The sequence below is a fragment of the Actinoplanes sp. G11-F43 genome, from assembly GCF_050589265.1.
Classification (GTDB): Bacteria; Actinomycetota; Actinomycetes; order Mycobacteriales; family Micromonosporaceae; genus Actinoplanes.
Window position 1 is genome coordinate 156,280 of the sequence record NZ_JBNZCE010000002.1, and the last position, 57,671, is coordinate 213,950.

Annotated in this window: 46 protein-coding genes, 1 tRNA gene and 1 pseudogene (2 of these 48 only partly in view); 33 read left to right on the forward strand and 15 right to left on the reverse strand. The window is 70.9% G+C overall.

What is annotated here, in order from left to right:
• A protein-coding gene (gene hisF, locus ACQ0O7_RS01580) for an imidazole glycerol phosphate synthase subunit HisF (protein ID WP_430779893.1) crosses the window boundary here: on the forward strand, positions 1–61 show its 3' portion. Its footprint begins 701 nt before the window's first position; the window shows 61 of its 762 coding nt (coding positions 702–762); its start codon lies off the left edge, out of view; it ends in the stop codon at positions 59–61.
• 6 nt (positions 62–67) lie between these two features.
• Here hisF and ACQ0O7_RS01585 read toward each other — a convergent pair whose 3' ends face one another.
• Entirely contained in the window at positions 68–496 is a 429-nt protein-coding gene (locus ACQ0O7_RS01585) for a hypothetical protein (protein ID WP_430779894.1), read from the reverse strand.
• 25 nt (positions 497–521) lie between these two features.
• Entirely contained in the window at positions 522–1,145 is a 624-nt protein-coding gene (locus ACQ0O7_RS01590; protein WP_430779895.1) for a YczE/YyaS/YitT family protein, read from the reverse strand.
• A 58-nt stretch (positions 1,146–1,203) separates the two neighbouring features.
• On the opposite strand from ACQ0O7_RS01590, the gene ACQ0O7_RS01595 reads away from it, so the two are divergent.
• Positions 1,204–2,658, forward strand: a complete 1,455-nt coding sequence (locus ACQ0O7_RS01595; protein ID WP_430779896.1) for a PLP-dependent aminotransferase family protein — start codon at positions 1,204–1,206, stop codon at positions 2,656–2,658.
• Positions 2,659–3,056: 398 nt separating this feature from the next.
• On the opposite strand, the gene ACQ0O7_RS01600 is transcribed toward ACQ0O7_RS01595, so the two are convergent.
• Positions 3,057–4,880: an AMP-dependent synthetase/ligase gene (locus ACQ0O7_RS01600; protein ID WP_430779897.1), complete on the reverse strand. Its 1,824-nt coding sequence runs from the start codon at positions 4,878–4,880 to the stop codon at positions 3,057–3,059.
• A gap of 154 nt (positions 4,881–5,034) precedes the next feature.
• On the opposite strand from ACQ0O7_RS01600, the gene ACQ0O7_RS01605 reads away from it, so the two are divergent.
• Complete coding sequence (locus ACQ0O7_RS01605) at positions 5,035–6,435, forward strand: PLP-dependent aminotransferase family protein (protein WP_430779898.1); 1,401 nt, start codon at positions 5,035–5,037, stop codon at positions 6,433–6,435.
• Here the strand turns inward: ACQ0O7_RS01605 and ACQ0O7_RS01610 are convergent.
• Both ACQ0O7_RS01610 and ACQ0O7_RS01615 read right to left on the reverse strand, forming a co-directional pair.
• Entirely contained in the window at positions 6,321–7,616 is a 1,296-nt protein-coding gene (locus ACQ0O7_RS01610) for an APC family permease (RefSeq protein ID WP_430779899.1), read from the reverse strand. The genes ACQ0O7_RS01605 and ACQ0O7_RS01610 overlap by 115 nt on opposite strands.
• A 65-nt stretch (positions 7,617–7,681) precedes the next feature.
• Positions 7,682–8,308, reverse strand: coding sequence for a TIGR03085 family metal-binding protein (locus tag ACQ0O7_RS01615; protein ID WP_430779900.1), 627 nt, complete (start codon positions 8,306–8,308; stop codon positions 7,682–7,684).
• A 118-nt stretch (positions 8,309–8,426) separates the two neighbouring features.
• On the opposite strand from ACQ0O7_RS01615, the gene ACQ0O7_RS01620 reads away from it, so the two are divergent.
• Positions 8,427–10,190: an ABC transporter ATP-binding protein gene (locus tag ACQ0O7_RS01620; protein WP_430779901.1), complete on the forward strand. Its 1,764-nt coding sequence runs from the start codon at positions 8,427–8,429 to the stop codon at positions 10,188–10,190.
• Positions 10,187–11,947, forward strand: a complete 1,761-nt coding sequence (locus tag ACQ0O7_RS01625) for an ABC transporter ATP-binding protein (RefSeq protein WP_430779902.1) — start codon at positions 10,187–10,189, stop codon at positions 11,945–11,947. Before ACQ0O7_RS01620 ends, ACQ0O7_RS01625 begins: the two co-directional genes overlap by 4 nt.
• A 106-nt stretch (positions 11,948–12,053) precedes the next feature.
• Here the strand turns inward: ACQ0O7_RS01625 and rpsD are convergent, their stop codons facing one another.
• The gene (gene rpsD / locus ACQ0O7_RS01630; protein ID WP_430779903.1) at positions 12,054–12,662 is read right to left on the reverse strand and encodes a 30S ribosomal protein S4; all 609 of its coding nucleotides are present in this window, start codon (positions 12,660–12,662) and stop codon (positions 12,054–12,056) included.
• A 71-nt stretch (positions 12,663–12,733) separates the two neighbouring features.
• On the opposite strand from rpsD, the gene ACQ0O7_RS01635 reads away from it, so the two are divergent.
• Positions 12,734–13,471, forward strand: coding sequence for a DUF2470 domain-containing protein (locus ACQ0O7_RS01635; RefSeq protein ID WP_430779904.1), 738 nt, complete (start codon positions 12,734–12,736; stop codon positions 13,469–13,471).
• Positions 13,472–13,639: 168 nt separating this feature from the next.
• Here ACQ0O7_RS01635 and ACQ0O7_RS01640 read toward each other — a convergent pair whose 3' ends face one another.
• The gene (locus tag ACQ0O7_RS01640) at positions 13,640–15,490 is read right to left on the reverse strand and encodes a hypothetical protein (protein ID WP_430779905.1); all 1,851 of its coding nucleotides are present in this window, start codon (positions 15,488–15,490) and stop codon (positions 13,640–13,642) included.
• Positions 15,491–15,688: 198 nt separating this feature from the next.
• Here ACQ0O7_RS01640 and hisI point away from each other — a divergent pair, with 198 nt between their 5' ends.
• From hisI to ACQ0O7_RS01655, 3 genes are read left to right on the forward strand one after another with little or no spacing between them, the layout of a single operon-like run.
• Positions 15,689–16,054 carry a phosphoribosyl-AMP cyclohydrolase gene (gene hisI, locus ACQ0O7_RS01645; protein ID WP_430779906.1) on the forward strand — a complete coding sequence of 122 codons (366 nt, stop codon included), beginning with the start codon at positions 15,689–15,691 and terminating at the stop codon, positions 16,052–16,054.
• Positions 16,051–17,559: an anthranilate synthase component I gene (locus ACQ0O7_RS01650; RefSeq protein WP_430779907.1), complete on the forward strand. Its 1,509-nt coding sequence runs from the start codon at positions 16,051–16,053 to the stop codon at positions 17,557–17,559. Before hisI ends, ACQ0O7_RS01650 begins: the two co-directional genes overlap by 4 nt.
• Positions 17,556–18,065 (forward strand): Trp biosynthesis-associated membrane protein, encoded by a 510-nt coding sequence (locus ACQ0O7_RS01655; protein WP_430779908.1) that lies wholly within the window; start codon positions 17,556–17,558, stop codon positions 18,063–18,065. Before ACQ0O7_RS01650 ends, ACQ0O7_RS01655 begins: the two co-directional genes overlap by 4 nt.
• Before the next feature lie 31 nt (positions 18,066–18,096).
• Here the strand turns inward: ACQ0O7_RS01655 and ACQ0O7_RS01660 are convergent, their stop codons facing one another.
• Positions 18,097–18,381, reverse strand: a complete 285-nt coding sequence (locus tag ACQ0O7_RS01660; protein ID WP_430779909.1) for a hypothetical protein — start codon at positions 18,379–18,381, stop codon at positions 18,097–18,099.
• A 314-nt stretch (positions 18,382–18,695) separates the two neighbouring features.
• On the opposite strand from ACQ0O7_RS01660, the gene trpC reads away from it, so the two are divergent.
• The 5 genes from trpC (at position 18,696) to ACQ0O7_RS01685 (ending at position 24,028) form a co-directional block, all read left to right on the forward strand.
• The gene (gene trpC / locus ACQ0O7_RS01665; RefSeq protein ID WP_430779910.1) at positions 18,696–19,562 is read left to right on the forward strand and encodes an indole-3-glycerol phosphate synthase TrpC; all 867 of its coding nucleotides are present in this window, start codon (positions 18,696–18,698) and stop codon (positions 19,560–19,562) included.
• Positions 19,563–19,638: 76 nt separating this feature from the next.
• Positions 19,639–20,880: a tryptophan synthase subunit beta gene (trpB, locus tag ACQ0O7_RS01670; RefSeq protein WP_430779911.1), complete on the forward strand. Its 1,242-nt coding sequence runs from the start codon at positions 19,639–19,641 to the stop codon at positions 20,878–20,880.
• Entirely contained in the window at positions 20,877–21,680 is an 804-nt protein-coding gene (gene trpA / locus ACQ0O7_RS01675) for a tryptophan synthase subunit alpha (RefSeq protein ID WP_430779912.1), read from the forward strand. The genes trpB and trpA overlap by 4 nt, the downstream gene beginning before the upstream one ends.
• A gap of 78 nt (positions 21,681–21,758) precedes the next feature.
• Positions 21,759–22,832: a prolipoprotein diacylglyceryl transferase gene (gene lgt, locus ACQ0O7_RS01680; RefSeq protein ID WP_430779913.1), complete on the forward strand. Its 1,074-nt coding sequence runs from the start codon at positions 21,759–21,761 to the stop codon at positions 22,830–22,832.
• An 8-nt stretch (positions 22,833–22,840) separates the two neighbouring features.
• Positions 22,841–24,028 carry an FAD-dependent monooxygenase gene (locus ACQ0O7_RS01685; protein WP_430779914.1) on the forward strand — a complete coding sequence of 396 codons (1,188 nt, stop codon included), beginning with the start codon at positions 22,841–22,843 and terminating at the stop codon, positions 24,026–24,028.
• Positions 24,029–24,315: 287 nt separating this feature from the next.
• Here ACQ0O7_RS01685 and ACQ0O7_RS01690 read toward each other — a convergent pair whose 3' ends face one another.
• On the reverse strand, positions 24,316–25,191 hold the full coding sequence (locus ACQ0O7_RS01690) for a GNAT family N-acetyltransferase (RefSeq protein ID WP_430779915.1): 876 nt from the start codon (positions 25,189–25,191) through the stop codon (positions 24,316–24,318).
• Positions 25,192–25,353: 162 nt separating this feature from the next.
• Between ACQ0O7_RS01690 and gltB the strand changes: the two genes are divergently transcribed.
• The 4 genes from gltB (at position 25,354) to ACQ0O7_RS01710 (ending at position 34,397) form a co-directional block, all read left to right on the forward strand.
• Positions 25,354–29,925: a glutamate synthase large subunit gene (gene gltB / locus ACQ0O7_RS01695; RefSeq protein WP_430779916.1), complete on the forward strand. Its 4,572-nt coding sequence runs from the start codon at positions 25,354–25,356 to the stop codon at positions 29,923–29,925.
• Positions 29,918–31,387, forward strand: coding sequence for a glutamate synthase subunit beta (locus ACQ0O7_RS01700; RefSeq protein ID WP_430779917.1), 1,470 nt, complete (start codon positions 29,918–29,920; stop codon positions 31,385–31,387). Before gltB ends, ACQ0O7_RS01700 begins: the two co-directional genes overlap by 8 nt.
• A gap of 701 nt (positions 31,388–32,088) precedes the next feature.
• Positions 32,089–33,525 carry a pyruvate kinase gene (gene pyk, locus ACQ0O7_RS01705; RefSeq protein ID WP_430779918.1) on the forward strand — a complete coding sequence of 479 codons (1,437 nt, stop codon included), beginning with the start codon at positions 32,089–32,091 and terminating at the stop codon, positions 33,523–33,525.
• A gap of 2 nt (positions 33,526–33,527) precedes the next feature.
• On the forward strand, positions 33,528–34,397 hold the full coding sequence (locus tag ACQ0O7_RS01710; RefSeq protein ID WP_430779919.1) for an acyl-CoA thioesterase: 870 nt from the start codon (positions 33,528–33,530) through the stop codon (positions 34,395–34,397).
• A 466-nt stretch (positions 34,398–34,863) separates the two neighbouring features.
• Here the strand turns inward: ACQ0O7_RS01710 and ACQ0O7_RS01715 are convergent, their stop codons facing one another.
• On the reverse strand, positions 34,864–36,048 hold the full coding sequence (locus tag ACQ0O7_RS01715; protein ID WP_430779920.1) for a hypothetical protein: 1,185 nt from the start codon (positions 36,046–36,048) through the stop codon (positions 34,864–34,866).
• A gap of 425 nt (positions 36,049–36,473) precedes the next feature.
• Positions 36,474–36,547, reverse strand: a tRNA-Leu gene (locus ACQ0O7_RS01720).
• 131 nt (positions 36,548–36,678) lie between these two features.
• Here ACQ0O7_RS01720 and ACQ0O7_RS01725 point away from each other — a divergent pair.
• The 9 genes from ACQ0O7_RS01725 to ACQ0O7_RS01765 all read left to right on the forward strand — a co-directional run bounded on the left by ACQ0O7_RS01725 (position 36,679) and on the right by ACQ0O7_RS01765 (position 46,912).
• Positions 36,679–37,293 (forward strand): ANTAR domain-containing response regulator, encoded by a 615-nt coding sequence (locus ACQ0O7_RS01725; protein ID WP_430779921.1) that lies wholly within the window; start codon positions 36,679–36,681, stop codon positions 37,291–37,293.
• Between the two features lie 5 nt (positions 37,294–37,298).
• Positions 37,299–38,384, forward strand: coding sequence for a hypothetical protein (locus tag ACQ0O7_RS01730; protein ID WP_430779922.1), 1,086 nt, complete (start codon positions 37,299–37,301; stop codon positions 38,382–38,384).
• Between the two features lie 262 nt (positions 38,385–38,646).
• The gene (locus tag ACQ0O7_RS01735) at positions 38,647–39,771 is read left to right on the forward strand and encodes a branched-chain amino acid ABC transporter substrate-binding protein (protein ID WP_430779923.1); all 1,125 of its coding nucleotides are present in this window, start codon (positions 38,647–38,649) and stop codon (positions 39,769–39,771) included.
• 118 nt (positions 39,772–39,889) lie between these two features.
• Positions 39,890–40,840 carry a branched-chain amino acid ABC transporter permease gene (locus ACQ0O7_RS01740; RefSeq protein WP_430779924.1) on the forward strand — a complete coding sequence of 317 codons (951 nt, stop codon included), beginning with the start codon at positions 39,890–39,892 and terminating at the stop codon, positions 40,838–40,840.
• The gene (locus ACQ0O7_RS01745; RefSeq protein WP_430779925.1) at positions 40,837–41,994 is read left to right on the forward strand and encodes a branched-chain amino acid ABC transporter permease; all 1,158 of its coding nucleotides are present in this window, start codon (positions 40,837–40,839) and stop codon (positions 41,992–41,994) included. The genes ACQ0O7_RS01740 and ACQ0O7_RS01745 overlap by 4 nt, the downstream gene beginning before the upstream one ends.
• A complete protein-coding gene (locus ACQ0O7_RS01750) occupies positions 41,978–42,763 on the forward strand; it encodes an ABC transporter ATP-binding protein (protein ID WP_430779967.1) in 786 nt (261 codons plus the stop codon). The genes ACQ0O7_RS01745 and ACQ0O7_RS01750 overlap by 17 nt, the downstream gene beginning before the upstream one ends.
• A complete protein-coding gene (locus tag ACQ0O7_RS01755) occupies positions 42,753–43,463 on the forward strand; it encodes an ABC transporter ATP-binding protein (RefSeq protein ID WP_430779926.1) in 711 nt (236 codons plus the stop codon). The genes ACQ0O7_RS01750 and ACQ0O7_RS01755 overlap by 11 nt, the downstream gene beginning before the upstream one ends.
• A 92-nt stretch (positions 43,464–43,555) precedes the next feature.
• Positions 43,556–46,252 (forward strand): DNA polymerase I, encoded by a 2,697-nt coding sequence (gene polA / locus ACQ0O7_RS01760; RefSeq protein ID WP_430779927.1) that lies wholly within the window; start codon positions 43,556–43,558, stop codon positions 46,250–46,252.
• Positions 46,253–46,483: 231 nt separating this feature from the next.
• Positions 46,484–46,912 carry an ArsR/SmtB family transcription factor gene (locus ACQ0O7_RS01765; RefSeq protein ID WP_430779928.1) on the forward strand — a complete coding sequence of 143 codons (429 nt, stop codon included), beginning with the start codon at positions 46,484–46,486 and terminating at the stop codon, positions 46,910–46,912.
• A gap of 12 nt (positions 46,913–46,924) precedes the next feature.
• Here the strand turns inward: ACQ0O7_RS01765 and ACQ0O7_RS01770 are convergent, their stop codons facing one another.
• Genes ACQ0O7_RS01770 through ACQ0O7_RS01780 form a run of 3 tightly spaced genes read right to left on the reverse strand, consistent with a single transcriptional unit; the run spans position 46,925 to position 48,322 of the window.
• Positions 46,925–47,254: a DUF3140 domain-containing protein gene (locus ACQ0O7_RS01770; RefSeq protein ID WP_430779929.1), complete on the reverse strand. Its 330-nt coding sequence runs from the start codon at positions 47,252–47,254 to the stop codon at positions 46,925–46,927.
• Positions 47,247–47,453, reverse strand: coding sequence for a DUF2945 domain-containing protein (locus ACQ0O7_RS01775; RefSeq protein ID WP_430779930.1), 207 nt, complete (start codon positions 47,451–47,453; stop codon positions 47,247–47,249). The genes ACQ0O7_RS01770 and ACQ0O7_RS01775 overlap by 8 nt, the downstream gene beginning before the upstream one ends.
• A gap of 56 nt (positions 47,454–47,509) precedes the next feature.
• The gene (locus tag ACQ0O7_RS01780) at positions 47,510–48,322 is read right to left on the reverse strand and encodes a class I SAM-dependent methyltransferase (protein ID WP_430779931.1); all 813 of its coding nucleotides are present in this window, start codon (positions 48,320–48,322) and stop codon (positions 47,510–47,512) included.
• Between the two features lie 212 nt (positions 48,323–48,534).
• Between ACQ0O7_RS01780 and rpsA the strand changes: the two genes are divergently transcribed.
• The 5 genes and pseudogenes from rpsA (at position 48,535) to ACQ0O7_RS01805 (ending at position 55,771) form a co-directional block, all read left to right on the forward strand.
• Complete coding sequence (rpsA, locus tag ACQ0O7_RS01785; RefSeq protein ID WP_430779932.1) at positions 48,535–50,145, forward strand: 30S ribosomal protein S1; 1,611 nt, start codon at positions 48,535–48,537, stop codon at positions 50,143–50,145.
• A 355-nt stretch (positions 50,146–50,500) separates the two neighbouring features.
• Positions 50,501–51,685, forward strand: coding sequence for a dephospho-CoA kinase (gene coaE, locus ACQ0O7_RS01790; protein ID WP_430779933.1), 1,185 nt, complete (start codon positions 50,501–50,503; stop codon positions 51,683–51,685).
• A 474-nt stretch (positions 51,686–52,159) separates the two neighbouring features.
• Entirely contained in the window at positions 52,160–54,262 is a 2,103-nt protein-coding gene (uvrB, locus tag ACQ0O7_RS01795) for an excinuclease ABC subunit UvrB (RefSeq protein WP_430779934.1), read from the forward strand.
• Between the two features lie 39 nt (positions 54,263–54,301).
• Positions 54,302–54,937, forward strand: a pseudogene (locus tag ACQ0O7_RS01800) (GNAT family N-acetyltransferase); the annotation flags it as partial.
• A 171-nt stretch (positions 54,938–55,108) separates the two neighbouring features.
• Positions 55,109–55,771, forward strand: a complete 663-nt coding sequence (locus tag ACQ0O7_RS01805; protein ID WP_430779968.1) for a GNAT family N-acetyltransferase — start codon at positions 55,109–55,111, stop codon at positions 55,769–55,771.
• Positions 55,772–56,211: 440 nt separating this feature from the next.
• On the opposite strand, the gene ACQ0O7_RS01810 is transcribed toward ACQ0O7_RS01805, so the two are convergent.
• The gene (locus tag ACQ0O7_RS01810; protein ID WP_430779935.1) at positions 56,212–56,508 is read right to left on the reverse strand and encodes an antibiotic biosynthesis monooxygenase family protein; all 297 of its coding nucleotides are present in this window, start codon (positions 56,506–56,508) and stop codon (positions 56,212–56,214) included.
• A 403-nt stretch (positions 56,509–56,911) separates the two neighbouring features.
• On the opposite strand from ACQ0O7_RS01810, the gene ACQ0O7_RS01815 reads away from it, so the two are divergent.
• Positions 56,912–57,671: the 5' portion of a TerC family protein gene (locus ACQ0O7_RS01815; protein ID WP_430779936.1), read on the forward strand. Its footprint extends 242 nt past the window's final position; the window shows 760 of its 1,002 coding nt (coding positions 1–760); the start codon lies at positions 56,912–56,914; the stop codon falls past the right edge of the window.

The following is a 57,671-nucleotide window of genomic DNA, read 5'->3' on the forward strand; positions in this document are numbered from 1 at the left end:
TGACCTGGCCATCGGCGAGGTCAAGGAGGGTCTGCGCACCGCCGGACACCCGGTGCGGTAAGAGAGGTCAGCGACCGTCGGCCAGCCGCAAGCTGTACTCCCGGACCGCCGCGTTGTAGGCCTGCTCGTCCAGATCCCACTCGCTGTAACCCGGCTCGGCCACCCGGTTGAGCTGGGTCTGCAGGGTCATCACCGCCGACGACAGGCCACTGAACGGGCGGGTCCGCCACAACTGCTCACCGGGCGGGGCCACCTGGATCAGATCCTCGTCCACCCGGATCAGCCCGGCCCCGGCCAGCCGGCGCACCGACTCCTCCAGGTCCTCCCGGGACGGCACACTGTGGTGCAGGAAATCGGCCGCGGCGATCACGTCGGCCAGCGTCGCCCCGGTCACCGGCAGCGCTGCGTGCAGTGCCCGGTCGCGCTCCAGGCGCTCGGCGATGACCGCGGAGACGAAGATCCAAGCGTCGTTCCAATTCCAGCCACCGGCCCCCATGCCGCAATGATGCCGTGCGTTCCGGTCACCGGGAAGCGAATGTGTCCGGAAGATCAATGCGGGACCGGTCCGGCACCGTCAGCCGCGGCAGGAACAGGTGCACCAGCGGGCCGATCGCCACCGCGTACGCGATCGTCCCCACCCCGACCGTGCCACCCAGCAGGAAGCCCGCACCCAGCACCAGAAGCTCGATCCCGGTCCGGATCACCCGCAGCGACACCGTCGGGAACCGGCCGGCCAGCCCGGTCATCAGCCCGTCCCGCGGCCCCGGCCCCATCCGGCTGCCGATGTAGAGGCCTGTCGCGAACCCGTTCAGCAGGATCCCGCCGACCAGCAGACCCACCTTCGCCGGCAGCGACTCACCGGCCGGCAGCAGGCGCAGGGCGGCGTCCGCGGCGAAACCCACCACCACCAGATTGGCCACCGTGCCGAACCCGGGCCGCTGCCGCAACGGAATCCACAGCAGCAGCACCGGCACACCCACCAGCAGCACCACCACGCCGAAACTGATCCCGGTCACCTCGGACAGTCCCTGGTGGAAGACGTCCCACGGGTTCAGGCCGAGACCCGACTCGACCATGAGAGCCGTGCTCACGCCGTATAGGACAAGGCCCACAAACAGCTGGACCACACGCCGAAACAGGTTCATGCTGCCACTCTTGATGCCAATCTGAGGATGTTAAAGTGCCAATCGCCGGGAGGTGGCTATGACGACATCGGTTCGTGGAGACCAATTGGCCCGTCTGCTGGGGCGGTGGCATGCCCTGCCCGGCCGACGGCGCAGCCCCGACTACGCCGCCCTCGCCGCCGCCGTCCGCGGCCTCCTCGCCGACGGCCGCCTCGCCCTCGGCGTCCGCCTGCCCGCCGAACGCGAACTCGCCGAAGCCCTCGCCGTCAGCCGCACCACCGTCTCCGCCGCCTACCGGGCACTCCGCGAAACCGGCCACCTCACCAGCCGCCGCGGCGCCGGCAGCTGGACCACCCTGCCCAACGGCCACCGCGTCGCCTCCTCCGGCCTGTGGACCCCCGAAGACGACCTCGACATGATCGACCTCGGGGTGGCCGCCTCCGCCGCCCCCGTCGAACTGGTGCCCGCCGCCCGCGCCGCCGCCGACGACCTGCCCCGCCACCTCGGCACCGCCGGCTACCTCCCCACCGGCCTGCCCGAACTGCGCGCCGCCGTCGCCGACGGATACACCGCCCGCGGCGTACCCACCTCCGCCGAACAGATCCTCATCACCAGCGGCACCCAGCAGGCCCTCGACCTGGTGCTACGGCTGTCCGTCCCGGTCGGCGCACCCGTCCTGGTGGAAACCCCCACCTACCCCAACGCGCTCGCCGCCCTCGCCGCCCGCCGCGCCCGGATCACCACCAACGGCCTCGACATCGAAACCGGCTGGGACGCCGAGATGCTGCTCGGGGCACTGCGCCAGACCCGGCCCCGGATGGCGTACATCATCCCCGAATTCCACAACCCCACCGGCCATCTGATGACCGCCGACCTGCGCGAACGCCTCGTCGCCACGGCACACTCCACCGGCACCGAGCTGATCGTCGACGAATCCTTCGTGGACCTGCCCCTCGACGACCCGGCCATGCCACCACCGGTCGCCGTCTTCGACAGACACTCCCGGGTCACCTCGATCGGCGGCATGAGCAAGCCCTACTGGGGCGGCCTGCGAATCGGCTGGGTGCGGGCCTCCGCCCCACTCGTCCAGCGGCTCGCCGCCATCCGGGTCGGCGTCGACATGTCCAGCCCCGTCCTCGACCAGCTGGTCGCCGTCCACCTGCTCCGCCAGTCCACCGAGATCGTCGCCGCCCGCCGCACCCAGCTGCGCTACCGCCGCGACGCGCTGATCGAAGCCCTGCGCACCGAACTCCCCGAATGGCGGTTCGTGATCCCCGGCGGCGGCGTCACCCTCTGGGCCGAACTCGACGGCCCGATCTCCAGCGCCCTTTGCCGCGCCGCCGAGGACGTCGGTGTCCGCCTGGCCCCCGGCCCGCGCTTCGGCCTGGACGGCACCCTGGAACGCTTCCTGCGCCTGCCGTTCACCCTGCCCGCCGACGACCTCACCGAAGCGGTCCGCCGCATCGCCTCGGTCCGCCACGACCTCGACCACACCCCACGCCCCGCCTGGCGAACCCCCGCCGTGATCGCCTGACCGACGATCAAGACCCGGCTCCGGTACGCCCGGCACCTCCCGCCGAACCACACCTCCCGTGGCTACAGCGCGAGGTTCGATCGCCCCCAGACCGCCCGGCGACTGCGCCACTCACCAAACACCCCCCGATTGGCGGCTAGCCGTACCTCAGCGGTCAAATACGGCTCCCATTACCTGCCTGAGGTACGGCTGAGGTTGCCCGGCTGTACCTCAGACAGGTAATGGGCACTCCGAAACCTGTCTGAGGTACGGCTAGCCGCCAATCGGGGTGTCTGCGCTACGGCTCGCCGGCCTGTGGGTGCGGGGGTGATCAGGTGCCGTACCGGAGGGTGTTCTGCCGGGAACAGTACGGCCGGCGAACCCGTGAGGGGTTCGCCGGCCGTGACCGGAAGGACGGGTCAGATCTGGGCGAGTGAGCCCTCGTACATCTTGTCGATGTGGTCGGCGAAGTTGGATTCCACGCTGCGGCGTTTGATCTTCATCGACGGGGTGATCTCGCCGGATTCGATGGTGAGGTCGCGGGGGAGGATGGTGAATTTCTTGACCGTCTCCCATCGGTTCAGCTTCGCGTTCAGTTCGGCGATGTAGCCCTCGACCAGCGCGTGCGTCTCCTTGGCCGCGATGATCTCGGCGTAGGATCTGCCGGCGAGCGGGCCGGTGGCGGCCCAGCCGACGATGGCCTCCTCGTCGAGGGCGATCAGCATGGTGACGAAGTTGCGGTTCTGGCCGATCACCACCGCCTGTGAGGTGTACGGGCAGACCGCCTTGAACGCGCCTTCGATCGCCGACGGGGCGACGAACTTGCCGCCGGACGTCTTGACCAGGTCCTTCTTCCGGTCGGTGATCTTGAGGTAGCCGTCGGCGTCGACTTCGCCGATGTCGCCGGTGCGCAGGAAGCCGTCTTCGGTGAGTGCCTCGGCGGTGGCTTCGGGCAGGTTGTGGTAGCCGCGCATCACCGGCGCGCCGCGCAGCAGCACCTCGCCGTCGCTGTCGATGCGGACCTCCAGGTCGCCGAGCGGCTGGCCGACCGAGCCGATCTTGAGCTTGCCGCGCCGGTTGACGAAGTTGGCGGCGCACGACTCGGTCAGGCCGTAGCCCTCCAGGATCGGCAGGTTGGCCGCGGCGAAGAACTCGGAGATGTCCTTGCTGAGCGCGGCCGAACCGCTGACCAGCACCTTGATGTTGCCGCCGAGCCGCTGCTGGAGCTTGCTGAAGACCAGTTTCTCGGCGATCGAGTACTGGAGGGCGAGGAGTCCGGGGACCGGCTTGCCGGCCTGCTGCAGGGCGACCCGCTTCTTGCCGGTGGCGACCGCCCAGCTGAAGATCTTCGGCTTCAGGCCGGTGCCGCCGAGGCCGCTGGTGACGGTCTTGTTGTAGACCTTCTCGTAGATGCGCGGCGGGGCGCACATGAGCGTCGGCCGGATCACCGAGAGCAGGTCGATCAGGCGGTCGACCCGGCCGTCGACGTAGGTCGGGACGCCCACGTGCACGATGCCGCAGAGCAGCGTCTTGCCGAACGCGTGCGACATCGGCAGCCACAGGTAGTGCAGGTCCTGCGGGGAGAACAGGCCGAGGTCCTCCTGTGCCACACCCTCCCAGGTCCAGCCGCGGTGCAGCAGCTCGACGCCCTTGGGGCGGCCGGTGGTGCCGGAGGTGTAGATCAGCGTGGCCACGTTCTCCGGGCCGAGCTGGGCGGTGATGTCGTCGATCAGGGTGGGTTCGCGGGTCAGCGCCTCGGCGCCGAGCTTCTCCAGCTCGGTGAGGGTGATCTGCGGCGGGGTGGCGCCGGCGTCGGCGGGCCCGTCGATCAGCACCACCTTGGTCACCGCGGTCTGCGCGCCGGCCAGTTTGAGGGCCTGTTTGGCGTTCTCCGCGATCAGCACCTTGGAGCCGGAGTCGGACACGATGAACGCGGTGTCCTCCGGCTCGGTGGTCGGGTAGACGGTGGTCGCGGCCGCGCCGGCCACGTTGATGCCCAGGTCGGCGAGGATCCACTCGAGCCGGGTGTTGGAGAGGATCGCGACCCGGTCCTCCACGCCGACGCCCAGTTCGCGCAGGCCGGCGCCGATGGCCTTGACCCGGTCGCCGACCTGGCGCCAGGTCAGCCAGTCGGCGCCGGTGTCGGTGGAGTTGGGACCGGCGAAGGCGCGGGCGTCCGGGGTTTTCGCCACGCGCTGGAAGAGCATGTCAGGGATCGACCGGTAAGGAACCTGGAGAGCCATATCGGGCGCCGCCTTAAACCATCAACGGGGGGTACGTAACTGAAGTGTTACCGCACAGTAATGGAGGTGCGGCACCACGGCTAGGGTTCTGATCTTCCCCATCGTAGTTCGTCGCCTGCCCGGGGCCTACGGTGAGCTGCGGGAGGGTGGTGCCGTGGAGCTGATCGTCGAGGAGTCCGGGGAGCGCACCGCGGCCGTCTACCGGGCTCTGCGGGCGGCCATCGTGGACGGCCGGGTGCCGCCCGGGTTCCGGTTGCCGGCCACCCGGGTGCTCGCCGCCGACCTGGGCATCTCTCGGGGGAGTGTGGCCGGGGCGTACGAGCGGCTGGCCGCCGAGGGTTTCCTGACGGCGCGGGTGGGTGCGGGGACGTTCGTGTCCGGTGAGGTGACCGTGCCGCGGGCGCGGCGGGCGGCCGCCGACCCGTTGCGCCCGCGGGACGGCTGGGCGCTCACCCCGTTGCCGGCCAGTGGGGAGGTGCCGGCGCCGCGGTTCGATTTCCGGACCGGGATTCCGGACGCCGGGTTGTTCCCGTTCGACACGTGGCGCCGGCTGGTCGGCGCCGAGCTGCGGCTGGGGGCGAACCGGCCGGGCACGTACGCCGATCCGGCCGGCCATCCGGGGTTGCGGGCCGCGATCGCCCGCTATCTGGGGTTCGCCCGGTCGGTGCGGGCCGGTGCGGACGAGGTGGTGGTCACCAACGGCACCCAGCATGCCCTGGATCTGATCGGCCGGGTGCTGTTGCGTGCCGGTGACGTGGTGGCGGTGGAGGAGCCCGGCTATCCACCGGCCCGCCGGCTGTTCACCGCGATGGGTGTCCGGGTGGCCGGGGTCCGGGTGGACGCGGAGGGCCTGGTGGTGGCGGAGCTGCCGGACCGGGCCCGGCTGGTGTACGTGACTCCGTCGCACCAGTTCCCGCTGGGCCGGACGATGAGCCTGGCCCGCCGTCAGGAGTTGCTGGAGTGGGCGCGGACCCGGTCGGTGGCGATCGTCGAGGACGACTACGACAGCGAGTTCCGGTTCTCGGCCCGCCCGCTGGAGCCGCTGCGCACCCTGGATCACAGTGGCCGGGTGCTCTATGTGGGGACGTTCTCGAAGAGCATGATGCCGGCGATGCGGACCGGGTTCGTGCTGGTGCCGCCGGGTCTGCGGCCGGCGGTGACGGCGGCCCGGCAGCTGGGTGACGGGCACGGGCAGACGGCGGTGCAGGCGGCGCTGGCCCGGTTCATCGAGGAGGGGCTGTTCGCCCGGCACGTGCGCAAGGCGGGCCGGGTGTACGCCGCCCGGCACGCCCGGGTGGCCGCCGCGCTGGCCGCGATCCCCGGTCTGGACGTCCTGGAGTCGGCAGCCGGGCTGCACGTGACGGCGTTGCTGCCGGAGCCGGCCGGCCGGATGGTGCGGGCCGCCCGGCGGCAGGGGGTGGTGGTGGAGGATCTGGCGGCTTACGCGGGGGAGGAGCAGTCGGCGTTCTCCGGGCTGGTGGTCGGGTTCGGCGCGGTCGCCGACGACCGGATCGAGGAGGGGATCGGTGTCCTGGCCCGGCTGATCGCCTGGTAGGCCACCGCCCCGCCGGCCACCACCAGGCTGAACAGGGCGGGCCAGCCGTTCAGCCAGAGCAGTGCGACGACCGGGACGAACGCGGTCGCGGCGATCATCCGGGCGCCGGTGCCGGGCAGCAGGCGCAGCGCGGCGGCCGTGCCGATCACGTAGACCAGGGTGAAGCAGCCGGTGGTGAGCAGGGCGGCGGTGTGCAGGTCGATCGGCAGCAGCACGCAGCCGATCGACGCGACCAGGACGAACGTCAGCGAGCGGCGCGGGGTGCGGAGTGCGCCGGGCAGCGCGCCTTCCCGGGCCAGGGCCGCACCGAGCCGGCTCGACCCGGCGAAGTAGGCGTTCACCGCGCCGAGCGTGAGCACCACCGCGATCACCGCGGTGACCAGCCGGACCGGGCCGCCCAGCCCGATCGCCAGCAGGTCGGCGAGCGGGGCCCGGCTGCCGGCCAGCGCCGGGCCGAGGGCGAGCACGCTGACGACGGCGACGGCCAGGTAGAGGACACCGACCACGCCGACCGCGATCAGGGTGGCCCGGGGCACGTCGCGGCGCGGGTTGCGGTATTCGCCGGAGAGTGAGGAGAGCGCCTCCCAGCCGGCGAAGCCCCAGACCAGCAGGGCCGCCGCCGCGCCGACTCCGGTCCAGCCGTGCGGTGCGAACGGGGTCAGGTTGTCCCACCGGGCGTGCGGCAGGGCGGCGAGCACCGTCACCACCAGCATCGTGGCGAGCGCGATCGACATCGCCACCTGCACCCGGCCGGAGACCCGCAGACCGAACCAGTTCATGGCGTACGCGGTACCGACGATCGCCAGGAACGTGGCCAGTTCGGTGGCCCGGCCGCCACCGAGGACGTCGGAGACGTACCCGCCGGTGAATCCGACCGCGACCGGGGCGCCGAGCGGCACCGCGAAGTAGAAGGTCCAGCCGACCGCGGCGGAGATCCGGGGGCCGAAGGCCATCGCGGCGTACGTGGAGACGCCCCCGCCGTCCGGATAGCGCGCGCCGAGGGCGGCGAACGTCCAGGCCAGCGGGGCGGACAGGACGATCAGGGCGAGCCAGGCGAGCAGGGCGGCGGGCCCGGCGGCGCCGGCGGCGAGCGCGGGCAGGGAGATCAGCCCGGTGCCGAGGACGGCGCCTACGGAGAGTGCGGCGCCCTGGGCGACGGACAGGTCGGTGCGTGCGGTCATGAGCTGAATCTAGGTGCGGATCGGACCACCCTCCGAGCCAATTCCGGCCCGATCGGGTGGGCCAATCAGATGCCCAGGCGGGCGGTGCGCAGCCGCTCGGCGACCGCCGGATCGCCGTCCACGGTGACCCGGGTGGCGCGCTGCCGGCCGAAGAAGAACATCGCCAGCTCACCCGCGTCGCCGGTGACCCGGACCCGCGGGCCGGCGCCGTTGCGGACCGCGGTCAGCCCGGTGGCCTCGATCTCGGCGGTGACCCCGAGCCGGCGCAGCGAGGCCCGTGCCACCAGTTTGACGTTGCTCCACAGCGCCGCCTCGAACTCGGCGCCCAGCACCCGCGGCTCCCACGGGCCGGCGCCGCGGCGCACGTCCTCGTGGTGGACGTAGAACTCCATGGTGTTGGTGAACGGCTCCACCAGCGGGTTGCTGACCGGGCTCCAGGCCGGCGGGTGGCGCAGCTGGGCGATCAGCTCCGGGTAGGGCAGTGCGGCCCGGGCCAGCCGGACCCGCTCACCGTGCCCGGCCAGTGGTTTGACCAGCATCCCGATCGCCGAGTCCGGCCGCCGCTCGCGGACCACGATGTGCGCCGCCAGGTCACGGGTGGTCCACCCCTCGCAGAGGGTCGGCGCGTCCGGGCCCTCCCGCAGCAGCAGGTCGGCGAGCAGGTCCCGCTCGACGCGGGCGAAGTTGGTCATGCATCGATGGTATGCCGCGATGTAATCGTGGCCACGATGTAAACACGCATCGGAGTGGGGAAGGATGGGGATGTAAGGTCGGCCAAGCCGACGAATGCTTACCAGTCAGGTAGGTAATGTGAGCAGCAGTACCGGCAATGACGTGCTGGGACGGGGACTGCGAGTGCTCGGCCAGGCGATCCGGACGGAGCCTCGGCTCTTCACCGTCAGCGTGCTGGGAAGCAGCCTCTTCGGTCTCTTGATCGTGGCGAACTCGTACGTGGTGGGCGCGGTGATCGGCCGGGTGGTGGTGCCGGCGCTCGCCGAGGACCGGATCAGCACCGGCGGCCTCGCCCTGGTGGTGGCGGTCTTCCTGGGGATCAGCGGCCTGCGGGTGGCGAGCATCTTCGCCCGCCGGCTGGCCGCCGGGTTCATGCAGTTCCGGATGCAGGCCCGCTACCGGCGGGCGGTGACCCGCCGCTATCTCTCGCTGCCGCCGGAGTGGCATCAGCGCAACGCGACCGGGGAGCTGCTGTCCAACGCCAGCTCCGACGTGGAGGCCTCGTGGTCGCCGATCGCGCCGCTGCCGTTCGCGGTCGGCACCATCGTGATGATCCTGGGCGCGCTGGGCGCCCTCTTCGCCACCGACTGGGTTCTCGCCCTGGTCGGGGTGGCGCTGTTCCCGGCGCTCTTCGCGCTGAACTACTTCTACTCGCGGCGGATGTCGCCCCGGCAGATCCACGCCCAGCGGATGCGGGCCACGGTGGCCGCGGTCGCGCACGAGAGCTTCGACGGCGCGCTGGTGGTCAAGACCATGGGCCGGGAGGCCGACGAGTCCCGCCGGTTCGGTGTCTACGTCGCCGACCTGCGGGACGCGCTGGTCGCGGTGGGCCGGCTGCGCGGCGTCTTCGACCCGCTGATGGAGAGCCTGCCCAGCGTCGGCACCCTGGCGGTGCTGTTGCTCGGCACCTGGCGGCTGCAGACCGGCGCGGTCACCGTGACCGAGGTGGTCAGTGTGGCGTTCCTGTTCACCGTGCTGGCGTTCCCGGTCCGGGCGATCGGCTGGGTGATCGGTGAACTGCCGCGCAGCGTGGCCGGCTGGGAGCGGGTGCAGGCGGTGCTGACCGCCGAGGGCGACCTGGCGTACGGCGCCGGCGCCCTGCCCGGTGACGGCCCGGCCGAGCTGCGGTTCGATCGGGTCGGCTACCGCTACGGCGACGGCCCGCCGGTGCTGACCGACGTGTCGTTCACCGTCCCGGCCGGGCGCACGGTGGCCCTGGTCGGGGCGACCGGCTCCGGCAAGTCGACGATCGCCGCCCTGGCCGTCCGGCTGTTCGACCCGGAGTCCGGCGTGGTCTCCGCCGACGGGGTGAAACTGCCCGACCTGTCCGGCCCGGCCCTGGCCGGCGCCACCGCGCTGGTGCCGCAGGTGCCGTTCGTGTTCGACGACACGGTCCGCGGCAACATCGCCCTGGACCGGCCCGGCATCGACGACACCCGGGTGTGGTCGGCGATCGAGCTGGCCCAGGCCGGCCGGTTCGTCGACGGGCTGCCGGAGAAGATCGACACCCCGGTCGGCGAGCGCGGCACCTCGCTCTCCGGCGGGCAGCGGCAGCGCCTCACCCTGGCCCGCGCACTGGCCGGGCGGCCCCGGCTGCTGGTGCTCGACGACGCCACCAGCGCGGTCGACCCCCGGGTGGAGGCGGCGATCCTCGGGGCGCTGCGCGAATCCGGCACGTCGCTGCTGGTGGTGGCCTACCGGCGGGCCAGCATCGCGCTCGCCGACCAGGTGGTCTACCTGCATCGCGGCCGGGTGGTGGCGACCGGCACACACGCCGAGCTGATGGAGTCCCAGCCGGGTTACCGGGAGCTGGTCACCGCGTACGAGAAAGAAGGCAAATGAGCGACGCAGGAGCCCTGGTCACGCTGCGGCGTGGCCTGTCGCTCTCCCCGGAGCTGCGCACCGGCCTGGCCGGCACCCTCGGGCTGGCGATCCTCCAGATGGCCGGGCGGGTGGCCGTGCCGGTCGCCGTGCAGCAGGGCATCGACCACGGCATCAACGGCCCCGGCGGCCCCGACCCCCAGGTGGTCCTGGTGGTGGTCGCCCTCACCCTGGCCGCGCTGGTGATCTCGACGATCTGCGGCTATCTGATGACCCGGCGGCTGTTCACGGTCAGCGAGAACGCGCTCGGCGGCCTGCGGTCCCGGACCTTCCGGCACATCCACGACCTGTCGATGCTGCACCAGCAGTCCGAACGGCGCGGCTCGATGGTGTCCCGGGTGACCGGCGACGTGGACCAGATCTCCCAGTTCCTGCAGACCGGCGGGGTGCAGCTGCTGCTCTCCCTCGGCCAGCTGATCGTCTCCGTGGTGGTGATGTTCGCCTACTCGTGGCAGCTCACCGTGGTGGTGCTGCTCGCCTTCGCGCCGGCGATCGCGGTGATCCGGCTGTTCCAGAAGCGGCTGGCGGCGGTCTACCGGACGGTCCGGGAACGCAGCGGGCTGATGCTCGGGGCCATCGCGGAGAGTGTGGTGGGGGCCACGGTGATCCGGGCGTACGGGGTGTCCGAGCGGACCGGCCGGCGCCTCGACACCGCCGTCGACGATCTGCGGACCGCCCAGCAGCGGGCCATCCGGGCCAGCGTGACCAGCTTCTCCAGCGGCGAGATCGCGGCCGGCCTGGCCCTGTCCGGGGTGGTCGTGGTGGGTGTCCTGCTCGGCGCGGACAACGGGATGACGGTGGGCCGGCTCACCGCGTTCCTGTTCCTGGTGACGCTCTTCATCCAGCCGGTGCAGATCGCCACCGAGCAGCTCAACGAGGCGCAGAACGCGGTGGCCGGCTGGCGGCGCATCCTCGACGTGCTGGATGTCGAACCGGACGTGGCCGACCCCGACGACCGGGGTGTGGACCTGCCGGCCGGGCCACTGTCGGTGCGCTTCGACCACGTGTCGTTCCGCTATCCGGGCGGCCCGATCGTGCTCGACGACGTGGACCAGACGCTGGCGGCCCGGAAGAAGTACGCGGTGGTCGGCGAGACCGGCAGCGGCAAGACCACGTTCGCGAAACTGCTCACCCGGCTGATGGACCCGGTCGACGGCACGGTGCTGCTGTCCGGGGTGCCGCTGACCGAGGTGCGGTTCTCGTCGCTGCGGTCGCGGGTGGTGATGGTGCCGCAGGACGGGTTCCTGTTCGACGCCACCATCGCCGGGAACATCCGGTTCGCCGAGCCGTCCCTCACCGACGAGCAGCTGCGGGACGCGTTCACCGAGCTGGGGCTGGGGGACTGGCTGGCCGGGCTGCCGGCCGGGCTGGAGACCGCGGTGGGCGAACGCGGGGAGGCGCTCAGCGTCGGCGAGCGGCAGTTGGTGGCGTTGGTCCGGGCGTACGTCGCCGATCCGGACCTGCTGGTGCTGGACGAGGCGACCAGTGCGGTGGACCCGGCCACCGAGGTGCGGCTGCAGCACGCGCTCGATCTGGTGACCCGGGGCCGGACCACCGTCGCCATCGCGCACCGCCTGTCCACGGCCGAGGCCGCGGACGAGGTCCTGGTAGTAGAAGCGGGCCGCGTCGTTCAACGCGGCCCGCACGCCCTCCTCGTCGCCGAGGAGGGTTCGATCTACAACAAGCTCTACGCCAGCTGGTTGGAGCAAACACGCTGACCGGCAACGTTCGCCGGTGAGATAAGCAAGTCGCTCGCAGCGGCCGCGGTCAGCCGTGACCGCTGCGAGAGGCCCGCCATTTCAGCGATTCAAGAGCCTGAACTACTTATCGCGCGTAGTACTCGACGACGAGCTGCTCGTCACAGAGGACCGGGACCTCGGAGCGCTGCGGGGCACGGATCACCGTGGTGCGCAGGTCCTCGAGGACGGTCGACAGGTACGGAGCGGTCGGGCCGTCGATGTGGGTGCCGGTCGCCGCGATCTGGAACGGCGGCTTCTGCCGGCTCGTCTCCTTGACCTCGATGACCTGGCCCGGCTTGAGCTTGTAGCCGGGGCGGTCCACCTTCTTGCCGTCCACGGTGAAGTGACCGTGCACGACGAGCTGGCGGGCCTGGTAGATGGTCCGGGTGAAACCGGCCCGGAACACGGTGGCGTCCAGCCGGCGCTCGAGCAGCGTGACCATGGTCTCGCCGGTCTTGCCCTCGGCCTTGTGAGCGGCGTCGTAAGCCGCCCGCATCTGGACCTCGCTGATGTTGTACTGGTGGCGAAGGCGCTGCTTCTCCAGCAGTCGGACCTGGTAGTCCGAGCTCTTGCGGCGTCCACGGCCGTGCACGCCCGGCGGGAACGGGCGACGCTCGAAGTACTTGACGCACTTACGCGTCAGAGGGATTCCGAGGGCGCGCGAGAGCTTCGCCTTGGGTCGGGAGTTGTTCAACTGCGATCTCCTGTTACGGTAAGCCTTGCCTTACTTAGGTAAGCCTAACTGGTGCCCGGAGGTGCTCGATCATGCAACCCAGTCCCGCCGAGATCGCACGAACGCTTGCCGCCGGCCACCTGCCCGCAGTCGCGCACATCGCTTGCCGTCCCGGACCGCTTCCGGTCCGGCACGTCACCGATGCGCAGGGACGCGTGCTTTTGCTAGTGCCGTCCGAGGGTACCCTTGCGGTCGCACTGCGCCCACAGGACGGTGCCGAAGACGCCGCCCTGGTGCTGGACATCAGGGATGTGCCGCCCATGGCGGTCTCCCCGTCCCTCGGTCGCGTGTGGGTCTCCGGCTGGGCCCGGAGGCTCGACGGAGACGACGCACGCGCTGCCGCCCTAGACTACGCCGACACCGACGCGTGCGGCGACCTGCTCGACATCGGCGAGAGCCAGGCCATCTTCCGGATGGAGATCGCCGAGGTCCGCTGGGAGCGCAACGACAAGCTGGTCGAGGTCGACCCGGACGACTACGCCGAGGCCACCCCGGACCCGCTGCGCGCCGTCGAGTTCGACCTGATCGCCGACCTGGCCGACCACCACATGGCCGAGATGAGCGACTACGTGCGCCGTCAGCTGGGCGAGAACGCCCGCCCGGACGACGACCCGAAGGTCGTCCGGATGGACCGGTACGGCTTCCTGGTGCGGATGGGCACCCGTTCGGCCCGGCTGGCCTTCCCCCGGCCGGTCACCGACCGGCACGACCTGGCACATCTGCTCCACCCGATCCTCTGCCGCCGCTGCTGCAACAGCACCGCCGCCTGAGGATCACCTGATCGAGGCGGGATCCCGCGGCGACCTTCTGCCGCCGTCATGCCGCGGGATCCCGTCCTCTGCCCTGCCACCCGGTGCCGCGGGTGGCAGGGCTCACTAATTTTCTCCTGCAATACGGATCACAGGGCCGTCCGCGTCGCGCGGGCGGCCCTGTGATGGTCACAGCGAGAGGATGCGCTCCAGGTACTCCCGGTAGCCACGCATCGCCATCCGCATGCTCTCGGTGTCCGGCGTGCCGTTACCGCGCAGCGGGTCCAGCTCGTCCCGCTCGGCCAGCAGCACCTCGGTCAGCTCGTTCACGGCGTCGGTGAGCAGATCGTGCGCCCGGGTCAGCGCGGTGACCGGGTCGTCGACGAACTCCGCCTTCACCTCGTGCCAGGCCGCCCGGAAGTGCCGGGCCGCGTCCTCGTCCCACACCGAGCGGCCGATCACCGGGTCATCGGCGTGCGGCTCGGCCACCGGCACCACGGCGGGCGCCGCCGCGGAGACCGGAGCGACGGCCGCGGCGGAGACCGGGGCGGCCACCGCGGCGGAGACCGGCGCGACCACCGGGGTGATCAACGGGGTGATCGCCGGAGCCGGTTCCTCCGGCGCCGCCCGGCGGCCGGTGCGGTGTCCCGTCCCGCCGTCCTCCGGGGCCACCGGCCGGCGGCCCGGCTCGGGGCGGGCCGGCACGTCGATGGTGAGAGACGTCTCGGCGCCCAGGAACGTCGGCGGCGTCGGGCCGGCCGGCGCCGGGGTGACCGACGCCATGCCGAAGGCCTCCGACGGGCGGGTGAGCGCCTCCGAGGGCCGCCCGAGCGGCTCCACCGGACGGCTGCTCGGCTCCGCCGGGGGCCGGCCCAGGCTGAAACCGGCCGGGGCGAAGCCGTAGCCGCCCTCGGCGGCCGGCGGCAGACCCGGGTAACCACCGGTGGCCGGCTCCGCGGCCGGCTCGGCGACCGGGTCCGACGGGGGCCGGGTGGCCGGGATCTGCACCGCGGCCCGCTCCGGCGCGGGCGCCGCCGACACCGGGGCGCTGCCGGCCGGGTCGGCGGGCTCCTCCACCGGGGCCGTGGTGGCCGCCACCGGCTGCCCGGAGACCGGGGCCGGCGACAGCGTGCCGGCCGGGTGGTCCGGGGTGAAGTCGGCGACCGAGTACGGGTTCGGCGTGTAGGCCGGCGACACCGGCATGCCGGAGACCGGACCACCGGAGATCGGCCCGCCCGAGATCGGCGTGACCGGCCCGGCCGGGACCGGCACCGAGGCCCAGCCCGCGGCCGGGCGCACCGGCTCGGACGGCGTCTGCGGCTCGTCGGCCGCGTCGCCCGTCCCGTCCGGGCCGGCCTCCCCGGTCTGCGCGTAACCGGGCGCCCCTGCCCGTCCGTTCATATCGTCACGTCCGTTCTCGTCGCTGTGTCCCGCCACCTCGGCGGCGTCCTGGCCGCTCGCCGGCGAGATCTGTTCCGCCGTGCCGGCGGAGTCCTCGTCGGTCGGCTCGTCACCGACCTGAGAATCGCCCGCCGCGGCCCCGGGAGTATCGCCGGTCCCGCCCTCGGGCGCCGCCCGCTCGTCCCGGTCACCGGGATCGTCCCCGGTGGCGAAGAACCGGCCGGCGCGCCCGCCGAGGCCGAAACCGGCGGCGGGGGAGTCCCCGGGTTCCTCGGACTGTACGTCCTGACCGGCGCCGGGCTGATCCTCCGAAGGCACCGAGTGATCAGGATCGCCGTCCCGCTCCGGGGCTGGTGGACCGGAGTCCGGTGGGGCGGTGACGGGTGGGCGCGGGCCCCGCGCGGCCGCCCGGTTCAGCCCGAACGGGTCGGCGCCGGCCGGATGCCGGGCCGCCGAGGCGATCGGGGCCAGCGGCGGGATGGGCAGGCTGCGGAAGGTGCCCAGCGGCGAGCCGTGCAGCAGATCCGCGGGTGTCTCCGGCTCGGCCGGCTCCGGCACGTCCGGGTCCGGGAGGACCTGCCAGAACCGGGACAGGCCGGGGGACGGGCGGGTGTTGTCGGGGCTGGACGTCGGCTCCATCTGGGTTCACCGCTCCCGTTGCGAGGTCGCACTCGCCGCCGATGCCGTCCGCGGGCACACCGGGCGGCGGGCGCCGGGCAGACTGGCACGTACCGCGCTTCCCGGCGACGGTACCGCTCCGCCCCGGCGAGCACACCCCCGGTTACCGGATCGTGGGCCTCGGTTCCGGGTGGCGGGCGATGGGGGAGAATCGTCGGCGTGTCCGTACCCGATGTAGAGACCACCCTGGACCCGGCGATCGCGGCCCGGCTCAAGCGCACCCCCGACGGCCTGGTCGCGGCGATCGTGCAGGAGCGGGGCACCGGCGACGTCCTGATGCTCGGCTGGATGGACGACGAGGCGCTGCGCCGCACCCTGACCACCGGCCGGGCCACCTACTGGTCGCGCAGCCGCCGGGAGTACTGGGTGAAGGGCGCCACCTCCGGCCACTTCCAGCACGTCCACGGTGTCGCGCTGGACTGCGACGGCGACGCGCTGCTGGTCACCGTGGAGCAGGTCGGCGCGGCCTGTCACACCGGGACGCACACGTGCTTCAGCACCGAGCTGCCGGTGGTGACCCCATGACCAGCGGCGTCACCGTCCCCGGCGAGGCCGAGTTCGTCGCCGTCCGGCGCCGGGTGGTGCCGGTCACCCGCAAGCTGCTGGCCGACGGGGAGACCCCGGTCGGCGTCTACACCAAACTGGCCGGTGGGCCGGGCACCTTCCTGCTGGAGTCGGCGGAGCAGGGCCTGGCCTGGTCGCGGTATTCGTTCATCGGCGTGCGCAGCCTGGCCACCCTGGTCGAGCGGGACGGCGAGGCCACCTGGCTGGGCACTCCGCCGGAGGGCGTGCCGTCGGCCGGCGACCCGGTGGTGGCGCTGCGCGAGACGGTGGCGGCGCTGACCGGTGGCGGCGCGCCGGACGCCGGCCTGCCGCCGCTGACCGGGGGCATGGTCGGCTATCTGAGCTACGACCTGGTGCGCCGGTTCGAGAGACTGCCGTCCACCACTGTCGACGATCTGCGCCTGCCCGAGCTGGGCATGATGCTCGCCACCGACCTGGTGGTGCTGGACCACCACGAGGGTTCGGCGCTGCTGGTGGCCAACGCGGTGCTGGCCGAGGACGCCGACGACGCGGCGCGCCGGGCCGCGTACCACCAGGCGGTGGGCCGTCTCGACGCGATGACCACGGCACTGTCCCGGCCCACCCCGCCGATGGTCTCCACGGTGGACCGGCGGCCGCCCGGTGAGCCGGTCAGCCGCACTCTTCCGGGGGAGTACCAGAAGGCGGTGGAGGAGGCCAAGGAGGCGATCCGGGCCGGCGAGTGCTTCCAGATCGTGGTGGCGCAGCGGTTCGAGCGGCCCACCGACGTGGACGCCCTGGACGTCTACCGGGTGCTGCGGGCCACCAACCCCAGCCCGTACATGTATCTGCTGCGCTTCGACGACTTCGACATCGTCGGCTCGTCGCCGGAGGCGCATCTGAAGGTGAGCGCGAACCGGACGGCACTGCTGCACCCGATCGCCGGCACCCGCTGGCGGGGCGCCACCCCGGAGCAGGACGCCGCGCTCGCCGCCGAGCTGCTCGCCGACCCGAAGGAGCGGTCCGAGCACGTGATGCTGGTCGACCTGGGCCGCAACGACCTGGGCCGGGTGTGCGAGCCGGGTTCGGTGGAGGTGCCGGAGTTCGCCCGGATCGAGCGGTACAGCCACGTCATGCACATCGTGTCGACGGTGGTCGGCCGGCTGCGGGCGGACCGGTCCGCGTTCGACGCGCTGGCCGCGACCTTTCCGGCCGGGACGCTGTCCGGCGCCCCGAAGGTCCGGGCCATGGAGATCATCGAGGAGCTGGAGCCGACCCGGCGCGGCCTGTACGGCGGCACCGTCGGCTACTTCGGGTTCGCCGGTGACATGGACATGGCGATCGCCATCCGGACCGCGCTGCTCAAGGACGGGGTGGCCTACGTCGGCGCGGGTGCCGGCATCGTGGCCGACTCGGATCCGGCGGCGGAGGAGCAGGAGACCCGGAACAAGGCCGCCGCGGTGCTCGCCGCGATCGCCGCCGCGGAGACCCTGCGCGCGGCCCGATGAGGCGGGGTCCGGCCACCGCCGTCCTGGCCTGTCTGGCCGGCGCGGGCGTGGCGCTGCTCGCGGTGACCCGGGTGTGGGTGGTCGAGGTGGAGCACCGGCCCGGCCTGTCGGATCTGCGGACCGAGCAGACCGGCGCCCAGGCGCAGCCGTGGCTGATCGGGCTGGCCCTGATGGCGCTCGCCGGGGCCGGGGCGCTGCTGGCCACCCGGGGCACGGTCCGGCGGGTGCTGGGCGGCCTGCTGGCCCTGACCGGGGTGGGCCTGGTGGTGGGCACGGTGCTGGCCTGGGCCGGCGCCGACCCGGTGTGGCCGGCGGTGACGGTGGTGGGCGGCCTGGTGGTGGCGGCGGGCGGTGTGCTGGCCGGGTGGTACGGCCACACCTGGGCGGCCATGTCGTCCCGCTACGAGCGCAAGCCGGAGGCGACGGCGGCGCCGGAGGTGCAGAGTGTCCCGGACAGCCGCGCTTTCTGGGACGCGCTGGACCGGGGTGAGGACCCGACCCGCTGAGGCCGGTTTCAGCCGGCCCGGCGGGGGTAGATCAGTGTGTGCCGGCCAGTCGCTTACGGGTTCCGGAGCGGCGCGGCCGGCTGTCGGCGGTGGGGCCGGCGGCGACCAGGGCGGCCACGGCACGGGCCGTCTCGGCGCGGGCGGCCTCCCGGGCACGATCGGCCTGAATGGCGTCCCACGCGTTCTCCCGGGCGGTGCGGACGTTGTCCGGCCCGACGACGGCGCGCTGCACTCCGGTGGCGACCTCGGCCGCCACCGAGACCAGGACCCGGGAGACGGCGGCGAAATTCATCGGCTGGGGTAGGTCGGTGGCCATGGGTCGACTCCACATCATCGTCCGGCTGGCTGAGGCGTCGGAACAAGTTTGCCCGAGTCACATGATGGTGGAGTCCTATTTCCGCACGGTGACACTCGTGTCACCACGACGTGGTATCGGCCGAACGGGGGAATAAGCCCAGCCCAGCGCGGTGCGGGGCCTCGGCCGGGTGTGAGCGACGAGACACCCGCGGCGGGCCGGTCGGCATTATGCCGCAGTCCATTCCGTGAGGCGCGCCATACCCCCAGGAGGCCGTCACCCGCTGTCACCTCCTAGCATCAGGCCGAAGACACCCGTGAGAGGGGAGTCATTAGGTGACATCCGATCAGCAGGCGGAAGCGGGCGGTGGCGGTCCCGCCCGCGCGGCATCGCAGAACGTTCTCGAGGAGATCCTCGCCGGCGTCCGGGAGGACGTGGCGGCACGGCAGGCGGCGTTGCCCCTGGAGAAGGTCCGGGAGCTCGCGGCGGCGGCTCCCCCGGCGATCGACGCCTACGCGGCTCTACGCAAGCCCGGTGTGGCGGTGATCGCCGAGGTGAAGCGGGCGTCCCCGTCGAAGGGCGCGATCGCCGACATCCCCGACCCGGCCGAGCTCGCCGGGGAGTACGCGGCGGGCGGTGCCCGCTGCATCAGCGTGCTCACCGAGGGCCGCTGGTTCGGCGGTTCGCTGGACGATCTGGCCGCGGTGCGCGCCTCGGTGCGGATCCCGGTGCTGCGCAAGGACTTCGTGGTCTCCAGCTATCAGGTGCACGAGGCCCGCGCGCACGGCGCCGACCTGGTGCTGCTGATCGTGGCGGCGCTGGAGCAGAACGTTCTGGTCGGCCTCCTGGAGCGCATCGAGTCGCTGGGCATGACCGCCCTCGTCGAGGTGCACAACGAGGAGGAGGCGGACCGGGCGCTGGAGGCGAACGCGAAGGTCATCGGGGTCAACGCCCGTGACCTGCGCACCCTCGAGGTGGACCGGTCGGTGTTCGAGCGGATCGCGCCCGGCCTCCCGCAGAACGTGGTGAAGATCGCCGAGTCCGGGGTGCGCGGCCCGCACGACCTGATCCGTTACGCGTCGGCCGGTGCCGACGCGGTGCTGGTCGGCGAGGGCCTGGTGACCCAGAAGTCGCCGCGGGACGCGGTGGCCGAGCTGGTCAACGCCGGCAACCACCCGGCGACGCCGAGGCCGGTGCGGTGACCACTGTGCAGACGGGAAGAACCATGAAACCAGCCCGGGGCGGCCACACCACGCCTCCGCCGCGCTCCGGAGCGGCATGACCGCCCCGAGCTTGCCGGACCTGGCCGGACATTTCGGCAGGTACGGCGGACGTTTCGTGCCCGAGGCCCTGATCAAGGCCCTCGACGAGCTGGACGCGGCGTACCGGTCGGCGAAGCAGGACCCGGAGTTCCAGGCCACCTTCAAGGACCTGCTGCTGAACTACGCGGGCACCCCGTCGCTGCTCTACCGGGCGACCCGGCTGTCCGAGGCGCTCGGCGCGGAGATCCTGCTGAAGCGGGAGGACCTGAACCACACCGGCGCCCACAAGGTGCGCAACGTGCTGGGCCAGGCGCTGCTCGCGAAGCGGATGGGCAAGCCCCGGGTGATCGCCGAGACCGGCGCCGGCCAGCACGGGGTGGCCAGCGCGACCGCCGCCGCCCTGCTGGACCTGGAGTGTGTGGTCTACATGGGCGAGACCGACACCCAGCGGCAGGCGCTGAACGTGGCCCGGATGCGGATGCTGGGCGCCACCGTCATCCCGGTGACCAACGGCTCCCGCACCCTGAAGGACGCGCTGAACGAGGCGTTGCGGGACTGGGTCTCCACCGTCGACACCACCCACTACCTGCTGGGCACCGCGGCCGGGCCGCACCCGTTCCCGGAGCTGGTGCGCGACTTCGTCGGCGGCATCGGCGTCGAGGCCCGGGCCCAGTGCCTGGAGCAGCTCGGCCGGCTGCCGGACGCGGTGGCGGCGTGTGTCGGTGGCGGGTCGAACGCGATCGGCATCTTCCACGCCTTCGTCCCGGACGAGGGGGTCCGGCTGTTCGGTTTCGAGGCCGGCGGCGACGGGGTGGAGACCGGCCGGCACGCGGCGTCGATCACCGGCGGTTCGGTGGGGGTGCTGCACGGCAACCGCACCTATCTGCTGCAGGACGGCGACGGCCAGACGATCGAGTCGCATTCGATCTCGGCGGGCCTGGACTACCCGGGTGTCGGCCCGGAGCACGCGTGGCTGCACGACAGCGGCCGGGCGGTCTACGAGCCGGTCACCGACGCCGAGGCGATGGCCGCGTTCCAGCTGCTCTGCCGGACCGAGGGGATCATCCCGGCGATCGAGAGCTCGCACGCTCTGGCCGGCGCCGCGAAGATCGCGCCCCGGCTGCGCGCGGAGCTGGGCCGGACGCCGACCATCGTGATCAACCTGTCCGGCCGGGGTGACAAGGACGTGCACACCGCCGGGGCGTACTTCGGCATCCTCGACCAGAACGAGACGGTCGTCCCGGGGGAGAACACGTGAGCATCGCCGAGACGTTCGCCACGGCGCGGGCGGAGAACCGCTCGGTGCTGGTGGGCTGCATGCCGGCCGGGTTCCCGACGGTCGACGACAGCATCGAGCAGATGATCGCGATGCACGAGGCCGGCTGCGACGTGATCGAGGTCGAGCTGCCGTACTCGGATCCGGTGATGGACGGCCCGGTGATCCAGAAGGCGAGTGACATCGCCCTGGCCAACGGGGTCCGCACCCGGGACACCCTGAAGATCATCGACGCGGTGTCGTCGGCCGGGGCCACGGTCGTGCTGATGACCTACTGGAACCCGATCGAGAAGTACGGTGTCGACGCGTTCGCCCGTGACCTGGCCGCGGCCGGGGCGACCGGGCTGATCACGCCGGACCTGATCCCGGACGAGGCGGCCGAGTGGATCGCCGCCTCGGACGCGCACCGGATCGACCGGACGTTCCTGGTGGCGCCCAGCTCCACCGACGAGCGGATCGCGATGACTCTGGCGAACTGCCGGGGCTTCGTCTACGCGACCGCGCTGATGGGTGTCACCGGCGCCCGCGAGACGGTCTCCTCGCAGGCTCCCGACCTGGTGAAACGGATCCGGGCGATCGACCCGGGGATGCCGGTCGGGGTGGGCCTGGGGGTGGGGAACGGGACGCAGGCCGCCGAGGTGGCCGCGTTCGCCGACGGGGTGATCGTGGGCAGCGCCCTGATCCGCTGCGTGCTGGAGGCCCCGGACCGGGCCGCCGGCCTGGCCGGTCTGCGGGCCCTGAGCAGCGAACTGGCCGAGGGCGTGCGCACGCGCCCGCTGTGATCACGCTGAGGGCATCGGTGAAAACAGCCGGTGCCCTGGGCATCACAGATCGGCGTGTCGGCGGTAGCGTGTGCACCCGTGAACTTCGCTGCCATCCCCAGCCCCACCCAGTCGGTGTGGGATCTGTTCGGGTTCCCGATCCGCGCCTACGCGCTCTGCATCATCGCCGGCATGGTCGCCGCCACCCTCCTCACGGAGTACCGGTTGCGCAAGCGCGGTGTGGCGCCGTGGGTGTCGCTGGACGTGGTGGTGTGGGCGGTGCCGTTCGGCATCGTCGGCGCCCGCATCTACCACCTGATCACCTCGCCGGAGGCGTATTTCGGCGCCGGCGGTGACCCGGTCCGGGCGTTCTACATCTGGGAGGGCGGCCTCGGCATCTGGGGCGCGGTGGCCGGTGGGGCGGTCGGCGCGTGGATCGGCTGCCGGCAGATCGGCCTGCCGCTGAGTGTCTTCGCCGACGCGCTGGCTCCGGGCCTGCCGCTGGCGCAGGCGATCGGCCGCCTCGGCAACTGGTTCAACAACGAGCTGTACGGCAAGGTCACCACCCTGCCGTGGGGTCTCGAGGTGCACGAGATGGATTCGGCGAACCCGGGCCACGCCACCATGATCGACGGCGAGCCGGTGACCAAGCCGGACCTCTACCACCCGACGTTCGCGTACGAGCTGATCTGGAACCTGGGCGTCGCCGGCCTGGTCTGGCTGCTGGACCGGAAGTTCAAGTTCGGCCGTGGCCGGGCCTTCGCGCTGTACGTGATGGCCTACACCGCCGGCCGGGTGTGGATCGAGATGCTGCGGGTCGACGAGGCGAACACGTTCTTCGGCGTGCGGATCAACGTCTTCGTGTCGATCGTCATCTTCCTGCTGGCGACCGCCTACTTCGTGGTGGTGAAGGGCCCGCGCGGCTACGTGGTGCCGGCCGACGCGCCGGACACCGCCCCGGAGCCCGCCGCCGAGAGCGACGTCTCCCAGGTGGACGTGGAGGACACCGCGAAGAGCGCCGCCGCCAAGCAGCCGGCCGGCTACCAGCTGGTCAGTGAGGAACGCTTCGAGGAGTACCAGAGGACCGGCGTGCTGCCGCCGGCCGAGGTGCCGGCCGAGCCCGCCGAGCCCGTTGCCGTCGTCGCGGCCGGCGACGACGAGAAGAAGAGCTGACCCCTCTCATGCGTACGGCCGTGGTGGTGGGCGCGGGAACGGCCGGCCTGGCCGCGGCCGGGGCGCTGTCCCGGTCCGGCTGGCGGGTGACCCTGCTGGAGCGGGCCGAGCGGATCGCCGCGCCGCCGACCGCGGTGGTGCTGTGGCCCAACGGCATGCGGGCCCTGCAGTCCCTGGATCCGGACGGCGGCTGGACGGCGATCGCGTCGGCGCTGCCGGACGGCGGGGTGCGCCGCCCGGACGGCCAGTGGCTGGTCACCCCGCGGGCGCGGGCCGGCGCGGGCCCGGCCCCGGCGGTGGCGCATCTGGAGGACGTCCACGACGCGCTGATGGCCGGCCTGGGTGACGTGGAGATCCGGACCGGCTTCGACGCCCTCCGGATCCGCACCGGGCTGCGGACCCGCCCGTCGGTCAGTGACGGCCGGACCACCGTGGAGGCGGATCTGCTGGTCGGCGCGGACGGCATCGACAGCCGGGTGCGTGCCGCGGTGGCGCCGGAGTCGGTGGCGGTGGGTTCCGGGTTCGCCGCCTGGCAGGCGGTGATCCCCGGGTTCCGGGTGCCGCGGCCGGCCGAGGACCGCTGTGTGGGCGGGGAGACGCTGGGCGCCGGGTACCGTTTCGTGGCCATGCCGCTGGGTGAGCACGCGGCCGGCCGGGGTGGGGTCTACTGGGTGGCGACCGCCGCCGGGGCGGCCCGCCCGGAGTCGCCGTCCACCCAGCTCACGCTGCTGCGGCGATGGTTCGCGGGCTGGCACGAGCCGGTCGGCGAGCTGCTGGCGGCGACCCGTCCGGAGGATCTGGTGCCGCAGGGGGTCCGGGAGTTGCGGCCGCTGCCGCGCGCCTACGGGTTCCCGGCCGGTCCGGGTGGGGTGGTGCTGATCGGGGACGCCGCGCACGCCATGCCGCACCATCTGGGCCAGGGCGCCTGCCTGGCGTTCGAGGACGCGGCGACGCTGCGGTCGGTGGTGGCCGAGGCGGAGCCGGGCGCCGAGCTGAACGCCGCGGTCGAGGCCTACAGCCGGATGCGGCGCCCGCGGACCGCCACGGTGGTCCGGCAGAACCGGCGGATGTCGGCGGTGGTCCAGGCCCGCGGCCGGCTCGCGCTGCGGGCCCGGGACGCGGCCCTCAACCACATGCGGCCGCGGATGCTGGCCCGCTCCCTGGATCCGGTTCACGACTGGACACCGCCGGAATAACCCCTTTCTGCGGTACGCCCCACGGCCCCACAGAAGCAGCGGACCGCCCCGTGCCGTCCGCGCGAGGTGGGCGGCCGGTTCGGGCCGTGCCGCGGCCGCCGGGCTTGAGCGTGCCCCACCGGCGGGCAAGATCACATTCCGGGACGGCCCGGATGGAGAACCTCACAGTGGAGATTCCCCACCCGGAACCGGTGGTGTGCTGCGCGTGGAACCGATCCTGGTAAGGACTGAAACCGGTTCTGATGCTTACCCCGTACCAAATCCTGGGAATGTGATTAATCGCTGACCTAGAGAGGCGCGGCAGCCGGTTCGGCGATGCAGGCCGTGCCGACCCGCCGGAAACCGACCCGGGTGTAGAGGCGGGCCACGTCGTCGTCGCCGGCCGACAGGAACACCAGGTCGACGCCGTCGGCCAGCAACCGCCCGGCCAGCGTCGCGGTGAGCTGCGAGGCGTACCCGCGCTGCCGCGCCGAGGGCAGCGTGGCCACCCCGACCACCTCGGCCACGTCCCCGGCGCGCTGGCCGGTCGCGGTGGCCACGATGCCCTCGGCCGGCGACTCGGCGAGCACGGCCAGGTAGTCGCCGGAGCCGAACAGCTCCCGCGCGTGCCGCACCGCCTCCGCCGACAGCATCTCGCCGGCGTCCCGCTCGGCCGGCCCGGCGGCCTCGATGACCAGCGTCTTCTCCATCGCGGAGGCCAGCGGCGCACGGTGTGCCGGGGCGGCGAACGCGAGCCGCGCCACCGCCCGGGAGGCGCGCACGTCGGCCGGGAAGGTGGGCGCCCGCGGATCCAGCCAGCGGGCCTCGGCGTCCCGCAGCGGCAGGTCCGGCACCAGGGCCGCCGGGTCCAGCACCAGGAGGGGTGCCAGCAGCACGTCCAGCCCCGCGGACCGGGCCACCGCCAGCATCCCTGGTGAGGTCTCGTGCACCCACTCGAACGTCTCCGGCAGGCCGAGATCGCGCTGGCGGGCCCGCACCTCCAGGATGTCGGCGGCGGAGGGGGTGTGCGAACCGAGGCTCGGGCGGGCATAGTAGGGCCAGCCCTCACCCGCCCGGATGAAGAGAACGAGAGACCCGATCTCCTCGATCCGGGACCATGGGCGGGGCAGAGCGTCGTAGAACCGTTCGAGCCGGTCGAAAAGGCCGGAATCCGCTGGCGCCATCGCGCGAGACTACCGGTCACCGCACCGGCTGTGCTATTCAGTTCGTCCGCGCTGCGGCAAGAGGTGTGATCAATCCGCATCTGGCGGAGAGCAGAGGCTCTTACCGTAGACTCAAGAGACTTTGCAGGGCCGACGTCGTCCCGACCTCAGAATGAAACACCAGTGACGACAGGAGGCCCGGTGGCATATCCGCACCCCCAGGGGCTTTACGACCCTCAGACGGAGCGAGACGCCTGTGGTGTCGCATTTGTCGCTGACATTCACGGCCGTCGTTCCCACGATGTGGTGGCCAAGGGTCTGACCGCGCTGATCCGGCTGGACCACCGGGGCGCGCGTGGCGCCGAGCAGAACACCGGTGACGGCGCCGGCATCATGATCCAGGTTCCGGACGAGTACTACCGCGCCGTGGCCGGCTTCGAGCTGCCGCCCGCCGGGTCGTACGCGACCGGCCTCGTCTTCCTTCCCACGGACCCCGACGACGCGGCCCGTGCGACCAAGATCTTCGAGAAGTACGTGCTGGTCGAGGGCGGCGAGGTGCTCGGCTGGCGGGACGTGCCGGTCGACCCGGCCGACCTGGGCGCCACCGCCGAGGACGCCCGCCCGTCGATCCGCCAGGTGTTCCTGGCCGCCGACCGGCTCAGCGCCTCCGACGCCGGCCCGGCCGGCCAGCGGCTCTCCGGCATCGAGCTCGACCGGGTCGCGTTCTGCATCCGCAAGCAGGCCGAGCGGGAGACCTCCCAGCGCGGCATCGCCGCCTACTTCCCGTCGCTGTCCTCCCGGACGATCACCTACAAGGGCATGCTCACCCCCGAGCAGCTCCCGGCGTTCTTCCCGGACCTGACCGACGAGCGGGTCTCCTCGGCGATCGCCCTGGTGCACTCCCGGTTCTCGACGAACACCTTCCCGTCGTGGCCGCTGGCCCACCCGTACCGCCTGATCGCCCACAACGGTGAGATCAACACCATCCGGGGCAACAAGAACTGGATGGCCGCCCGCGAGGCGCTGCTGTCCTCGCCGAACATCCCCGGCAACATCAAGCGGCTGTTCCCGATCAACTCGCCGGAGGCCTCCGACTCGGCCGGCTTCGACGAGGTCCTCGAACTGCTGCACCTGGCCGGCCGCAGCCTGCCGCACGCGGTGCTGATGATGATCCCGGAGGCGTGGGAGAACGACCCGGACATGGATCCGGCCCGCCGCGCCTTCTACAAGTTCCACGCCAGCATGATGGAGCCGTGGGACGGCCCGGCCGCGGTCGCCTTCACCGACGGCTCGATCATCGGCGCCGTGCTGGACCGCAACGGCCTGCGCCCCGGCCGCTGGTGGCACACCAAGGACGGGCTGGTCGCGCTCGGCTCCGAGGCCGGCATCATCGACGTCGACCCGGCCGACGTGGTCGCCAAGGGCCGGCTGCAGCCCGGCAAGATGTTCCTGGTCGACACCACTGCCGGCCGCATCGTGCACGACGACGAGATCAAGGCCGAGCTGGCCGCCGCCGAGCCGTACGCCGACTGGCTGCACGCCGGGCTGATCGAGCTCGGTGACCTGCCGCCGCGTGAGCACGTCGTCTACACCCACGACTCGGTCACCCGCCGGCAGCAGGTCTTCGGCTACTCCGAGGAGGAACTGAAGATCCTCATCGCGCCGATGGCCCGCCTCGGCGCCGAGCCGCTCGGCTCGATGGGCACCGACACCCCGATCTCACCGCTGTCCACCCGGCCGCGGCTGATGTTCGACTACTTCCACCAGCTGTTCGCGCAGGTCACCAACCCGCCGCTGGACGCCATCCGGGAGGAGCTGGTGACCAGCCTCTCCTCGACGATCGGCCCGGAGGGCAACCTGCTCAAGCCGGGACCGGCCAGCTGCCGGCAGATCACCCTGCCGTACCCGGTGATCGACAACGACGAACTCGCCAAGATCCTCAGCATCGACGAGGACGGCGACCTGCCCGGCTTCAAGGCGGTCCGGGTCTCCGGGCTCTACCCGCTGCGCGACGGCGCGGCCGGCATCAAGGCCCGGCTCACCCAGATCTGCCGGCACGTCTCCGAGGCCATCGAGGACGGCGTGCGCATCCTGGTGCTGTCCGACCGGGACTCCAACGCCGACCTGGCCCCGATCCCGTCGCTGCTGCTCACCGCGGCCGTGCACCAGCACCTGGTGCGCGAGCAGACCCGCACCCAGGTGGCCCTGGTCGTGGAGTCCGGCGACTGCCGCGAGGTGCACCACGCGGCCACCCTGATCGGGTTCGGCGCGGCCGCGGTCAACCCGTACCTCGCCTTCGAGAGCGTCGAGGACCTGATCGCCACCGGAGCGCTGGTCGGGGTGGAGCCGCGCAAGGCGGTCCGCAACTACGTCAAGGCGCTCGGCAAGGGCGTCCTGAAGATCATGTCCAAGATGGGCATCTCGACCGTCTCGTCGTACTGCGGCGCCCAGGTGTTCGAGGCCGTCGGCCTGGACACCAAGCTGCTCCAGCGCTACTTCGCCGGCACCTCCGGGCGGATCGGCGGCGTCGGCCTGGCCGGGGTGCACGCCGAGATCAAGGCGCGGCACGACAAGGCGTACCCGGCCAACAAGGCCGAGCGCGCGCACCGCCGCCTCGAAGTCGGCGGGGAGTACCAGTGGCGCCGCGAGGGTGAGCTGCACCTGTTCAACCCGGAGACGGTCTTCCTGCTCCAGCACGCCACCCGCAGCAAGCAGTACGACGTGTTCCGCCGCTACACCGCCAAGGTCGACGAACTGTCGGCGGCGGCCGGTCACCTGCGTGGCCTGTTCCGGTTCGCCTCCGACCGCACCCCGATCAGCATCGACGAGGTCGAACCGGCCGCCGAGATCGTCAAGCGGTTCTCCACCGGCGCGATGAGCTACGGCTCGATCTCCGCCGAGTCGCACGAGACCCTGGCCGTCGCGATGAACCGGCTCGGCGCCAAGTCGAACACCGGCGAGGGTGGCGAGGACGTCGAGCGGCTGTACGACCCGCAGCGTCGCTCGGCCATCAAGCAGATCGCCTCCGGCCGCTTCGGCGTCACCAGCGAATACCTGGTCAACGCGGACGACCTGCAGATCAAGATGGCGCAGGGCGCGAAGCCCGGCGAGGGCGGCCAGCTGCCCGGCAACAAGGTGTGGCCGTGGATCGCCAAGACCCGGCACGCCACCCCCGGCGTCGGCCTCATCTCGCCGCCGCCGCACCACGACATCTACTCCATCGAGGACCTGGCCCAGCTGGTCCACGACCTCAAGATGGTCAACCCGCAGTCCCGGGTGCACGTCAAACTGGTCTCCGAGATCGGCGTCGGCACCGTCGCCGCTGGGGTGGCCAAGCTCAAGGCCGACGTCATCCTGATCTCCGGCCACGACGGCGGCACCGGCGCGTCCCCGCTCAACTCGCTCAAGCACGCCGGCACCCCGTGGGAGCTGGGCCTGGCCGAGGCACAGCAGACGCTGCTGCTCAACCGGCTCCGCGACCGGGTCACCGTGCAGGTCGACGGCCAGCTCAAGACCGGCCGGGACGTGGTCATCGCGGCCCTGCTCGGGGCCGAGGAGTTCGGGTTCGCCACCGCGCCGCTGATCGTCTCCGGCTGCATCATGATGCGGGTCTGCCACCTGGACACCTGCCCGGTCGGCATCGCCACCCAGAACCCGGTGCTGCGCGAGCGCTACACCGGCAAGCCCGAGTTCGTCGAGAACTTCTTCATGTTCCTCGCCGAGGAGACCCGGGAGATCTTGGCTGAGCTGGGCTTCCGCAGCATCGACGAGGCCATCGGCCACGCCGAGGTGCTCAACGTCACCGAGGCCGTCGACCACTGGAAGGCCAAGGGCCTCGACCTGGCCCCGGTCCTCTACGTGCCGGAACTGCCCGAGGGCGCGTCCCGCCGCGGCATCGTCGCCCAGGACCACGGCCTCGAACTCGCCCTGGACAACCAGCTGATCGCGCTGGCCCAGCCGGCCCTCACCGACGGTGAGCCGGTCCGCGCCGAACTGGTCGCCACCAACGACCAGCGCAGCGTCGGCGCCATGCTCGGCGGCGAGGTGTCCCGGCGGTACGGCGGCAACGGCCTGCCCGACGACACCATCTCGTTCACCCTGCGCGGCACCGGCGGCCAGTCGTTCGGCGCCTTCCTGCCGCGCGGCGTCACCCTGCGGCTGATCGGCGACAGCAACGACTACGTCGCCAAGGGCCTCTCCGGCGGCCGGGTGATCGTGCGGCCCGCCGAGGACGCGCCGTTCACCGCCGAGGACAACACCATCGCCGGCAACACGATCATCTACGGCGCCACCGGCGGCGAGATCTTCCTGCGCGGCAAGGTCGGCGAACGGTTCGCGGTCCGCAACTCCGGCGCCGCCGCCGTCGTCGAGGGTGTCGGCGACCACGGCTGCGAGTACATGACCGGTGGCACCGTCGTCGTGCTCGGCCGGACCGGGCGCAACTTCGCGGCCGGCATGAGCGGTGGCAAGGCGTTCCTGCTCGACCTGGACCAGTCCCTGGTCAACCCGGAGCTGGTCGACCTCGGCCCGCTCACCGACGACGAGCGCGACCTGCTGCGCTCGCTGGTCGAGAAACACCACGCGGAGACCGACTCGGCCATCGCCGGCCGGCTGCTCAAGGACTGGCCCACCGCCGTCGAGCGCTTCACCGCGGTGGTCCCGCGCGACTACAAGCGCGTGATGGAACTGATCAAGACCGCCGAAGCCGCCGGTCGCAACGTCGACGAGGCTGTCATGGGGGTTACCAGTGCCTGACCCTAACGGTTTCCTCCGCTACCAGCGGCAGGTCCCGAAGCGCCGCCCGGTGCCGGTGCGCATCCTGGACTACAAGGAGGTCTACCCGCCCGCGGGTGAGGCCCTCATCCGGGACCAGGCCACCCGCTGCATGGACTGCGGCATCCCGTTCTGTCACGACGGCTGCCCGCTCGGCAACCGCATCCCGGACTGGAACGACCTGGTCCGGACCGGGGGATGGGCCGCCGCGTCCGACTCGCTGCACGCCACCAACAACTTCCCCGAGTTCACCGGGCGGCTCTGCCCGGCGCCCTGCGAGGCGGCCTGCGTCCTCGGCATCGCCGACGACCCGGTCACCATCAAGCAGGTCGAGGTCGAGATCGCCGGGTACGCCTTCGGCGCCGGGCTGATCCCGCAGCCGGCCCCGTCCGCCTCCGGCAAGTCGGTCGCGATCGTCGGCTCCGGCCCGGCCGGTCTGGCCGCCGCCCAGCAGCTCGCACGGGCCGGCCACGCCGTCACCGTCTACGAGCGCGACGACCGGATCGGCGGGCTGCTGCGCTACGGCATCCCCGACTTCAAGATCGAGAAGCACGTGATCGACACCCGGCTGGCCCAGATGGCGGCCGAGGGCGTCGAGTTCCAGACCGGCGTCACCGTCGGCACCGACATCACCGCCGACGACCTGCGCGACCGGTACGACGCGGTCCTGCTGGCCGCCGGAGCACTCGCCGGACGGGACGTCACCGACACCCCCGGGCGCGAGCTGAACGGCGTACACCTGGCGATGGAGCACCTGGTCCCGGCCAACCGGATCGTCGCCGGCCTGCAGGACACCACGCCGATCGACGCCAAGGGCAAGCACGTGATCATCATCGGCGGCGGGGACACCGGCGCCGACTGCCTCGGTGTCGCCCACCGCCAGGGCGCCGCCTCGATCACCCAGCTCGACCAGTACCCGCTACCCCCCGAGCTGCGCGCCGGCGTCAAGGACCCGTGGCCCACCTGGCCGCTGATCCTGCGCAACTACGCCGCGCACGAGGAGGGCGGCGACCGGGTCTTCGGCGTGGCCGTCCAGGAATTCGTCGGCGACGCCGAGGGCAACCTGACCGCCATCCGGATCGCCGAGGTCAGCGTCCAGCGGGTGGACGGCGTCCGCACCGTGGCCGTCACCCCCGGCACCGAGCGTGAACTGCCCGCCGACCTGGTCCTGCTGGCCATCGGCTTCGAAGGCACCGAGGACCAGCCGCTGCTGGCCCAGTTCGGGCTGACCCGCAACCGGCGCAACGTCCTGGACGCCGGGCTGGACTGGCAGACCGGGGCCGAGGGCGTCTTCGTCGCCGGTGACATGCACAAGGGCGCGTCCCTGATCGTCTGGGCGATCGCCGAGGGGCGGGCCGCCGCGGCCGCCATCCACCAGTACCTCGGCGCCGCCGGCGAACTGCCCGCACCGGTCCGGTCGGACTCGCAGCCGCTGTCCGTCTGACACCATTCGCCTAATGCGCCCCCGGATCGTCCGGGGGCGCATTAGGCATTGTCGCTTATCGATCGATGCTGGGCCGGTGGAGGCGATTCCCGCTCACCTTCCGCGCCTCGCCCTCCGCTCGCCCGGTGCGTCACCGCCCGTCATCCGGGCCCGTCACCCCACCGTCCGGGCTCATCACCCCGCCTGGCGCTTTCCCGGCTGCCGGCCCCTGCCCGCAGTCGTCCGGCCTGTCCATCCGCGGTCCTTCGCCCTGTCGCTTCACGGTCCTTCGCCCGGTCGTTCCACGGTCCTTCGCCCTGTCGTCCGACGGTCCTTCGCCCTGTTCGCCCGCGGTCCTTCGCCCTGTTTCGTGCCCCGCTCCGGGCCGTCCGGTGCCGTCAGTGGCCCCACGGCCCGGCTCACCTGGTGATCCCGGACACCCTTGTGCCCGAATTGTTCTTTTTCGCGAGGCGGGCTGAACCCCGTACACAAGCCGGTTTTGTCTCTCCTGCCGTGCCTTTCCGCTGCCTGAGCCTGGGTTGGGGCATGTGCCGACGGGCGCCGGAACGCGAACGCTAGGCTGATCCGGCGGTCGCTGAAGCCCGCGGACGACGCAGCGCACCTCGCTACCGCACAGCGGGTTGACCTCGCCGTCGACACCCGCATTTCATGCCGAAGACGGGGGTCGGCCGCCAGGCCGCCCCGAAAGAAGGACTAGCCTGATGGCCGTGACACGCCGCGCAAAGATCGTCTGCACGATGGGCCCCGCCACCAAGTCCCCGGAGCGCATGCTCGGACTGGTGGAAGCGGGTATGAACGTGGCCCGGATGAACTTCAGCCACGACACCCAGGAGAACCACCGGGAGATGTACGAGCTGGTCCGCGCGGCCGCCGCCCAGGCCGACCGCCCGGTCGCCATCCTCGGTGACCTGCAGGGCCCGAAGATCCGCCTCGGCAAGTTCGCCGACGGCCCGCACCGCTGGGAGACCGGCGACCGCGTCGTCATCACCAGCGAGGAGATCCTCGGCACCAAGGACCGGGTCTCCTGCACCTACAAGAAGCTCCCGCACGAGGTCAAGGTCGGGGACCGCCTCCTGATCGACGACGGCAAGGTCGCCATCGAGGTCACCGAGGTGGAGGGCGAGGACATCCACTGCCTCGTCACCGAGGGCGGCCCGGTCAGCAACAACAAGGGCGTCTCCCTGCCGAACGTCGCGGTCAGCGTCCCGGCCCTGAGCGACAAGGACGAGGCCGACCTGCGCTTCGCCCTGTCCCTCGGCGTCGACCTGGTCGCGCTCAGCTTCGTCCGCGCTCCCGAGGACATCGACCTCGTCCACAAGATCATGGACGAGGAGGGCCGCCGGGTCCCGGTCATCGCCAAGGTGGAGAAGCCCGAGGCGGTCGACCACCTCGAGGCCATCGTCCTCGCCTTCGACGGTGTCATGGTCGCCCGCGGTGACCTCGGCGTCGAGCTTCCCCTCGACCAGGTCCCGCTGGTGCAGAAGCGCGCCGTCCAGCTGTGCCGGGAGAACGCCAAGCCGGTCATCGTGGCCACCCAGATGCTCGACTCGATGATCGAGAACTCGCGGCCCACCCGCGCCGAGGCCTCCGACGTCGCCAACGCGGTGCTCGACGGCGCCGACGCGGTGATGCTGTCCGGCGAGACCTCGGTCGGCAAGTACCCGGTGCTCACCGTCAGCACCATGGCCAAGATCGTCACCACCACCGAGGCCGGTGGCATGGGCGTGCCGCGTCTCCAGCACGACCCGCGTACCCACGGTGGCGCCCTGACCGTCGCCGCCTCGCAGATCGCCCGCAACATCGGCGCCAAGGCCCTGGTCGCCTTCTCGCAGACCGGTGACACCGTCAAGCGTCTCGCCCGCCTGCACTGCGACCTCCCGCTGTACGCGTTCACCCCGGTCGCCGAGGTCCGCAACACCCTCGCCCTCAGCTGGGGTGTGGAGACCTTCCTGACCGACTTCGTCGAGCACACCGACGACATGTTCCGGCAGGTCGACGCGAAGATGCTGAGCATGGGCCTGGCCAAGCCCGGCGACTACGTGGTCGTCGTGGCCGGCTCCCCGCCGAACGCGCCCGGCTCCACCAACACCCTGCGCGTCCACCAGATCGGCTCCCTGGTCGACCCGGCCAAGGTGTGACCTTGCTCCACGGACAGGCCGCCGTCGATCAGCTCCTGGATCTGCTGGATCTGGAGCGGGTCGACGCGGCCACGTTCCGGGGCGAGAGCCCCCAGACCGGTGCGCAGCGCGTGTTCGGCGGCCAGGTCGCCGGGCAGGCGCTGGTCGCCGCCGGCCGCACCGTCGACCCGGCCCGGCTCGTGCACAGCCTGCACGGCTACTTCGTCCGGGCCGGCGACCCCACCGTGCCGATCGACTTCCACGTGGAGACGATCCGGGACGGCCGCTCGTTCTCGGTCCGGCGCTCGACCGCGAAACAGCACGGCAAGACCATCTTCTTCATGTCGGCGTCCTTCCAGATCCCCGAGGAGGGCCTCGACCACCACACCCCCGCGCCGACCGACGTGCCGCCGCCCGAGGACGTGCCCACCATGCTCGACTGGGTCGAGCGGTACCCGTCCCGGATGGCCATGTTCAAGGCCTCACCACGCTCGGTCGACGTGCGGTACGTGGGGATTCCCGGCTGGGTCCCGCCCGGCGACCGGGGCGCCGATCCGGTGCAGCGGGTGTGGATGCGGCTGGACGGCAAACTCCCCGACGATCCGCTGATCCACGCCTGTGCGCTCACCTACGCCAGCGACATGAGCCTGCTCGACGCGGTGCTGTCGACGCACGGTGAGGTGTGGGGCCCGGGTGGCGTGATCGGCGCGAGCCTCGACCACGCGCTGTGGTTCCACCGCCCGTTCCGGGCCGACGAGTGGTTCCTGTACGACAGTGCCAGCCCGTCCGCCAGCGGTGCCCGGGGCCTGGCCAACGGCCGCATGTTCACCCGCGACGGCCGCCACATCGCCAGCGCCGTCCAGGAGGGCCTGCTCCGCCGCATCGGCGGCTGAGGCCCCCCGAACCCCACCCCTCCCGCACCGCGCCGCGGTCCGTTCCGCCCCGGAAGTCGGCACGCCGCAACTGGTGCGTCGTGGTGTGCCGCGCCGCGGTCCGTTCCGTGCCGGAGGTCGGCACGTCGCGGCTGGTGGGTCGTGGTGTGCCGCGTTGTGGTGCGTTTCGTGCCGGAGGTCGGCACGTTGCGGTTCGCGCATTCCGGTGTGCCGCGTTGTGGTGCGTTCTGTGTCGGAGGTCGGCACGTCGCGGCTGGTGGGTCGTGGTGTGCCGCGCTGCGGTCCGTTCCGTGCCGGAAGTCGGCACGTTGCGGTTCCCGCACCCCGGTGTGCCGCGTTGTGGTGTGGATCGGACCGGAAGTCGGCACGCGGTTTGGGCTGGTGCGGAACCCCGCCGGAGTGGATCTCGGCCTGGCGACCGGCCGATGGGCGATCCACCACCGGCGGGGCCGGGGAGACAAGCTGATCAGCGCTTTTTCATGTCGCCCGTCGCGTCTTCCGGCAATTCCGGCGCCGCGTGCGTTCCGGTTGTCATCGGGGCCATGTGCATCCCAGCAGTCGCTGGAGCGTTGTGCATCCCGTTCGGCAGCGACGCCATGTGTAAACCGGCGGGCGCCGGGGCCGCCGCGTGTGCTCCGACCGGCATTGGCGCCGCGTGCGCCCCTGCCGGCAGCGGCGCTGCGTGCGTTTCTGCCGGTAGTGGGGCTGCGTGCGCCCCTGCCGATAGTGGGGCCGTGTGTGTCCCGGCCGCCGGGTTCACCCGCGTACCGGGATCGTGGGTTGCGGGGGTCGCGTTGGGGCCTGACGCGTGGGGACCGGCCGCATGGGTTGCGGTGGGTGGGTGGGGCCCGGGTGACGCCGGGCCGGCCGTTGTCTCCCGGTGGGCCGCGCCCGCCCGCGGATTCGTCACTCCCGCCTGGGCGAGCATCGAGTCCAGGTCCGCGGTGGTGCGTACCACCCGGTCGTGGAAGGTTTCGGCCTCGTCGTCCGGCCGGGCCCGATGCCGCGCCACCCGTTCCCGTGGGGCGTTCTCGGTGTCGGCCATCCCGGCCGCGTACCCGGCCAGCCCGGCGGCCCGTTCCGGCGGCAGTTCCAGCACGTCGCGGCGCGGCCCGGCGACTTCCCGCAGGCGTAGCGCGGTGACCAGTTCGGCGACCGCCCGCAGGATGCCGAGCCCGCCGAGGACGACCGTCACGAGTTCGGCGGACCGGGCGAACGGGCTGGCCGAGAAGAATCCCAGCCCGGTCTCCAGCACGCCGACGGTGACCAGCAGGCTCCACACCCGGTCCGAGCCGCGGGTCATGATCCCGACGGCGACGTCGATCGCGCCGCGCACCATCAGGTACCAGCCGATCAGTGAGGCGGGAGCGGTCAGTGACGAGTCGATGCCGAGCATCAGGATCAGCCCGGTGGCGGTGAACAGTACCGCCATGCCCGCGTTGAGCCACCATGTCCGGGTGCCGGCGAGGGCGCGCAGCATCTCGCACACCGCGCCGAACAGCACCACCGGCCCGGCCACCGCGGCGATGTCGGCCGCCTCCAGTCGCAGCACCGCCCAGCCGATCACCAGCCACGCCGCACCGGCGAACATGAGGAATGTCCACATGCTGCCGCGTTTGACGGTCAACGGCGCGGAACCGGACGACAACATGAGGCCTCCTGCGGGAACTGTCCCTGCCATGACAGCATCCGCAGCCGACCGTGGCCCGCCGTTCGCCGACAAAACCCTTGCGCCGGTACGGGTGACGAGCCGCCCGCCCCGCCCCGCCCGCACCGGTTCCGGTCTTTGGCGCGCGCCGCCCGTTCCGGGGTGGTCGAATGGTGGCGGTGACCCGTGTTCGGAATGGCTGGCCCGCGAGCGGCGTATTCAGCCGGAAACGTGGCGTCCATCGGTCGGAAATGGCACGCGCGTGAATTCCGGCACGACCATCATTCGATGATGGTCGATGTGCTCCGGATGTGGCGGAGTCGCCCCACCTCGGGCTCGATGATCAACACTGGCGTCATCGGCACCCGCCTGGGGAATCCCCGAAACGATCAAGGGGCCGCCCGGGGAAATGCGGGCGGCGTCATCGGTGTCCTCGGTGGGATTCGAACCCACACTGAATGCTGTTTGAGAGCATCGACTCTGCCGGTTGGTCTACGAGGACGAGTCCACACGGGCGGACGCAAGTTCGGTCACGCCAACCCGAGCAAGACACAGCCTACCCACTAGGCTTAGGGCGGCGACACCCACATACCGGGGTGTCGCGACATCGACGTTCTGGGGGTAGGGGTTTCCGTGGCCGACACGCAGGCTGGTGCCGAGCGCAAGCGGGTGCTCATCGCCGAGGACGAGGCCCTCATCCGCCTGGACCTCGCCGAGATGCTCGTCGAGGAGGGCTACGACGTCGTCGGTGAGGCCGGGGACGGCGAGACCGCCGTGCGCCTCGCCGAGGATCTGAAGCCGGACCTGGTGATCCTCGACATCAAGATGCCGATCATGGACGGGCTGGCGGCGGCCGAGCGGATCGCCGGCGGGCGGATCGCCCCGGTGGTGATCCTGACCGCGTTCAGTCAGCGGGATCTGGTGGAGCGGGCCCGTGCGGCCGGTGCGATGGCGTATCTGGTGAAGCCGTTCCAGAAGTCCGATCTGGTGCCGGCGATCGAGATCGCCCTGTCCCGGTATTCCGAGATCGCCGTGCTGGAGCAGGAGGTCGCCGGGCTGACCGACCGGCTGGAGACGCGCAAGTCGGTGGAGCGCGCCAAGGGCGAGCTGATGACGAAGTATTCGATGACCGAGCCGCAGGCGTTCAAGTGGATCCAGCGGACCGCGATGGACCACCGGATGACGATGCGTGAGGTCGCCGACCGGATCCTGGCCGAGCAGCAGGCGGAGGCCGAGCCGCCGCAGTGAGACGGGTGACGGCGGCGCTGGTGTCGGCCGGTCTGCTGGCCGGCTGTTCCCCGGCGCCGCCGTCTGATTCCGGTCCGGTGGTGTGGCGGGAGTCGTCGCTGCCGGTGGGGTCGGGGACGGCTCTGGCACGTGACGTGACGGAGTGCGGTGGGTTTTGGTTCGTCGTGGGTGGGGTGCGGGAGGCGTCGGGGGAGACGCGGCCCGCGGTGTGGTCGAGTGCCGACGCGGTGTCGTGGGGTCCGGTGGCTCTGGAGCCGGTGTCGTTCTACGGCGGGCGGAGCGTGTTGTCGGCGGTGGCGTGTTCCGGCCGGAGTCTGGTCCTGCTGGGCGCGAAGTCGGGTGGGGTGCACGGCAATCCGCGGGTGAGTTCGTGGGTGGGGCCGCCGGCGGGTCCGGTGCGTGAGGTGTCCGCGCCGTTCGAGCTGTTCGGTGGCGCCGAGGCGGTGAACGCCGGGCGGGTGCGTACCGGCGATGGTGGTTTTCTGATCGTCGGCAACCGGGTGTCGGGCGCGTCGGTGTGGTCCTCGCCGGACGGTGCGGAGTTCGTCCCGCGGCCCGGCGCGGGCGCCCGGTCGTGGGCGTCGGACGCGGTGGCGTCGGCGGGTGGCTGGCTGGTGGTGGGCGCGGCGCCGGTGGACGGGGCGCGGCGTCCGGCGGTGTGGTCGTGGGACGCGGCCGGTGGCTGGTCGGCGGTGCCGGTGGAGGCGCCCGGCGCGGGGGAGTTGTTCTGGGCCGGTCCGGTGCTGCTGGGGGTGTCGGAGGGGTTCCGCGGGTGGCGCGTGTCGGGTGGCCGGTGGGTGCCGGGCCCGGTGTTCGGGTCGGCCGGCGTGGGGGTGCCGCCGTCGGTGTCGGGTGCGGTGGCGGCCGGCCGGGTGGTCGCGCTGACCGGTTCCGGTGACCGGTTCGGATTGTGGTCGTCACCGGACGCCGGCGTGTCGTGGACGGCTGTGGAGCCGCCGGCGGCGTTGTCACGGTCGGTGGCCACGGTGGCGGCGCTGGCCGGGGCGGGGGATCGACTGACGCTGTTGTGGGACGGCGGTTCGGGGGCGCGGCTGTGGGTGACGGCAGACCCGTTCGGACGGTTGAAGTAGCGCGTTCGGCTGATCCGCGTCATATGGCGGCAACACGATCTTGGAGTCGGGTAACGGTTCGGTCAATGCGCAGCCAATTTGCTACTCGTGGCTACTGACCGTGGGATAACGTCCCGCCGCAAGACCGGCTGCTGTGCCGGCTCCGTGACTTTTCGTCGAGGACACCCCTCGGCGTGAAGCCCCGGAAGCCATTGATGAAGGGAATCTTGCCTTGAGGCAGAAGCTTTTTCGGGCGGTGGGCGCGGCTGCGGTTGCCGCGTTCATGTTGGGTGGCACTGCCGCGTGTAAGGCGGACAGCCCCAGTGAGTCGACCGGCGGCGGCGACAGTGCCGCCTGTGGCCTGAAGATCGGCTTCTTCGGCGCCCTGACGGGTGACGCGGCCGGTCTCGGTATCCACATGCGCAACGGCACCAAGCTCGCCATCGACCAGTACAACACGGCGAACGCGGACTGCAAGGTCGAACTGCTCGAGCTGGACTCGCAGGGCGACCCGGCCAAGGCCCCGGCCCTGGCGCAGCAGGCGGTCAGCGACGCCAAGGTGACCGCGATCATCGGCCCGGCGTTCTCGGGTGAGTCCGAGGTCGCCGACCCGGTCTTCGAGGCCGCGGGTCTCCCGACGATCACGCCGTCGGCGACGCGTCCGTCGCTGTCCACCAAGGGCTGGAAGACCTTCCACCGTGGTGTCGGCAACGACGAGTCGCAGGGCCCGGCCGCCGGTCGTTACATCGACCAGGTGCTGAAGGCCGAGAAGGTGTACGTCGTGGACGACCAGTCCGCGTACGGCGCCGGTCTGGCCGACGAGGTCACCAAGGTCCTCGGCGCGAAGGTCATCGGCAACGACAAGGTCCAGGTCAAGCAGACCGACTTCTCGGCCGTCTCGACCAAGATCGCCAGCAGTGGCGCGACCGCCCTGTTCTTCGGTGGCTACTACACCGAGGCGGGCCTGCTGCTCAAGCAGCTGAAGGGTGCCGGCTGGAAGGGCACGATGGTCGCCGGTGACGGCGTCAACGACGCGAACTTCGTCAAGGTGGCCGGCGACGCCGCTGCCGAGGGCACCATCCTGACCTGCCCGTGCGCCCCGGCGACCGAGGCCAAGGGCACCTTCGTGACCGACTACAAGGCCGCGTTCGACAACGCCGAGCCGGGCACGTACGCCGATGTCTCCTTCGACATCACCAACATCGCGCTCGAGGGCATCAAGGGCGGCAACACCACCCGCGAGAAGCTGAACACCTTCATCTCGGGCTACAACAAGGTCGGTGCGGCCACCGGTGTGACCTACAAGTTCGAGGCCGACGGTGACCTCGACCCGGCGGAGGTCCTGGTGTGGGCGTTCAAGGTCCAGGGTGGCAAGGTCGTCCAGGACCAGGAGATCCCGAAGTCCTGATCGAGCTGCATGGCTCGTGAGCGGGCCGCCTGAGCGGCCGCTTCGATGCGGCCGGGAGGTGTACTCCCGGCCGCATCGGTTTGTCTGACTACCCCTCCGCGATGCGGGAGCGCGCACTTTGGACTTCGACGGACTTATCAGGAATTTTCCTGATTTAACAATGACAGGGTTGGAACAGGGCGCCATCTATGCCCTTGTCGCCCTCGGTTACACTCTGGTATACGGCGTGCTGCGGCTGATCAACTTCGCGCACTCCGAGGTCTTCATGATCGGCACGTTCACCACCATGTGGACGTGGGGTTGGATGGGCTTCGACCAGAACACCAAGATCGACGGGATCGGCACGATCGTCCTGTTGATCATCGTCGGCCTGTTGGCCGGCGCCGTGGCGTCGGCAGCGACCGCGGTGACCGTCGAGGTGGTGGCCTACCGGCCGCTGCGCCGGCGCAACGCGCCCCCGCTGGCCTTCCTGATCACCGCGATCGGGGCCTCGCTCTTCCTGGCCGAGATGATCGGCATCTTCACGCACCGCGCGCCGTTCGGTCCGCCGTCGATCCTGGAGTCCGCGGTCGTCTTCTCGGTCGGCCCGTTCCGGGTGACCAACACCCAGATCCTGGTGCTGGGCATCGCGCTGCTGATGATGGCGGGCCTGGACCAGTTCGTGAACCGCAGCCGGATGGGCAAGGGCATCCGCGCGGTGGCGCAGGACCCGGACACCGCGGCCCTGATGGGTATCAACAAGAACCGCATCATCCTGCTGGTGTTCGTGCTGGGCGGGGCGATGGCCGGCGTGGCCGCACTGCTGTGGAACATCCGGTACGGCTTCACCAAGTTCAACGTGGGCTTCCTGATCGGTCTGAAGGCGTTCTCGGCGGCCGTGCTCGGCGGCATCGGCAACCTGCGCGGCGCGCTGATCGGTGGCCTGCTGCTGGGCGTCGTGGAGAACTACGCCGCCGGCCTGTTCGGCGGTGAGTGGAAGGACTTCACCGGCTTCGTACTGCTGGTGATCCTGCTGATGTTCCGGCCGACCGGTCTGCTCGGCGAGTCGCTGGGGAGGGCGCGCGCATGAGTGTCGACAAGACGGCCGAGACCAACGGCAACGGCAAGGGCAACGGCTCGGTGCTGAAGTCGCGGTGGGAGAACATGCCGCCGCAGTTCCGCTGGGCGGGCATCGGCGCGCTGGTGGTCTTCCTCTACCTGCTGCCGAACCGTGCCTTCTACGAATACCTCGGCATCCCGCTGGGCGAGTTCTACCTTCCGTTCTACACCGCCCGTTCGGACATGGCCCAGGTGTTGTTCGACACCGCGGTCTTCGTCCTGCTGGCGGTCGGCCTTAACGTGGTGGTCGGCTTCGCCGGCCTGCTGGACCTCGGTTACTACGGCTTCTTCGCGATCGGGGCCTACACGGTGGCGTTGCTGACGTCGCCGGAGAGCCGGCTGGACGTGACCTGGCCGTGGCTGGCCGCGGTGCCGGTGGCTGTGGTGGTGACGCTGATCGGTGGTGTCATCCTCGGTGGCCCGACGCTGCGACTGCGCGGTGACTACCTGGCCATCGTGACGCTCGGTTTCGCCGAGATGATCCGGCTCTACGCCGCCCGTAACGAGGGCATCCTGCAGGGTCAGCGGGGCATCCCGTCGATCCCGCACCCGCCGGGCGAGTCCGGTGGCGAGCCGATCTTCGGGGTGACCGACGCCCGCCCGTACTACTGGCTGGCTCTGACCGTGATCATCGTGATCGTGTTCCTGGTGCGGAACCTGGCGCGCAGCCGGGTCGGCCGGGCCTGGGTCGCGATCCGTGAGGACGAGGACGCCGCCCAGATCATGGGTGTTCCGACCTTCCTCTACAAGCTGGCCGCGTTCGCGATCGGCGCCGCCGTCGGCGGTCTGTCCGGCGCGCTGTTCGCGGGCAACCGCGGCTTCATCAACTCGGACAGCTTCCTGCTGGAGAACTCCATCCTGGTGCTGGCCGCGGTGGTGCTCGGTGGCGCCGGGAACATCGCGGGTGCCATCGTGGGTGGTGCGATCACCTGGTACCTGCCGGAGTGGCTGCGCGGTGTGGGTAGCGAGCTGGGCCTGAACTTCGACCCGGCGGAGTACCGGATCGCGGTGTTCGGCCTGGTGCTGATCGTGATGATGATCTTCCGGCCGCAGGGCATCGTGGCCAGCAAGCGGCGGGCCGCGGAGTTCGAGGACCGCCGGAAGGAGGCTGTCGCCAGTGAGTGAGAACCTGCTCAGCGTGGACAAGGCGACGCTGCGGTTCGGTGGCGTCACCGCCCTGAACAACGTCGACTTCCACATCCGCAAGGGCGAGATCCTGGGCCTGATCGGGCCGAACGGCGCGGGCAAGACCACGCTGTTCAACGCGATCACCGGCGTCTACCAGCTGACCGAGGGCTCGATCACCTTCGACGGGACCAAGATCAGTGGGCAGCGCCGCCACAAGATCACCCAGATGGGCATCGCCCGGACGTTCCAGAACATCCGGCTGTTCCCGGAGATGACCGCGCTGGAGAACGTCATGGTGGGCGCGGACGCCCACCACAAGACCGGCGTCTTCTCCGCGATGCTCCGCCTGCCCCGGTTCTGGAAGGAGGAGCGCGGTGGTCGTGACCTCGCGCACGACCTCCTGAAGTTCGTCGGGATCACCGGCCGGGCCGGCGAGCTGGCCCGCAACCTGTCCTACGGTGAGCAGCGCCGCCTGGAGATCGCCCGCGCGCTGGCCACCAAGCCGAAGCTGCTCTGTCTGGACGAGCCGGCCGCCGGCTTCAATCCGACCGAGAAGCAGGAGCTGCTGGAACTGATCCGCAAGGTCCGCGACTCCGGTGTCACGGTGCTGCTGATCGAGCACGACATGCGCCTGGTCATGGGCGTCACCGACCGGATCACGGTGCTGGAGTTCGGGCAGAAGATCGCGGACGGCCTGCCGGCCGAGGTCCGTGACAACCCGAAGGTGATCGCGGCCTACCTGGGGGTGCCGACCGATGCTGCTTGAGATCAAGGACCTGGTTCTGGAGTACGGCCGGATCCAGGCCCTGCACGGGATCTCCCTGGAGGTCGGCCAGGGTGAGATCGTCGCCCTGATCGGTGCCAACGGCGCCGGCAAGACCACCACCATGCGGGCCATCTCCGGCCTGCGCCCGGTGGCCAAGGGCTCGATCGTCTTCGACGGCCAGGACATCACCAAACTGCGTGCCGACAAGCGGGTCATCCTGGGCGTCGGCCAGTCACCGGAGGGCCGGGGCGTGTTCCCGGGCATGTCGGTGATGGAGAACCTGGAGATCGGTGCCTACACCCGCCGGGACAAGGCGGGCATCGCCGAGGACCTGGAGCGGTGCTTCTCGCTGTTCCCGCGGCTGCTGGAGCGGCGCAAGCAGGCCGGCGGCACCCTGTCCGGCGGTGAGCAGCAGATGCTCGCGGTCGGCCGGGCGCTGATGACGCGGCCGAAGCTGCTGCTGCTCGACGAGCCCTCGATGGGTCTCGCCCCGATGCTGATCCAGCAGATCTTCGAGATCATCTCGGAGATCAACAGCCAGGGCACCACCGTGCTGGTGGTCGAGCAGAACGCCCAGCAGGCGCTCAGCCGCGCGCACCGGGCGTACGTGCTGGAGACCGGCTCGATCGTGAAGAGCGGCACCGGCCAGGAGCTGCTCAACGACCCGTCGGTGAAGGACGCCTACCTCGGCGTCGCCTGACCGGTAGTGCCCACGGGGCGGCCACCTTCGCAGGTGACCGCCCCGTGGTGTGTCCGGAAACTTGTCGGACCGGGCGACTAGAGTCCTGGGACGTGAGCGACGAAGCCCAGACCCCCCGACTGCTGCTGCTCGACGGCCACTCCCTGGCCTACCGCGCGTTCCACGCGCTGCCCAAGGAGAACTTCAGCACCGCGACCGGCCAGCATACGAACGCGGTGTTCGGCTTCACCTCGATGCTGATCAACATGTTGCGCGACGAGAAGCCGACGCACATCGTCGTCTCCTTCGACGTCTCCCGGGTGTCCTTCCGCACCGAGAGGTACCCGGAGTACAAAGCCGGCCGCGCCGAGACCCCGCCCGAGTTCAAGGGCCAGGTCCCGCTGATCAAAGAGGTCCTCGAGGCGCTCCGCATCACCGTCGTCGAGAAAGCAGGTTTCGAGGCCGACGACGTCATCGCCACCCTCGCCACCCGGGGCCGCGACGCGGGCATGGAGGTGCTGATCTCCTCCGGCGACCGGGACGCCCTCCAGCTGGTCGAGGAGCATGTCACCGTCCTCTACCCCAGCCGTGGCGTCTCCGAGGTCTGGCGGATGACCCCGGCCCTGGTCGAGGAGAAACAGCTCGTCCCGCCACACCTCTACCGGGACAAGGCGGCCCTGGTCGGCGAGACCAGCGACAACCTGATCGGCGTGCCCGGCGTCGGGCCGAAGACCGCGGCCAAGTGGATCACCGAGTTCGGCGGCATCGACGGGGTGGTCGCCGCGGCCGACAAGATCAAGGGCAAGGCGGGGGAGAACCTGCGCGCCCACCTCGCCGCGGTGGTGCGCAACTACGAGCTGAACGCTCTGGTCCGTGACCTGGAGCTGCCGGTCCGGCCAGAGGAGACCCGCTGGCAGGGCTGGGACCGGGAGGCCGTGCACCAGCTCTTCGACGCGCTGGAGTTCCGGGTGCTGCGCGAGCGGCTCTATTCCTACCTCGACGCCGTCGAGCCCGAGGCCGAGGCCGGGTTCGACATCGAGGGCCGGGTGTTGCGCACCGGCGCGGTGGCCGCCTGGCTGCGTGAGCACGCCGGCACCGACCCGGTCGGCGTCGCCGTCACCGGCGCCTTCGGCCGGGGCACCGGGCGTCTCACCGGTGTCGCGGTGGCCACCGCCGGTGGGCCGGCCGCCTGGTTCGATCCGGCCGAGCTGGACGAGGACGACGAGCGTGCGGTGGCCGCCTGGCTGGCCGAGCCGTCCCGGCCGAAGATCCTGCACGACTTCAAGCCGGCTCTGCTCGCCTTCCACGCCCACGGCTGGCAGCTCGCCGGGGTGGCCACCGACACCGCTCTCGCCGCCTATCTGGCCAAACCCGACCAGCGGGCGTACGACCTCACCGACCTCGCCCTGCGCTACCTCAAGCGCGAGCTGAAGGTGGAGGAGCCGGGCAACGGGCAGCTCGCCCTCAGCTTCGACGGCGACGGCGACGACCACGCCGCCGAGCAGGCCGTCATGCTGCGCGCCCGGGCCACCCTCGACCTGGCCGAGGTGATCACCACCGAGCTGTCCCGGGACGGCGGTGAGTCCGTCCGGTTGCTCGCCGACGTCGAGCAGCCGCTGTCGATCGTGCTCGCCGAGATGGAGCGGCGCGGGATCGCCGCCGACATCGACTACCTGTCGGAGCTGGAGTCGCACTTCGCCGCCGAGGTGAAATCGGCGCAGGTGGCCGCGCACGAGGTGGTCGGCCGCGAGTTCAACCTGGGCTCGCCCAAGCAGCTCCAGGAGATCCTCTTCGTCGAGCGCGAGCTGCCCAAGACCAAGAAGATCAAATCCGGCTACACCACCGACGCCGACGCCCTGACCAGTCTGTTCGCCCAGACCGGTGACCCGCTGCTGGCCCACCTGCTGCGCCACCGCGACGTCGCCAAGCTCAAGTCGACGGTCGACGGCCTGCTCAAGTCGGTGTCCGACGACACCCGCATCCACACCACGTTCAACCAGACCGTGGCGGCCACCGGCCGGCTGTCGTCCACCGACCCCAACCTGCAGAACATCCCGATCCGCACCGAGGAGGGCCGCCGGATCCGCCGCGCCTTCGTGGTCGGCTCGGGCTACGACACCCTGATGACCGCCGACTACAGCCAGATCGAGATGCGGATCATGGCGCACCTGTCCGGTGACGACGCCCTGATCGCGGCCTTCAACTCCGGCGCCGACTTCCACGCGGCCACCGCCTCGTCGGTCTTCCACGTCGCCCTGGACGAGGTCACCCCCGATCAGCGCCGCAAGATCAAAGCCATGAACTACGGCTTGGCGTACGGGTTGAGCGCCTTCGGTCTCTCCAACCAGCTGAGCATCTCCACCGAGGAGGCGCGCACCCTGATGACGGAGTACTTCGAGCGCTTCGGTGGCGTCCGCGACTATCTGCAGGCCGTGGTGCAGCGGGCCGGCAAGGACGGCTACACCGCCACCATCCTCGGCCGCCGCCGCTACCTGCCCGACCTGAGCAGCGACAACCGCCAGCGCCGGGAGATGGCCGAGCGGATGGCACTGAACGCCCCGATCCAGGGCTCCGCCGCGGACATCATCAAGGTCGCGATGCTGCACGTGGACGAGGCGCTGAAGGACGCCGGGCTGAGCTCCCGGATGCTCCTGCAGGTCCACGACGAACTCGTCTTCGAGGTCGCCGCCGGTGAGCAGCCGGCCCTGGAGGAGCTGGTGCGCCGGGAGATGGGCGGCGCCTACCCGCTGTCGGTCCCGCTGGAGGTCTCGATCGGTTCCGGCCGGGACTGGAACGGCGCCGATCACTGACCCGTGCCGGCCCGCCCGTCATGGGCGGGCCGACGGCCGTCACCTACCGTGATGTCCCGTCGACCCGATGTAGAGACAGCTGGTCCTCCCGGGTGACAGGCGCAAGATTGTCGGATACCCGTCCGGGTGGTGGCGTCGCCAATGGTCAAGCTGATCTGACACCCTGGGCCGATGCCGATTCAATCGACGTCGATTGAGGTTCGCCCGGGCCCCGACGCTGATCGCCAGCCGGTGACCGTCACCGGACCGACCACCACATCCGTCACACCCCGTGCATCCCCTCCGCTCGCCGCCGCCTCGGCCGCTCTCGGCCGGCCCGCTGCCGGGCCGGCCGTCCTCGGGCTCGCGCACGCGCCGCTCGACTCCGACCGGGCCGGGGACCTCGCCGGGACGTTCAAGGCGCTCGGCGACCCGGTGCGGCTCCGGCTGCTGTCCATGATCGCCTCGGCTGCCGAGGGTGAGATCTGTGTCTGCGATCTCAGCGACGCCTTCCCGCTCACCGGCCCCACCATCTCGCACCACCTGCGGATCCTGCGTGAGGCGGGCCTCGTCCACGGCTCCCGCCGCGGCACCTGGGTCTACTACCGCGCCATCCCGGGCGAGCTCTCCCGCCTGGCCGGCATCCTCGACGCCGAACGTCCCGCTCCGGCGACCGTCTAGCCGGTGTCCCCGCTACTTCTTGAGAGGGTCGTGGCCCCAGTTCATCAAGGAGTGGCGCCACGGGCTGTCCGCGACGTCGCCGGACGGCCGCTGCGCCGTGTGCCGGTGGACATAGCCGACCACCTTGCGCATGTGCCGCTCGTCGGCCTCGGTCAGGTCGGCCTTCTTCGTGCCGAGGATCCGGACGATCTTCCGGCCCGAGTCGTGGCCGACCGACTCCGAGCCGGCCGTGCGTTTCTGGCCGACGCTCTTGGACTCGTCGCTGTCGAGCCAGCTGCGAAGTTCGGCGGCGGTCATGTTCACCGCGTCCCGGAAATCCCCGTACACCTCGGTGTCAGCCATGTCGCAGGGCCTCCGGCTTGTGGACCGCGTCCTTGCCGGTCCTGTCGCTCTCGACCTGGTACTGCGGCTCTTCGGGCGAGGCCGCCACGGCACGTCCGGCGGTCTCGGTCCGGCGGGTGATCTTCCGTTGCACGGTGCCGTGGACGGTCTCGCCGTGACTCCGCCAGCTGACCTTGTCGCCCTTTCTGAGGCTTTTCATCGCAGTTGTCATGGTGGCCGGATACCCGGCGCCCGGCCCCGGAAACCGCTGGGCGTTCAGCGTTCGGGCAGGTCACAGACGAAGATCGCGGTGCCCGGGAACAGCCGGCCCCGGAGCGGGCTCCACTGGCCCCAGGTCTCCTCGTGGCCCGCCGGCCACTCCGGCTCGACCAGGTCGCGCAGGACGAAACCGGCAGCCGTCAGCTCACGGACCCGGTCGCCGAGGGTGCGGTGCTGTTCCAGGTAGGTGACGGTGCCGTCGTCGTCACGTTCCACGTACGGCGTACGGTCGAAGTAGGAATTGCGGGCGACCAGCCCGGTCTCGTCCGGCTCGTCCCAGAAGATCCACCGCATCGGGTGGGTGACCGAGAAGACCCAGCTGCCGCCGGGGCGCAACACCCGGGCCACCTCGCGCATCGCCGCCGCCGAGTCGGCCACGAACGGGATCGCCCCGAAAGCCGTGCACACGATGTCGAAGCCGCCGGTGGCGAACGGCAGGGCCATCGCGTCGGCCTGGACCAGCGGCACCCGGACCCCGCTGCGCCCGGCGGCCTCGGCCGCATGCCGCAGCATGCCCGCGGACAGGTCGAGGGCGACCGGGTGGGCACCCTCCCGCCGCAGCCAGCGGGAGGCGGCCGCGGCGCCGGCGCCGAGTTCCAGGATCCGCTTGCCCGCCACCGGGCCGAGCAGTCGCGCATCCGACTCGCGGAGCCGCTCCGGGCACCAGACGAAGTCGACGTCGCCGAGGAAGGCGCCGTGTTCGTCCTGGTAGTCGTCGGCGTCGAGGTCCCACCAGGCCCGGTTGGCGCGGCGTGCCTCGGTCTCGGTGACGCGCGGCACGGTGGTATCGGACGAGTGGGACGAGGTCACCCGGCAACCGTACGGCAGGCGTGGCAGCCGTCCGGATTCGGCTCATAAGGGGCATGATGGCGGGTTCTCCACCAGCAATGTGCCGCAGTAGTCGGGAGGGCTTGCAACCTGTGGTAATGCGCACGGTAAGCTAGTCGATGCGCTCGCGGAACGTGTACCTCGGCAGGGAGCAGGTTCCGTGGTCGCCGGTCCCGGCATGATCGACTGCTTTGATGAGACCGCCCCCGGGTGGTCGTGTGGCTCGCTCGTGTCGTCTCCGGCGGCAGTTCCGTGGAGTGCGCGAGACACCACGAATCCATCCGTTCGGAGCAACTGTCCACATGACGAGCAGCATCGAGGCCACCTCGAGCGCCAACCGGGTCACCGTCGACGATCTCGGATCCGAGGAAGCATTCCTCGCGGCCATCGACGAGACCATCAAGTACTTCAACGACGGCGACATTGTCGAAGGCACCGTCGTCAAGGTCGATCGGGACGAGGTCCTGCTCGACATCGGCTACAAGACCGAGGGCGTCATCCCCTCGCGCGAGTTGTCGATCAAGCATGACGTGGACCCCGCGGAAGTGGTGTCGGTCGGTGACCACATCGAAGCCCTCGTCCTCACCAAGGAGGACAAGGAAGGTCGTCTGATCCTCTCGAAGAAGCGTGCGCAGTACGAGCGCGCGTGGGGCACCATCGAGAAGATCAAGGAAGACGACGGCGTCGTTCGTGGCTCCGTCATCGAGGTCGTCAAGGGTGGCCTCATCCTCGACATCGGCCTCCGTGGCTTCCTGCCGGCTTCGCTGGTGGAGATGCGTCGTGTCCGCGACCTGCAGCCGTACGTCGGCCGCGAGCTCGAGGCGAAGATCATCGAGCTGGACAAGAACCGCAACAACGTGGTCCTGTCCCGCCGCGCCTGGCTCGAGCAGACGCAGTCCGAGGTTCGCACCGAGTTCCTCAACAAGCTGCAGAAGGGCCAGGTCCGCAAGGGCGTCGTGTCCTCCATCGTCAACTTCGGTGCCTTCGTTGACCTGGGTGGCGTGGACGGCCTGGTGCACGTCTCCGAGCTCTCCTGGAAGCACATCGACCACCCGTCCGAGGTCGTCGAGGTGGGCCAGGAGGTCGAGGTCGAGGTTCTCGACGTCGACCTGGACCGTGAGCGTGTCTCCCTGTCGCTGAAGGCGACGCAGGAGGACCCGTGGCGCCAGTTCGCCCGGACCCACGCGATCAACCAGATCGTGCCGGGCAAGGTCACCAAGCTGGTTCCGTTCGGCGCCTTCGTCCGCGTGGACGACGGCATCGAGGGCCTGGTGCACATCTCCGAGCTGGCCGAGCGTCACGTCGAGCTGCCCGAGCAGGTCGTCCAGGTGGGTTCGGACGTGCTGGTCAAGGTCATCGACATCGACCTGGAGCGCCGCCGGATCTCGCTGTCGCTCAAGCAGGCCAACGAGGGCTTCGTCGAGGGCGAGGAGCACTTCGACCCGACCCTCTACGGCATGGCTGCCACGTACGACAACGAGGGCAACTACATCTACCCGGAGGGCTTCGACCCGGAGACGGGCGAGTGGCTCGAGGGCTTCGAGAAGCAGCGCGAGACGTGGGAGAAGCAGTACGCCGACGCCCGCGAGCGCTGGGAGGCCCACACCAAGCAGGTGCAGGCGTCCCGCGACGCCGACGCCGAGGCCGCGCTCAACCCGGCTCCGGCCGGCGGCGTGACCACCTCGTCGTCCTCCTCGACCAGCTCGTCGGCTCCGGCCCGCGCTGCCGAGGAGCCCGCGGGCACCCTGGCCACCGACGAGGCTCTCGCGGCTCTGCGCGAGAAGCTGGCCGGCGGCAAGAGCTGATCCAGCGGAAGCTGATCCTGCGGTAGTTGGTTCCACCGAAAGGCCGCCCTGGCGCCGGGGCGGCCTTTCGCCATTCCTGAACGGCCACCTCGGCCACTTCGCCGGATCGGCCTCATCGCCCTCCCGTGAGCGCCGCCGTTCCTGTCTCATCGTCGTTCGGTGAGTGCCGTCGTTCCCGCCTCATCGTTCTGCCGTGAGCGCCGCCGCCGTCCTGGCCTTCCGCCCCGGCCCTTCGCCCCGGCCTTCCGTGCGTGGCTGTCGGTGTGGTCCTCCGCCATTTCTTTCCGTGATTGTCGCCGCCCGCGTGGCCCTCCACCCATTCCGTTCACGGTGCCGCCGCCGGGATACTGATCTCATGCTGAGAGTCGGGCTGACCGGTGGGATCGGGGCGGGCAAGAGCGCGGTGGCGCGCCGGCTCGCCGAGCACGGTGCGGTGATCATCGACGCCGATCTGCTGGCTCGTGAGGTGGTCGAACCGGGCACGGACGGGCTGGCCGAGATCGTCGCCACCTTCGGCTCCGGCGTGCTGACCCCGGAGGGCGCGCTGGACCGGCCGGCGCTGGGGCGTCAGGTCTTCGGCGACGAGTCGGCGCGACGGAGCCTGGAAAAGATCATTCATCCGCGGGTACGGGTCCGGACCGCCTCGCTGACCCACGCGGCGGCTCCGGACGCGATCGTGGTCAACGATGTCCCGCTGCTGATCGAGGCGGGCTACGGTCCCACGTACCATCTGCTGATCGTGGTGATGGCGGACCGCGCGGTGCGTGTCGAACGTCTCACCCGCATCCGTGGCATGTCCCCGGCCGAGGCGGATGCCCGCATCGATGCGCAGACCAGCGACGAGCAGCGCCGGGCCGCCGGTGACGTGCTGCTGACCAATGAGGACGATCTGGACGGCCTGCACGCCCGGGTGGACGCGCTGTGGCGGGACCGGCTGGTGGAGTTCGAGCGGAATCTCCGTTCCGGGCGGTCCGTGCGGAAGAGCCCGGAGTTGCGGATCGTGCCGGCCGACCCGTCGTGGCCGGTGACCGCGGCCCGCCTGATCGCCCGGATCCGGCACGGCATCGGCGACCGGGCCACCGTCCATCACATCGGCTCGACGGCGGTGCCCGGCCTGCCCGCCAAGGACATCATCGATCTGATGATCGGGGTGCGCACCCTGGACGAGGCCGACGCGCTCGCCGCCGACCTGGGCGCGGCCGGTTTCCCGGCCCGGCCGGGGACCTGGGCGGATCACGCGCACGGAAGCCCCGGCCGGACCTGGCCGAAACGGCTGCACGGTTGCGCCGATCCCGGGTACCGGATCAACCTGCACGTCCGGGTCACCGGCTCGCCGGGGTGGCGGTTCGCGCTGCTGATGCGGGATCACCTGCGGGCGGTGCCGGCGGCGCGGGACGCCTACGCGGCGGCGAAGAGCGAGCTGGCGGTGCGATTCCCGGACCGGGCGGGGTACGCCGAGGCCAAGGAGCCGTGGTTCCAGGAGGAGGCGCGGGCGGCCGACGATTGGGCGATCGCGACGGGGTGGCAGCCGGGGGTTTAGTCCCGTTCCGGTCGTTTTCTGATTCTCCCGTTTCCGGCCTGTCGTTTCGACGGCTTGCGGCTTCCGGCCGGCCTTGCGGCTTCCGGCTTCCGTTCTTGCCGGTTTCTGCCTTGCGGCTTCTGGCTTGCTGGCTCCGGTCCTGCCGCGTCTCTGGCATCCGGGCGTGTTTTTTCGTGGGGTCCTCGCGGCGGCCGGATCGCGTCTTGCGCGCGACCCACCACGGGTGCGCTCGCCAGGGCGTCCGGTAGCGCATCGACCACGGTGCGGTCGGGCCCGGTCGGGGCCCGGTGCCGGCGGCCGCCGCGGGCAGCCTCCACGACACCCAGGTTAGGTGGCCCGCGCAGACCGGACAATGCCGCCCGAGGGGGCCGAATGTGCATCCTGAGCACGCCGGATCTCTCCGGGTTCGATGAACCGGCGGCGGTCCGCGGGGCGGTCCGGAAACTTGTCATACCCCCGACGTACGGTGGTGGCATGGCGCTCGACATCCCACGACTCGACGGCCGGTTCGAGGTCGTCAGCGACTACAAACCCGCGGGTGACCAGCCCGCCGCGATCGACGAGCTGGAGCGACGGGTCCGGCGTGGCGACCGCCACTCCGTGCTGCTCGGCGCCACCGGCACCGGCAAGAGCGCCACCACGGCCTGGCTCATCGAGCGGTTGCAGCGGCCGGCGCTGGTGCTGGCCCCCAACAAGACGCTCTGTGCCCAGCTCGCCAAGGAGTTCCGCGAGCTGCTGCCGAACAACGCCGTCGAATATTTCGTCAGTTACTACGACTATTACCAGCCAGAGGCGTACATCGCCCAGACCGACACGTACATCGAAAAGGATTCGTCGGTCAACGAGGAGGTCGAGCGGCTCCGGCACTCGGCCACGATGTCCCTGCTGACCCGGCGCGACACGATCGTGGTGGCCACGGTCAGCGCGATCTACGGCCTCGGCACCCCGCAGGAGTATGTGGACAGGGCCGTCCGGGTCAAGGTCGGCGAGGACATCAACCGGGACAAGCTGCTGCGCCGCCTGGTCGACATCCAGTACGCGCGCAACGACATGGCCTTCCAGCGCGGCACGTTCCGGGTTCGTGGCGACACGCTGGAGATCATCCCGGCGTACGAGGAGCTGGCGATCCGCATCGAGCTGTTCGGTGACGAGGTGGAGAAGCTCTACTACCTGCACCCGCTCACCGGCGACGTGGTCCGCGAGGTCGACGAGCTGATCATCTTCCCGGCCACGCACTACGGCGCCGGCCCGGAGCGGATGGAACGGGCGATCAACGACATCGAGGCCGAGCTGGCCGACCGGCTGGCCGAGTTCGAGCGGCAGGGCAAGCTGCTGGAGGCGCAGCGGCTCCGGATGCGGACCACCTACGACATCGAGATGATGCGGCAGGTCGGCTTCTGCAACGGCATCGAGAACTATTCGATGCACATGGACGGGCGGACCTTCGGCGAGCCGGCGTATACGCTGCTCGACTACTTCCCCGACGACTTCGTCACCGTCATCGACGAGTCGCACGTGACGATTCCGCAGATCGGCGGGATGTATGAGGGCGACGCCTCCCGCAAACGGATCCTGATCGAGCACGGCTTCCGGCTGCCCAGCGCCGCCGACAACCGGCCGCTGCGGTTCGACGAGTTCCTGGAGCGGGTCGGCCAGATGGTGTTCCTGTCCGCCACCCCCGGCAACTGGGAGATGGAGCAGGCCCAGGGCGAGTTCGTCGAGCAGGTCATCCGGCCGACCGGCCTGGTCGACCCGCAGGTCGTGGTCAAACCGACCAAGGGCCAGATCGACGACCTGATGCACGAGATCAAGTTGCGCACCGAGCGGGACGAGCGGGTCCTGGTCACCACCCTCACCAAGAAGATGGCCGAGGATCTCACCGACTACCTCCTGGAAAACGGCATCCGCGTCCGTTATCTGCACTCCGAGGTGGACACCCTGCGCCGGGTCGAGCTGCTCAAGGAGTTGCGCAAGGGCGACTACGACGTGCTCGTCGGCATCAACCTGCTCCGGGAGGGCCTGGACCTGCCCGAGGTGTCGCTGGTCGCCATCCTCGACGCCGACAAGGAGGGCTTCCTGCGCAGTGGCCGGTCGCTGATCCAGACCATCGGCCGTGCCGCACGTAACGTGTCCGGCGAGGTCCACATGTATGCGGACAAGATCACACCGTCGATGCGGGACGCCATCGAGGAGACCGACCGTCGCCGGGCCAAGCAGATCGCACACAACGAGGCGAACGGGATCAAACCGCAGGCCCTGCGGAAGAAGATCCACGACATCCTCGACGACATCTACAAGGAGGCCGAGGACACCGACGAGGTCGTCGGCGGTTCCGGCCGGCAGATGTCGCGTGGCAAGGCCTCAGTCCCGGAGACCCGTGCCAAGGCCAAGGCGGCTCCGGCTCCGGCGCGCGCGGGCATGGCCCGTGCCGAGCTGGCCCAGCTCATCCAGGACCTGAACGAGCAGATGCTGGGCGCGGCCCGCGAGCTGCAGTTCGAGCTGGCGGCCCGCATCCGCGACGAGATCCACGAGCTGAAGAAGGAGCTGCGCGGCATGGACGCGGCGGGCGTGCGATAACCGTTCGTCCAGCGTCAGCGGGCTGTCTAGGGTGGCGGCATGACACCACCCGCCCAGCCCGAGCCGTGGGGTGAGCCGAGCGAGGACGACCTGCTCCGGCTCACCCGCCGCTGCCTGGCCGCAGACGGCGGCCTCCCGCTGGCGGCCACCCCGTGGTTCGTGCGGAGCCGCTGGTCAGGCCCAGGCACGAGGGCGTTCGTGGTCCGCACCACAGACGATCCCACCGTTCTCTCCGGACCGGGTGGGCCTGCGGTTGTTGCCGGACCGGGTGGGCCTGCCGATTTCCCGAGGCCCGGTGGATCCTCCGTTCCTCCCGTGTCTGGTGTTGCTCCTTCTGGGGCTGGTGGCGCTCTTCCTGGGTCTGGTGGTCGGGACGCTCCGTCGGCCTCTGGTGGTCGGGCCGGGAGCGGGGTCGGAGTTGGCGATCTGGTTGCCGGGGGCGCAGCATCGGCTGGCGGCCCGGTGGGCGAGAGACCGGTCACGTCGGACGAGAGTGAGCCCTCAGCGGGCACATCCGCCGGTGCCGCCGCCGCGGCTGGGAACGTTTCCGGGCGAGTGGTGGCCGCGGTCTCGGTGCGGCCCGGGCCGGACGGCGCCATCGTGACGGGGATGGTGGATCCGGAGTTCCGGGGCCGCGGGATCGGGGCGCGGCTGCTGGACGTCGCTTTAGAGACCGCCGACGGCATTGCCGCTGCCGGTGCCATTGGTGCTGCCGGGGTCGACGCTCAAGATGTCTCCGGGGGCGCTGGTGGGGCCGGGGTGACTGTGGAGAGCGAGGGACTTTCTGCGGGGGCCGAGGAACTCTTCGCGAGTCGCGGGTTCCGGTTGGTTTTCGCCGAGGATGTGATGCGGATCGAGCTGGCCGGGGGCCAGAGGCGGATCCCGCTGGGCACTGACGGCCGCCCGGAAACCGGATCGGTTCCGGGTGCCGAGATCACCGGACGGTTTCTCGGCTCTGAGACCGCCGGACGGTCTCCTGAGGCCGAGATCACCGGACGGTTTCCCGGGCTTGAGACCAGCGGACGGTCTCCCGGAGCCGAGATCACCGGACGGTTTCCGGGAACTGAGATCACCGAGTGGGCGCCGGGCATCGAGATCACCGAGTGGGCGCCGGGCACCGGGAGCCGATTCCATGCGGTGTATGCGGCGGCCTTCCGGGAACGGCCGGGCTTTCCGGATCCGCCCGCGGCCGAGTGGATCGAGGAGACCGCTGAGGAGGACGACTTCCGGGCGGACTGGTCGCTGCTGGCCACCGTGCCTGGCATCGGGGACGCCGGATTCGTCACCGCGACCGAGGGCTGGATCGTCCAGGTGGGCGTGGTGCCCGCCGCACGCGGCACCGGTCTGGGCGCGGCGCTGATCCGGGAGTCGCTACGCCGGGCCGCCGCAGCCGGATTCGGCGAGTCCTGGCTCTGCGTCAACGCCGACAACCCGGCGGCGAACCTCTACCGCCGTCTCGGCTTCCAGCACCGCGGCCGGCGCGCCCGCTACCGCAGGTCCCCGGCCTGACGATCGCCGTTGAAGGACCCTCCTTGACGCCCGTTCCCGGAAAGCCCACCCCGACATCTACCGCCTGGCGAGCCCGGCCGGAGGCCCGCTGCCGGAGAGTCCGGCCGGAAGCCGGCAGATTGGAGAGTTCGGCCGGAAGCCGGCAGGTTGGAGAGCCCGGCCGGAAGTCGGCAGTTGGAGAAGCACAGCTGGAAACCTGTTGTTGGCGGAGCCCCACCGGGAAACCGCTGTCTGGAGAGGCCGGCCGGAAGCCCGCCGCTGGCGAGCTCAGCCGGAAGCCCGTCCTGGCGAGCCGGCCGGATGCCCGCCGCTCGAACGGGCCCGGCGAAAGCTGCCGAAGGCCTGGCCCGACGGTTGCTGCCCGGCAGGGGCGAACCGGTCAGCGGACAGGGTGAACCGGTCGATGGGCGGCGAGCGGCGGTCCGGTCAGTGGACGGAGATCATCGTGTCGGCACGTCGGTGAAATACTCGGCCATCGGCGGCTGTGCCAGTGCCCCGCCGATCAGGGCGCGCCACTGGGCCAGCCGATCCGTACGACGGAAGTTGTGTTCGTGGGCTTCTATGCTGTCCCACTCGGCCAATAAGACGAATCGGGTCGGCGCCTCGACGCCGCGTTGCAGGCGCACTGAACGGCAGCCTGGAGCCTCCGCCACCACGGGCCGCGCCAGCTCGAAGGCGTGGACGAACTCGTGCTCGCGGCCGGGCAGAACGTCGATGAGGGTGACTTCGAGAACCATGCCCGCAAGAGTCCCATACGTACCTAATGGGGAGCGTACTAGGATGCCGCACGGGGTTGATCTCGCTGTTCGGGGCGTACTCTGAGGGCGAGCGCGGATCTCTCTCCGGAGTACTGAATCGAGTGGTGCGTGTCGATACCGGCGGGATGTGCGGTTCGACCGCGAGCCGTACCACTCCTTGCCCTCCCGATGTGTCGTTCGTGCCACCCGTGCGCAACAATGGCGCTGTGGGAGGGGAGTATTCCCCCGTGCCGGTCTCGTCAACACGGAACGCCTCACGGCGTACCCGGGGCCGGCGGTCGCGGACGGTCGCGGCGGAAGAGACCTCCGACAGTCGCACGTCGCTGCACTCAGCCGGACCCGGCGGGGCGCAGCGTCGACCCGTGTCTGCCGGAGGTTCTAGTTGAACGTTCCCGCCTGGGTGTGGGCCGCCACTCTGGTCGCGCTCATCGCAGTCCTGGCTGTCGACCTCTTCATCATCGGTCGGCGGCCGCACGAGCCCAGCATGAAGGAAGCGGGCGCCTGGGTCGCGGTCTACGTCGGCCTCGCCGTGCTCTTCGGCGTCGGGCTCGGGGCCGTCGCGGGTGGACAGGCGGCGGGGGAGTTCTACACCGGCTGGCTCACCGAGTATTCGCTGAGCGTCGACAACCTGTTCGTCTTCGTCATCATCATGGCCCGTTTCGCGGTCCCGCGGCACCTGCAACAGAAGGTGCTGATGATCGGCATCGTGCTGGCGCTGGTGATGCGTGGCGCGTTCATCGCGGCCGGTGCCGCCCTGATCTCCCAGTTCTCCTGGGTCTTCTACATTTTCGGCGCGTTCCTCGTCTACACGGCGTTCACGCTGGTCAAGGGTGAGGACGAGGAGGATGAGTTCAAGGAGAACATCCTGATCCGCTGGTCCAAGCGGGCGCTGCCGTTGTCCTCCTCCTTCGGCGACGGCCGGTTCACCACCGTGTCCGACACCGGCAAGCGGCTCTTCACCCCGATGCTCATCGTGACGATCGCGCTCGGCACCACGGATCTGATCTTCGCCCTGGACTCGATCCCGGCGATCTTCGGCATCACGAAGGAGCCGTATCTGGTCTTCACCGCGAACGTCTTCGCGCTGATGGGCCTGCGCCAGCTCTTCTTCCTGCTGGGTGGCCTGCTGGAACGCCTGGTCT

What these genes read in the sequence shown, in the direction of transcription:
- ACQ0O7_RS01585 (WP_430779894.1), bottom strand. Translation starts at nt 496, where the DNA reads ATGGGGGCCGGTGGCTGGAATTGGAACGACGCTTGGATCTTCGTCTCC.
- ACQ0O7_RS01590 (WP_430779895.1), bottom strand. Translation starts at nt 1,145, where the DNA reads ATGAACCTGTTTCGGCGTGTGGTCCAGCTGTTTGTGGGCCTTGTCCTA.
- ACQ0O7_RS01595 (WP_430779896.1), top strand. Translation starts at nt 1,204, where the DNA reads ATGACGACATCGGTTCGTGGAGACCAATTGGCCCGTCTGCTGGGGCGG.
- ACQ0O7_RS01600 (WP_430779897.1), bottom strand. Translation starts at nt 4,880, where the DNA reads ATGGCTCTCCAGGTTCCTTACCGGTCGATCCCTGACATGCTCTTCCAG.
- ACQ0O7_RS01610 (WP_430779899.1), bottom strand. Translation starts at nt 7,616, where the DNA reads ATGACCGCACGCACCGACCTGTCCGTCGCCCAGGGCGCCGCACTCTCC.
- ACQ0O7_RS01615 (WP_430779900.1), bottom strand. Translation starts at nt 8,308, where the DNA reads ATGACCAACTTCGCCCGCGTCGAGCGGGACCTGCTCGCCGACCTGCTG.
- ACQ0O7_RS01625 (WP_430779902.1), top strand. Translation starts at nt 10,187, where the DNA reads ATGAGCGACGCAGGAGCCCTGGTCACGCTGCGGCGTGGCCTGTCGCTC.
- ACQ0O7_RS01635 (WP_430779904.1), top strand. Translation starts at nt 12,734, where the DNA reads ATGCAACCCAGTCCCGCCGAGATCGCACGAACGCTTGCCGCCGGCCAC.
- ACQ0O7_RS01640 (WP_430779905.1), bottom strand. Translation starts at nt 15,490, where the DNA reads ATGGAGCCGACGTCCAGCCCCGACAACACCCGCCCGTCCCCCGGCCTG.
- ACQ0O7_RS01650 (WP_430779907.1), top strand. Translation starts at nt 16,051, where the DNA reads ATGACCAGCGGCGTCACCGTCCCCGGCGAGGCCGAGTTCGTCGCCGTC.
- ACQ0O7_RS01655 (WP_430779908.1), top strand. Translation starts at nt 17,556, where the DNA reads ATGAGGCGGGGTCCGGCCACCGCCGTCCTGGCCTGTCTGGCCGGCGCG.
- ACQ0O7_RS01660 (WP_430779909.1), bottom strand. Translation starts at nt 18,381, where the DNA reads ATGGCCACCGACCTACCCCAGCCGATGAATTTCGCCGCCGTCTCCCGG.
- trpB (WP_430779911.1), top strand. Translation starts at nt 19,639, where the DNA reads ATGACCGCCCCGAGCTTGCCGGACCTGGCCGGACATTTCGGCAGGTAC.
- ACQ0O7_RS01685 (WP_430779914.1), top strand. Translation starts at nt 22,841, where the DNA reads ATGCGTACGGCCGTGGTGGTGGGCGCGGGAACGGCCGGCCTGGCCGCG.
- ACQ0O7_RS01690 (WP_430779915.1), bottom strand. Translation starts at nt 25,191, where the DNA reads ATGGCGCCAGCGGATTCCGGCCTTTTCGACCGGCTCGAACGGTTCTAC.
- pyk (WP_430779918.1), top strand. Translation starts at nt 32,089, where the DNA reads ATGGCCGTGACACGCCGCGCAAAGATCGTCTGCACGATGGGCCCCGCC.
- ACQ0O7_RS01715 (WP_430779920.1), bottom strand. Translation starts at nt 36,048, where the DNA reads ATGTTGTCGTCCGGTTCCGCGCCGTTGACCGTCAAACGCGGCAGCATG.
- ACQ0O7_RS01735 (WP_430779923.1), top strand. Translation starts at nt 38,647, where the DNA reads ATGTTGGGTGGCACTGCCGCGTGTAAGGCGGACAGCCCCAGTGAGTCG.
- ACQ0O7_RS01745 (WP_430779925.1), top strand. Translation starts at nt 40,837, where the DNA reads ATGAGTGTCGACAAGACGGCCGAGACCAACGGCAACGGCAAGGGCAAC.
- ACQ0O7_RS01755 (WP_430779926.1), top strand. Translation starts at nt 42,753, where the DNA reads ATGCTGCTTGAGATCAAGGACCTGGTTCTGGAGTACGGCCGGATCCAG.
- ACQ0O7_RS01770 (WP_430779929.1), bottom strand. Translation starts at nt 47,254, where the DNA reads ATGGCTGACACCGAGGTGTACGGGGATTTCCGGGACGCGGTGAACATG.
- ACQ0O7_RS01775 (WP_430779930.1), bottom strand. Translation starts at nt 47,453, where the DNA reads ATGAAAAGCCTCAGAAAGGGCGACAAGGTCAGCTGGCGGAGTCACGGC.
- rpsA (WP_430779932.1), top strand. Translation starts at nt 48,535, where the DNA reads ATGAGACCGCCCCCGGGTGGTCGTGTGGCTCGCTCGTGTCGTCTCCGG.
- coaE (WP_430779933.1), top strand. Translation starts at nt 50,501, where the DNA reads ATGCTGAGAGTCGGGCTGACCGGTGGGATCGGGGCGGGCAAGAGCGCG.
- uvrB (WP_430779934.1), top strand. Translation starts at nt 52,160, where the DNA reads ATGGCGCTCGACATCCCACGACTCGACGGCCGGTTCGAGGTCGTCAGC.
- ACQ0O7_RS01805 (WP_430779968.1), top strand. Translation starts at nt 55,109, where the DNA reads ATGCGGATCGAGCTGGCCGGGGGCCAGAGGCGGATCCCGCTGGGCACT.
- ACQ0O7_RS01810 (WP_430779935.1), bottom strand. Translation starts at nt 56,508, where the DNA reads ATGGTTCTCGAAGTCACCCTCATCGACGTTCTGCCCGGCCGCGAGCAC.